Annotated in this window: 48 protein-coding genes and 1 tRNA gene (1 of these 49 running past the window's edge); 30 read left to right on the forward strand and 19 right to left on the reverse strand. The window is 48.6% G+C overall.

Annotated features, from left to right (window positions below):
* Nucleotides 1-346: 346 nt before the first annotated feature.
* From hpnD to apaG, 6 genes are all read left to right on the forward strand, one after another.
* Nucleotides 347-1,195 carry a presqualene diphosphate synthase HpnD gene (hpnD, locus tag HMPREF2865_RS08140; RefSeq protein ID WP_070646685.1) on the forward strand — a complete coding sequence of 283 codons (849 nt, stop codon included), beginning with the start codon at nt 347-349 and terminating at the stop codon, nt 1,193-1,195.
* Entirely contained in the window at nt 1,192-2,496 is a 1,305-nt protein-coding gene (hpnE, locus tag HMPREF2865_RS08145) for a hydroxysqualene dehydroxylase HpnE (protein ID WP_070461647.1), read from the forward strand. The genes hpnD and hpnE overlap by 4 nt, the downstream gene beginning before the upstream one ends.
* A 95-nt stretch (nt 2,497-2,591) precedes the next feature.
* A complete protein-coding gene (locus tag HMPREF2865_RS08150) occupies nt 2,592-3,311 on the forward strand; it encodes an SDR family oxidoreductase (RefSeq protein ID WP_003682583.1) in 720 nt (239 codons plus the stop codon).
* Nucleotides 3,312-3,498: 187 nt separating this feature from the next.
* Complete coding sequence (thiL, locus tag HMPREF2865_RS08155; protein WP_070646686.1) at nt 3,499-4,455, forward strand: thiamine-phosphate kinase; 957 nt, start codon at nt 3,499-3,501, stop codon at nt 4,453-4,455.
* A complete protein-coding gene (locus HMPREF2865_RS08160; RefSeq protein ID WP_070647194.1) occupies nt 4,448-4,936 on the forward strand; it encodes a phosphatidylglycerophosphatase A family protein in 489 nt (162 codons plus the stop codon). The genes thiL and HMPREF2865_RS08160 overlap by 8 nt, the downstream gene beginning before the upstream one ends.
* Nucleotides 4,937-5,032: 96 nt before the next feature.
* Nucleotides 5,033-5,401, forward strand: a complete 369-nt coding sequence (apaG, locus tag HMPREF2865_RS08165; RefSeq protein ID WP_003682575.1) for a Co2+/Mg2+ efflux protein ApaG — start codon at nt 5,033-5,035, stop codon at nt 5,399-5,401.
* Nucleotides 5,402-5,466: 65 nt separating this feature from the next.
* On the opposite strand, the gene HMPREF2865_RS08170 is transcribed toward apaG, so the two are convergent.
* Nucleotides 5,467-5,763, reverse strand: a complete 297-nt coding sequence (locus HMPREF2865_RS08170; RefSeq protein ID WP_070646687.1) for a DUF2288 domain-containing protein — start codon at nt 5,761-5,763, stop codon at nt 5,467-5,469.
* 270 nt (nt 5,764-6,033) lie between these two features.
* On the opposite strand from HMPREF2865_RS08170, the gene HMPREF2865_RS08180 reads away from it, so the two are divergent.
* The 4 genes from HMPREF2865_RS08180 to HMPREF2865_RS08195 all read left to right on the forward strand — a co-directional run bounded on the left by HMPREF2865_RS08180 (nt 6,034) and on the right by HMPREF2865_RS08195 (nt 10,301).
* Nucleotides 6,034-6,759: a metal ABC transporter ATP-binding protein gene (locus tag HMPREF2865_RS08180; RefSeq protein ID WP_210399362.1), complete on the forward strand. Its 726-nt coding sequence runs from the start codon at nt 6,034-6,036 to the stop codon at nt 6,757-6,759.
* 76 nt (nt 6,760-6,835) lie between these two features.
* Nucleotides 6,836-7,711: a metal ABC transporter permease gene (locus tag HMPREF2865_RS08185; RefSeq protein ID WP_003685375.1), complete on the forward strand. Its 876-nt coding sequence runs from the start codon at nt 6,836-6,838 to the stop codon at nt 7,709-7,711.
* Between the two features lie 79 nt (nt 7,712-7,790).
* Complete coding sequence (locus tag HMPREF2865_RS08190; RefSeq protein WP_141752537.1) at nt 7,791-8,696, forward strand: metal ABC transporter solute-binding protein, Zn/Mn family; 906 nt, start codon at nt 7,791-7,793, stop codon at nt 8,694-8,696.
* 267 nt (nt 8,697-8,963) lie between these two features.
* A complete protein-coding gene (locus HMPREF2865_RS08195) occupies nt 8,964-10,301 on the forward strand; it encodes a sodium-dependent transporter (protein ID WP_070646690.1) in 1,338 nt (445 codons plus the stop codon).
* 127 nt (nt 10,302-10,428) lie between these two features.
* Here the strand turns inward: HMPREF2865_RS08195 and HMPREF2865_RS08200 are convergent, their stop codons facing one another.
* The 3 genes from HMPREF2865_RS08200 to HMPREF2865_RS08215 form a co-directional block, all read right to left on the reverse strand.
* Nucleotides 10,429-12,405 (reverse strand): TonB-dependent copper receptor, encoded by a 1,977-nt coding sequence (locus tag HMPREF2865_RS08200; RefSeq protein ID WP_070646691.1) that lies wholly within the window; start codon nt 12,403-12,405, stop codon nt 10,429-10,431.
* Nucleotides 12,406-12,616: 211 nt separating this feature from the next.
* A protein-coding gene (locus HMPREF2865_RS11755) for an IS630 family transposase (RefSeq protein ID WP_107769225.1) occupies nt 12,617-13,464 on the reverse strand; the annotation gives its coding sequence in 2 pieces (ribosomal slippage) (nt 12,617-13,149 and nt 13,149-13,464; 849 coding nt in all).
* A 197-nt stretch (nt 13,465-13,661) separates the two neighbouring features.
* Nucleotides 13,662-15,305 (reverse strand): lactate permease LctP family transporter, encoded by a 1,644-nt coding sequence (locus HMPREF2865_RS08215; protein ID WP_070461656.1) that lies wholly within the window; start codon nt 15,303-15,305, stop codon nt 13,662-13,664.
* A 393-nt stretch (nt 15,306-15,698) separates the two neighbouring features.
* Between HMPREF2865_RS08215 and HMPREF2865_RS08220 the strand changes: the two genes are divergently transcribed.
* Complete coding sequence (locus HMPREF2865_RS08220; RefSeq protein WP_070646692.1) at nt 15,699-16,472, forward strand: FadR/GntR family transcriptional regulator; 774 nt, start codon at nt 15,699-15,701, stop codon at nt 16,470-16,472.
* A 110-nt stretch (nt 16,473-16,582) separates the two neighbouring features.
* On the forward strand, nt 16,583-17,776 hold the full coding sequence (locus HMPREF2865_RS08225) for an amino acid aminotransferase (protein WP_070583815.1): 1,194 nt from the start codon (nt 16,583-16,585) through the stop codon (nt 17,774-17,776).
* Between the two features lie 91 nt (nt 17,777-17,867).
* Here the strand turns inward: HMPREF2865_RS08225 and HMPREF2865_RS08230 are convergent.
* A tRNA-Arg gene (locus tag HMPREF2865_RS08230) sits at nt 17,868-17,943 on the reverse strand.
* A 285-nt stretch (nt 17,944-18,228) separates the two neighbouring features.
* On the opposite strand from HMPREF2865_RS08230, the gene HMPREF2865_RS08235 reads away from it, so the two are divergent.
* Both HMPREF2865_RS08235 and glmM read left to right on the forward strand, forming a co-directional pair.
* Nucleotides 18,229-19,086 (forward strand): c-type cytochrome, encoded by an 858-nt coding sequence (locus HMPREF2865_RS08235; RefSeq protein ID WP_070646693.1) that lies wholly within the window; start codon nt 18,229-18,231, stop codon nt 19,084-19,086.
* 199 nt (nt 19,087-19,285) lie between these two features.
* Nucleotides 19,286-20,623: a phosphoglucosamine mutase gene (glmM, locus tag HMPREF2865_RS08240; RefSeq protein ID WP_070646694.1), complete on the forward strand. Its 1,338-nt coding sequence runs from the start codon at nt 19,286-19,288 to the stop codon at nt 20,621-20,623.
* A gap of 76 nt (nt 20,624-20,699) precedes the next feature.
* On the opposite strand, the gene lolA is transcribed toward glmM, so the two are convergent.
* A complete protein-coding gene (lolA, locus tag HMPREF2865_RS08245) occupies nt 20,700-21,320 on the reverse strand; it encodes an outer membrane lipoprotein periplasmic chaperone LolA (protein WP_070646695.1) in 621 nt (206 codons plus the stop codon).
* A gap of 289 nt (nt 21,321-21,609) precedes the next feature.
* Between lolA and HMPREF2865_RS08250 the strand changes: the two genes are divergently transcribed.
* The 5 genes from HMPREF2865_RS08250 (at nt 21,610) to HMPREF2865_RS08270 (ending at nt 25,767) form a co-directional block, all read left to right on the forward strand.
* Nucleotides 21,610-22,440, forward strand: a complete 831-nt coding sequence (locus tag HMPREF2865_RS08250) for a ferritin-like domain-containing protein (RefSeq protein WP_070646696.1) — start codon at nt 21,610-21,612, stop codon at nt 22,438-22,440.
* Between the two features lie 15 nt (nt 22,441-22,455).
* Nucleotides 22,456-23,400 carry a cation diffusion facilitator family transporter gene (locus HMPREF2865_RS08255; protein ID WP_070646697.1) on the forward strand — a complete coding sequence of 315 codons (945 nt, stop codon included), beginning with the start codon at nt 22,456-22,458 and terminating at the stop codon, nt 23,398-23,400.
* A gap of 11 nt (nt 23,401-23,411) precedes the next feature.
* Nucleotides 23,412-23,735 carry a hypothetical protein gene (locus HMPREF2865_RS08260; RefSeq protein ID WP_070647196.1) on the forward strand — a complete coding sequence of 108 codons (324 nt, stop codon included), beginning with the start codon at nt 23,412-23,414 and terminating at the stop codon, nt 23,733-23,735.
* Between the two features lie 89 nt (nt 23,736-23,824).
* Nucleotides 23,825-24,475 carry an HAD family hydrolase gene (locus HMPREF2865_RS08265; RefSeq protein ID WP_070646698.1) on the forward strand — a complete coding sequence of 217 codons (651 nt, stop codon included), beginning with the start codon at nt 23,825-23,827 and terminating at the stop codon, nt 24,473-24,475.
* Between the two features lie 98 nt (nt 24,476-24,573).
* On the forward strand, nt 24,574-25,767 hold the full coding sequence (locus HMPREF2865_RS08270; protein WP_070646699.1) for an amino acid aminotransferase: 1,194 nt from the start codon (nt 24,574-24,576) through the stop codon (nt 25,765-25,767).
* Between the two features lie 64 nt (nt 25,768-25,831).
* Here the strand turns inward: HMPREF2865_RS08270 and HMPREF2865_RS08275 are convergent, their stop codons facing one another.
* Complete coding sequence (locus HMPREF2865_RS08275; protein ID WP_070646700.1) at nt 25,832-26,245, reverse strand: YqaA family protein; 414 nt, start codon at nt 26,243-26,245, stop codon at nt 25,832-25,834.
* A gap of 274 nt (nt 26,246-26,519) precedes the next feature.
* On the opposite strand from HMPREF2865_RS08275, the gene HMPREF2865_RS08280 reads away from it, so the two are divergent.
* The 4 genes from HMPREF2865_RS08280 to nth all read left to right on the forward strand — a co-directional run bounded on the left by HMPREF2865_RS08280 (nt 26,520) and on the right by nth (nt 30,786).
* Nucleotides 26,520-27,743, forward strand: coding sequence for a sugar MFS transporter (locus tag HMPREF2865_RS08280; RefSeq protein WP_070646701.1), 1,224 nt, complete (start codon nt 26,520-26,522; stop codon nt 27,741-27,743).
* 92 nt (nt 27,744-27,835) lie between these two features.
* Nucleotides 27,836-28,459: an alpha/beta fold hydrolase gene (locus tag HMPREF2865_RS08285; protein ID WP_070646702.1), complete on the forward strand. Its 624-nt coding sequence runs from the start codon at nt 27,836-27,838 to the stop codon at nt 28,457-28,459.
* Nucleotides 28,460-28,639: 180 nt separating this feature from the next.
* Nucleotides 28,640-30,019, forward strand: a complete 1,380-nt coding sequence (gene nhaC, locus HMPREF2865_RS08290; protein ID WP_070646703.1) for a Na+/H+ antiporter NhaC — start codon at nt 28,640-28,642, stop codon at nt 30,017-30,019.
* 137 nt (nt 30,020-30,156) lie between these two features.
* Nucleotides 30,157-30,786: an endonuclease III gene (nth, locus tag HMPREF2865_RS08295; protein ID WP_003685196.1), complete on the forward strand. Its 630-nt coding sequence runs from the start codon at nt 30,157-30,159 to the stop codon at nt 30,784-30,786.
* 57 nt (nt 30,787-30,843) lie between these two features.
* Here nth and putA read toward each other — a convergent pair whose 3' ends face one another.
* The 4 genes from putA to HMPREF2865_RS08315 all read right to left on the reverse strand — a co-directional run bounded on the left by putA (nt 30,844) and on the right by HMPREF2865_RS08315 (nt 39,923).
* A complete protein-coding gene (gene putA / locus HMPREF2865_RS08300; protein WP_070646704.1) occupies nt 30,844-34,452 on the reverse strand; it encodes a bifunctional proline dehydrogenase/L-glutamate gamma-semialdehyde dehydrogenase PutA in 3,609 nt (1,202 codons plus the stop codon).
* A 225-nt stretch (nt 34,453-34,677) separates the two neighbouring features.
* Nucleotides 34,678-36,204, reverse strand: coding sequence for a sodium/proline symporter PutP (putP, locus tag HMPREF2865_RS08305; protein ID WP_070646705.1), 1,527 nt, complete (start codon nt 36,202-36,204; stop codon nt 34,678-34,680).
* Nucleotides 36,205-36,660: 456 nt separating this feature from the next.
* Nucleotides 36,661-37,455, reverse strand: a complete 795-nt coding sequence (locus HMPREF2865_RS08310; protein WP_070583823.1) for a formate/nitrite transporter family protein — start codon at nt 37,453-37,455, stop codon at nt 36,661-36,663.
* Between the two features lie 254 nt (nt 37,456-37,709).
* A complete protein-coding gene (locus HMPREF2865_RS08315) occupies nt 37,710-39,923 on the reverse strand; it encodes a RelA/SpoT family protein (RefSeq protein WP_070646706.1) in 2,214 nt (737 codons plus the stop codon).
* Between the two features lie 88 nt (nt 39,924-40,011).
* On the opposite strand from HMPREF2865_RS08315, the gene HMPREF2865_RS08320 reads away from it, so the two are divergent.
* Entirely contained in the window at nt 40,012-40,722 is a 711-nt protein-coding gene (locus HMPREF2865_RS08320) for a GrxB family glutaredoxin (protein WP_070646707.1), read from the forward strand.
* A gap of 57 nt (nt 40,723-40,779) precedes the next feature.
* On the opposite strand, the gene HMPREF2865_RS08325 is transcribed toward HMPREF2865_RS08320, so the two are convergent.
* From HMPREF2865_RS08325 to HMPREF2865_RS08335, 3 genes are read right to left on the reverse strand one after another with little or no spacing between them, the layout of a single operon-like run.
* Complete coding sequence (locus HMPREF2865_RS08325) at nt 40,780-41,298, reverse strand: PqiC family protein (protein ID WP_070646708.1); 519 nt, start codon at nt 41,296-41,298, stop codon at nt 40,780-40,782.
* Entirely contained in the window at nt 41,298-42,959 is a 1,662-nt protein-coding gene (gene pqiB, locus HMPREF2865_RS08330) for an intermembrane transport protein PqiB (protein ID WP_070646709.1), read from the reverse strand. Before pqiB ends, HMPREF2865_RS08325 begins: the two co-directional genes overlap by 1 nt.
* Nucleotides 42,956-44,266: a paraquat-inducible protein A gene (locus HMPREF2865_RS08335; protein ID WP_083309588.1), complete on the reverse strand. Its 1,311-nt coding sequence runs from the start codon at nt 44,264-44,266 to the stop codon at nt 42,956-42,958. The genes pqiB and HMPREF2865_RS08335 overlap by 4 nt, the downstream gene beginning before the upstream one ends.
* Nucleotides 44,267-44,668: 402 nt before the next feature.
* Between HMPREF2865_RS08335 and HMPREF2865_RS08340 the strand changes: the two genes are divergently transcribed.
* Nucleotides 44,669-45,292: a biliverdin-producing heme oxygenase gene (locus HMPREF2865_RS08340; RefSeq protein WP_070646711.1), complete on the forward strand. Its 624-nt coding sequence runs from the start codon at nt 44,669-44,671 to the stop codon at nt 45,290-45,292.
* 120 nt (nt 45,293-45,412) lie between these two features.
* Here the strand turns inward: HMPREF2865_RS08340 and HMPREF2865_RS08345 are convergent, their stop codons facing one another.
* Nucleotides 45,413-46,954: a surface lipoprotein assembly modifier gene (locus HMPREF2865_RS08345; RefSeq protein ID WP_070646712.1), complete on the reverse strand. Its 1,542-nt coding sequence runs from the start codon at nt 46,952-46,954 to the stop codon at nt 45,413-45,415.
* Between the two features lie 367 nt (nt 46,955-47,321).
* Between HMPREF2865_RS08345 and HMPREF2865_RS08350 the strand changes: the two genes are divergently transcribed.
* Together HMPREF2865_RS08350 and HMPREF2865_RS08355 are read left to right on the forward strand one after the other, a co-directional pair.
* Nucleotides 47,322-48,317: a Slam-dependent surface lipoprotein gene (locus tag HMPREF2865_RS08350; protein ID WP_070461967.1), complete on the forward strand. Its 996-nt coding sequence runs from the start codon at nt 47,322-47,324 to the stop codon at nt 48,315-48,317.
* A 54-nt stretch (nt 48,318-48,371) separates the two neighbouring features.
* Nucleotides 48,372-50,789 (forward strand): TonB-dependent hemoglobin/transferrin/lactoferrin family receptor, encoded by a 2,418-nt coding sequence (locus HMPREF2865_RS08355; protein ID WP_070646713.1) that lies wholly within the window; start codon nt 48,372-48,374, stop codon nt 50,787-50,789.
* A 209-nt stretch (nt 50,790-50,998) separates the two neighbouring features.
* Here HMPREF2865_RS08355 and mnmC read toward each other — a convergent pair whose 3' ends face one another.
* On the reverse strand, nt 50,999-52,609 hold the full coding sequence (gene mnmC, locus HMPREF2865_RS08360) for an FAD-dependent 5-carboxymethylaminomethyl-2-thiouridine(34) oxidoreductase MnmC1 (protein ID WP_070646714.1): 1,611 nt from the start codon (nt 52,607-52,609) through the stop codon (nt 50,999-51,001).
* A 125-nt stretch (nt 52,610-52,734) separates the two neighbouring features.
* Between mnmC and HMPREF2865_RS08365 the strand changes: the two genes are divergently transcribed.
* On the forward strand, nt 52,735-53,325 hold the full coding sequence (locus HMPREF2865_RS08365) for a phosphatase domain-containing putative toxin (RefSeq protein WP_070646715.1): 591 nt from the start codon (nt 52,735-52,737) through the stop codon (nt 53,323-53,325).
* A gap of 74 nt (nt 53,326-53,399) precedes the next feature.
* Here the strand turns inward: HMPREF2865_RS08365 and cysE are convergent, their stop codons facing one another.
* Nucleotides 53,400-54,218, reverse strand: a complete 819-nt coding sequence (gene cysE, locus HMPREF2865_RS08370) for a serine O-acetyltransferase (RefSeq protein ID WP_070646716.1) — start codon at nt 54,216-54,218, stop codon at nt 53,400-53,402.
* Between the two features lie 150 nt (nt 54,219-54,368).
* On the opposite strand from cysE, the gene grpE reads away from it, so the two are divergent.
* A complete protein-coding gene (gene grpE / locus HMPREF2865_RS08375) occupies nt 54,369-54,929 on the forward strand; it encodes a nucleotide exchange factor GrpE (protein WP_003747507.1) in 561 nt (186 codons plus the stop codon).
* Nucleotides 54,930-55,234: 305 nt separating this feature from the next.
* On the forward strand, nt 55,235-57,166 hold the full coding sequence (gene dnaK / locus HMPREF2865_RS08380; RefSeq protein WP_070646717.1) for a molecular chaperone DnaK: 1,932 nt from the start codon (nt 55,235-55,237) through the stop codon (nt 57,164-57,166).
* Nucleotides 57,167-57,339: 173 nt separating this feature from the next.
* Here the strand turns inward: dnaK and HMPREF2865_RS08385 are convergent, their stop codons facing one another.
* Together HMPREF2865_RS08385 and HMPREF2865_RS08390 are read right to left on the reverse strand one after the other, a co-directional pair.
* Nucleotides 57,340-57,615, reverse strand: a complete 276-nt coding sequence (locus HMPREF2865_RS08385) for a hypothetical protein (protein ID WP_070646718.1) — start codon at nt 57,613-57,615, stop codon at nt 57,340-57,342.
* A 39-nt stretch (nt 57,616-57,654) separates the two neighbouring features.
* Nucleotides 57,655-57,671 carry the end of a hypothetical protein gene (locus HMPREF2865_RS08390; RefSeq protein WP_070583845.1) on the reverse strand. Its footprint extends 277 nt past the window's final position, so only the last 17 of its 294 coding nucleotides appear in the window; its start codon lies beyond the right edge, outside the window — the gene reads right to left on this strand; its stop codon occupies nt 57,655-57,657.

Raw genomic sequence — 57,671 nt, forward strand, 5'->3', positions numbered from 1 at the left:
GTGAAAAAATAAGCCTGACGGTTAACTGCCGTATACGCCGCCCCGACGGATAACCTCTTATTGTATGGGGATAGAAAAGATAAAGGGAAGAAAGATATGTACTTAAAAGCATTTGACGGAAAACGGAATAGGGCAACTATACAGAGGGGCTACTCTTTGATACAGCTGTTGGTGGTGATGCTGTTGGTTTCGATATTGGTGACGTAGGATATGGCCGTCTGAAAGATACTTAAGAATAGCTTTCAGACGGCCTTGTTGTAAGATGAGTTTTTGATATTGGCGTACTTTTTTAAATACAGATAAAATCCCTGCTAATTATTTATAACGATATTTTTTAGGATACACAGTGCTTGCTTTGGATTATTGTCATCAAAAGGCTGCAGAAAGCCATTCCAGTTTTTTATCCGGCTTTCGTTTTTTATCGGTAGAAAAAAGAAATGCGATCACTGTTTTATACGCTTTTTGTCGCGAACTAGATGATGTGGTTGATGGCTGTACCGATCCGAATGTGGCTCAGATAACGTTGAATTGGTGGCGCAGTGATTTGGAGAAAGTATTTAATAATGAGATGCCGGAGCATCCCGTTCATCAAGCTTTAAAAGATATTCGGGCAAATTTTGATTTGCCGAAGAATGAATTTGAAGCTTTGATTGATGGCATGCAGATGGATTTGGAGCAGGCTCGTTATGGTAGTTTTGATGAATTAAAGCTGTATTGTCACCGTGTTGCAGGGGTAGTGGGGTGCCTTATTGCGCGGATTTTAGATTTTTCCAATCCAAAAACTTTGGAATATGCGGACAAAATGGGGTTGGCTTTGCAGTTGACGAACATTATTCGCGATGTGGGCGAAGATGCGCGGCAGGGAAGAATTTATCTGCCGATAGAGGAAATGCAGGAGTTTGACGTACCTGCCAATGTAATCATGCAGTGCAAACAGACAGATAATTTTGCAAAATTGATGAAATTTCAAGTGAATAGGGCGCGTGAAACTTATCGTGAAGCGATATTGTTTTTGCCGGCTGAGGATAAGAAATCGCAAAAAGTCGGCCTGATTATGGCGGCTATTTATTATGCGTTGTTGAATGAAATTGACCGTGATGGTGCGCAAAATGTTTTGACTTATAAAATTGCGATTCCTTCTCCCCGTAAAAAACGTATTGCTTTGAAAACTTGGCTGTTTGGATTTAAACCATGAATAAGCGTCCAAAAATTGCTGTGATTGGTGCCGGTTGGGCAGGTTTGTCTGCGGCGGTCTCTCTGATTCATCGAGCTGATATTTCTTTGTTTGAGGCCGGGAGACAGGCTGGCGGTAGGGCGCGTGCCTTGTCCGGGAAAGATGATGGATTCAGCTTTTTGGATAATGGACAGCATATCTTATTGGGCGCGTATCATGGTGTTCAAACTTTGATGCAACATATTGGTGTTAAACCCGAGTCAGCCTTTTTACGCCAGCCTTTGCAATGGTACATCCATGAAGGATTACAGTTTCAGACGGCCTCTCTGCCTGCGCCTTGGCATTTGCTTGTCGGTATCCTGCGTGCGAAAAATCTTTCTTTTTCATTGAAAATCAAATTGCTGTCGGATATGTCGGCATTGCAACGGTGGGCAGCTCATCATAAAACCGATTTGACGGTTGCAAAGTGGTTGAGAACACGAAATGTTCCCCGCAGTCTGCTTGGCCAATTTTGGCAACCTTTGGTTTGGGGTGCTTTAAATACTCCGTTAGAACAGGCATCGTTGCGTATTTTATGTAATGTATTGAATGATGGCGTGTGGTCTGAAAAGGCGAACAGCGATTATCTTTTGCCTAAGCAGGATTTAGGGCGGATCGTAGCCGAACCGGCTTTGGCGTTCCTACTCACGCATGGTGCAAAGATACATCTTGAAACTCGTGTTTCACATTTAAATCATCATATCGATGACCGAATTAAAATCAATGGTGAAGTATTTGATGCGGTGATTTTGGCTGTTGCGCCATATCATGTTGACGCACTTCTGCCCGAAGATACGCCTGACTATATTCAGACGGCCTATCAATCGTTGAGTTACCATGCGATTACCACGGTTTATTTGCGTTATGCCCAAGCAGTCAAACTGCCAGCACCTTTAACCGGGTTCTCTGATGGTACGGCGCAATGGGTGTTACATCGGGGGGCATTGGGTTTACCGGATAATGAAGTCGCGGTTGTCATCAGCGTTTCCGATTGCACCGAGGCTTGGAAGGATAAAGATTTGGCCGAGAAAGCTCATGAGGACATTAAGCGGATTTGTCCGGATTTGGGTAAGCCTGAAGCCGTACGCATTATTACGGAAAAGCGCGCGACTACGGCGGCAACGGTTGATTTTGTACAACCAGATTTCTCATGGTTGCACCATCGCCGTATTTATCCGGCCGGCGACTATCTCCATCCGCGCTATCCGGCAACATTGGAGGCTGCGGTTCAGTCTGGCTTTGCAGCGGCTGAAAAGCTTATGCTGGATTTACAGGTTGAATAAACGGAGGCCGTCTGAATGTTCAGACGGCCTTTTTGACTTTACAAAACTTACCAAGCCGATACAATATCCGAAACCATAAAGTTCAAGGAAAAGTCATGACGACATTAGCGAACAAAACGATCTTGATTACCGGCGCATCCCAAGGCTTGGGTGAGCAGGTTGCCAAAGCTTATGCGGCTGCGGGAGCGACTGTCATTTTGGTGGCGCGTCATCAAAAGCGTTTGGAAAAAGTATATGATGCCATTGTGGCTGCGGGCAGCCCTGAGCCGTTTGCCATCTGCTTTGATTTAATGAGCGCGGAGGAGAAAGAGTTTAAGCAATTCGCGGAAACTATTGATGAAGCAACCGGCGGAAAATTGGATGGCGTGGTGCATTGCGCCAGCTATTTCTATGCCTTGTCGCCATTAGATTTCCAAACTGTATCGGAATGGGTCAACCAATACCGTATCAATACCGTTGCGCCTATGGGCTTGACCCGTGCGCTGTTCCCATTGTTGAAGCAATCCGAAGACGCTTCTGTGATTTTTGTCGGCGAAAGCCACGGCGAAAAACCGCAAGCCTATTGGGGCGGTTTCGGTGCCTCCAAAGCCGCGCTTAATTATTTGTGTAAAGTGGCCGCGGACGAGTGGGAACGTTTTGACAACCTGCGTGCCAATGTTTTGGTGCCGGGTGCCATCAATTCGCCACAACGTATCAAATCTCATCCGGGTGAATCGAAAAGCGAACGTAAAAACTACGAAGATGTCCTGCCGCAATTTATTTGGTGGGCAAGTCAAGAGAGCAGGGGGCGGACAGGCGAAATCGTCTATCTGTAAATCTACCTGCTCAGAGTGGTTTGAAAACATGAGGCCGTCTGAAATCTATATATTCAGACGGCCTTTAACTTATTGAGTTTTATATCTAAATAATATGGAAGTTTGATGTTTGACGTGTTAACAGGCAAACATCAGGCTGGTACAAAATTAGATATGGTAATCTAAGTTATAGTTGTATTGGATAAATATGACGGAATTTGACTTTATCAGACAATATTTGCAGCGACAAAAATCGGAAGGTCTGATTTTGGGCATAGGGGACGATGCCGCTATTATTCGCCCAAGTAACGGATTTGATTTATGTTTTAGCGCTGATATGTTGGTTAAGGGCAGACATTTTTTTGAAGATGTTTCGCCTGAAGATTTGGCATGGAAAATGCTTGCAGTAAACTTATCCGATATGGCCGCTATGGGTGCCAAGCCACGTTGGGTGTTGCTCAGTGCTGCGCTGCCTGAATTGAATCAAGACTGGCTCAAACGTTTTTGCGATAGCTTTTTTGCTTTGGCCGCGCGTTTTGATACGGTGTTGATTGGTGGCGATACCACTAAAGGCGATTTGGTCTTTAATGTAACGATAGTAGGTGAAGTTCCGACAGGGCGTGCCCTGCGGCGTGATGCGGCCGAAGTCGGTGACGATATTTGGGTATCGGGTCGGTTGGGTTTGGCTGCCGCTGCTTTGAACAAACATTTGGGGCATTATCAATTGCCGTCTGAAATCATGGCAGTTTGCGATGATAAATTGCTCCGTCCGGAACCGCGTGTTTCATTGGGTCAGGCATTGTTGCCGTTTGCCCATGCTGCGCAAGATGTTTCAGACGGCCTGGCTCAAGATGTGGGGCATATTTTAAAAGCCTCTGCTGTCGGGGCGGAAATATTTGCCGATTGTGTGCCGTCGTTGCCTGAATTGAAAAACGTTTTGTCGCGCGAGCAATGGTTGTCGGCAGTATTGGCCGGCGGCGATGATTATGAACTGATTTTTACTGCTGCTCCAGAAGATAGAGAACGCGTTTGTCAGACAGCGGAACAAAGTGGCGTACCGGTCGCCCGAATTGGTAAAATGACTGACTCAGGCCGTCTGAATATTTTGGATACCGAAGGCGGCGTATTGGAACTGACTTCTTTAGGATTTGATCATTTTGGCTGAACGTAAACCTACTTTTTCTTGGCTGTTGCAAAAACCATTGTGTTTTTTAGGATTCGGTTTCGGCAGCGGCTTGTCGCCGGTTGCGCCGGGTACGGCCGGAACGCTGGCAGCATTGCCTCTGGCTTTTGTATTGTGCCTGTTGGGCATAGACGGCTGGATATTGCTTTTATTGTGTATCGCCTTGTTCTTCTGGGGTATCCGCATTTGCGGTTATACCGAGAGGGAACTGGGCATTCAGGATTACGGCGGTATCGTCTGGGATGAAGTTGTCGCGATGCTGTTGGTGCTGTCGCTGATTCCGTTTAGATGGAGCTGGTGGCTGGCGGCTTTTATTATTTTCCGCTTGTTTGATGCGTTGAAACCATGGCCGATCAAATGGTTTGACCGGCGGATTCATGGAGGTTTAGGCATTATGCTTGATGATTTGATTGCGGCTGTGATGACCTTGATGGTCTTGGGCCTGTTTTATTGGATCGCGTGATGCGTTTTAAGTGTTTCGACCCTTTGCAAAAATAGGGCGGGCACGCCGGAATTATCCGGATTGAAATAAAATAAATACCATACGGGGTAAACAATTATGAATGAAATCGAGATTAACGTGGAGCCGCGTTATATGGCCGGTCAGAGCGACGTCTATCGCGACCGTTACGCCTTCAATTATCTGATTACCATCTGCAACCGCAGTGATGAAATCATTACTTTGCGTCAGCGTTTTTGGGAAATCACCGACGGACACGGTGAGACAGAGCAGGTCGGTCATGCCGGCCTGATTGAAGAGCAACCTGTTTTGTACCCAGGCGAAGCCTATGAGTACAACAGCGGTTCGCAAATCAGCACGCCTTGGGGCAGCATCGAAGGCGCTTATGAATTTGAAGACAGCATCGGCAAACGTTTCGTTATCGGGGTGCCGAAGCTTGAATTCAAAGCAGGCTTTACTTTGCAATAGGCCGTCTGAAAAAACAAAACCGGAACATTTCGCATGTTCCGGTTTTGTTTTTTCAGACGGCCTTATCAGTCTTTGCAAGGCTGTACCAATACCCATGGCGCCACGACAACCGCCCACATTTCCTGCTTATCCGCTAAAAATGTACGCGCCATATCATCGCTGATGGTACCGAATTTGCCTTGTTCCATCCATTGTTTCAATGGTGCGGCTTCATCTTCGGCAACATGGCGGGCGACGGCAATCAAATCCAAATCGGGCGCAACATAGACGGCGGCACCGCGTGCGAAGTGGGGTTGCAGCTCTTCCCATGAAATGCGGGCGGTTTCGGTATTGAGTTTTTCGTTTAAAAGTGGAATAGACATAGGACAATCATCAAATAAAAAATGGATTGTAACCGATATTCGGCCTTTTGCCCGATGCCGTCTGAAAACGAAAGAAATTTACAGGGTTAACGTTATACAGTATCATTTTAATGTTTTAATTTTCTTTCAGACGGCCTGTTGTCCGTATTCGGGCAAGGGCGGTTTTAGGCTTATGAATTCTGTATTGTTGACCGGATTGCTGCAAAGGCTGCTGATTGCGCTTGCCGCATTGGTGGCGTTGTGGGCTGTATATTTTTGGGCGGTATCGCCATGAGTATCGTGGTGGAAAATCTGACGGTCAGCTATCAGCGAAGGCCGGTGGTGCACCATGTGGATATGGTGTTTGAAGATAGCAAGATGTGGACGATTTTCGGGCCGAACGGCGCGGGCAAATCGACTTTGCTCAAAGCCATTATGGGCTTGCAGAAGACGGACACGGGCAGCGTGCGCTATGAAAATATGGCGCGCAAGGATATTTCCTATCTGCCGCAGCAGTCGGATATTGACCGCAGCCAGCCGATGACGGTGTTTGAACTGGCGGCGATGGGGCTGTGGTATGAAATCGGCTTTTTTGGGCGCGTGAACGCGGCGCAGAAAAAGCGCGTGATGGCGGCTTTGGAACGCGTGGAAATGCAGGATTTTGCTACACGCCAAATCGCGCACTTGTCCAATGGTCAGTTCCAACGCGTATTGTTTGCACGGATGCTGGTGCAGGATGCCAAATTTTTGTTGCTGGATGAGCCGTTTAATGCGGTGGACGCGCGGACGACTTATGCGCTGTTGGAAGTTTTGCGCCAATGCCATCAGGACGGTCAGGCGGTGATTGCCGTGTTGCATGATTACGAGCAGGTGAGGGCATATTTTGCCAACACGCTGCTTTTGGCGCGTGAAAAAGTGACTGCTGGCGCGACGGAAAATGTGTTGACCGATGAGTTTTTGGCACAGGCAAACCGAATGATGCAGAAACAGGAAGCGGCCGATTGGTGCGCGGTTTAATGGACAAGGCCGTCTGAAAGTAAGTATTTTTCAGACGGCCTCAGGCTTTCAGAGATTAATAAAAAAGCGATAAAACATGGATTTATATGATTTGGTCGTCGCGCCGTTCGCCGAATTTGACTTTATGCGCTATGCTTTGGCATCAATTTTCTGCTTGGCATTGAGCGCGGCGCCTGTCGGTGTGTTTTTGGTGATGCGCCGCATGAGTTTGGTGGGCGATGCCTTGAGTCATGCGGTTTTGCCCGGTGCGGCCATTGGCTATATGTTTGCCGGCTTGAGTTTGCCTGCAATGAGCGTCGGCGGTTTTGCAGCCGGTTTGCTGATGGCTTTACTGGCAGGTTTGGTCAGCCGGTTTACTTCATTGAAAGAAGACGCGAACTTTGCCGCATTTTATTTGAGCAGCCTCGCCATCGGCGTGGTTTTGGTCAGCAAAAACGGCAGCAGCGTCGATTTGCTGCATTTGTTGTTTGGCTCGGTGTTGGCGGTCGATATTCCGGCTTTGCAGCTGATTGCTGTTTCTGCGAGCGTCACTATTTTGCTGATGGCGGTCATGTTCCGTCCGCTGGTGTTGGAAAGCATAGACCCTTTGTTCCTCAAAGCTGTCGGTGGTAAGGGCGGCTTTTGGCATGTGTTGTTTTTAGTGTTGGTCGTGATGAATCTGGTTGCCGGTTTTCAGGCATTGGGTACGCTGATGTCGGTCGGTTTGATGATGTTGCCGGCGATTACCGCCAGACTGTGGGCGAAAAGCATGGGTTGGCTGATGATTTTGTCTGTCGCATTGGCTTTGCTTTGCGGCTTGGCAGGACTGTTGTTTTCCTACCATATCGAAATTCCGTCCGGCCCGGCGATTATTTTATGCTGCGGCACGCTTTACCTGATTTCCGTCGTGTTCGGTTGGGAGGGCGGCATTTTGGCAAAATGGCTGCGCCGCAAGAAACACCGCACGGCATGATTTTTCAGACGGCCGCTTGAATAATCAGGCGGTCTGTTTTATGATGATGTTAATGTTACGTTATATCACTGGAGAGAATATGAAACATTGGAAACTCGGCATCGTTGCCGCATTATTGACCGGTGCAGCTTATGCCGCTCCGCTGCCTGTTGTCACCAGCTTCAGCATTTTGGGCGACGTGGCCAAACAGATTGGTGGCGACCGTGTGGCCATTCAAAGCTTGGTGGGCCCCAACCAAGACAGCCATGCCTACCACATGACCAGTGGCGACATCAAAAAAATCCGCAGTGCCAAATTGGTATTGCTTAACGGTTTGGGCTTGGAAGCCGCCGATGTACAGCGTGCAGTCAAACAGAGTAAAGTTCCTTTCGCCGAAGCAACCAAAGGCATTCAGGCTTTGAAAGCAGAAGAGGGCGGACATCATCATGACCACGATCACGAAGGCCATCATCACGATCACGGCGAGTTTGATCCGCACGTTTGGACCGACCCCGTCCTGATGGGTACTTATGCGCAAAACGTTGCCAATGCTTTGATTCAAGCCGACCCTGAAGGCAAAACCTACTATCAGCAACGTTTGGGCAACTATCAAATGCAGCTAAAAAAACTGCACAGCGATGCGCAGGCTGCCTTTAATGCCGTACCTGCCGCCAAGCGAAAAGTCTTGACCGGACACGACGCGTTCTCTTACATGGGCAAACGCTACAATATTGAATTTATCGCCCCTCAAGGCGTGAGCAGCGAAGCCGAGCCGTCTGCCAAACAAGTGGCTTCCATTATCCGCCAAATCAAACGCGAGGGCATTAAAGCCGTCTTTACTGAAAATATCAAAGACACGCGCATGATTGACCGTATTGCCAAAGAAACCGGCGTTAATGTCAGCGGACGTTTGTATTCCGATGCATTGGGTGGCGCACCGGCAAACAGCTACATCGGCATGTACCGCTACAATGTCAAAGTTTTGACCGATGCCATGAAAAAATAAAGCGGCTTAAGGATAAAGGCCGTCTGAAACCTTAAAAACAAGGTTTCAGACGGCCTTTTATATGCTTATTTTTAAAATAAACCGTCAAATTTAGAATATAAAAATAAAATTTATGCTATTAGAAGTTTAATTATCAAAAATTCATGCCAATTTGCTTGGTAAGTACGCACCATCCGTGCGAATTGCTTATCGGCTGTCTGCCAGCCACTCACGGCTTGACTTCACCCTGTTACAATTCGGCATCTTCACGTTTCTTAATATTACATCATGAGCAACCATTCATCTTGGTCATCTAAAATCGGCTTTGTGCTTGCTGCGGCAGGCTCGGCCATCGGTTTGGGTGCAATTTGGAAATTCCCTTATACAGCCGGTACCAACGGCGGCGCCGTATTCTTTCTTTTGTTTTTGATTTTCACCATTTTGGTGGCTTTGCCGGTTCAACTGGCCGAGTTTTACATCGGCCGTACGGGCGGTAAAAACGCCATCGATTCTTTCAAAGCATTGCGCCCGGGTTCGCAGTGGCCGTGGGTTGGCCGCATGGGTGTGGCCGCGTGTTTTATTTTGCTGTCGTTTTACAGTGTGGTCGGCGGCTGGGTATTGAACTACGTCGTGCACAGCTTTACCGGCGAAATTCATGCTGGTGCAAACTTTGAAGCTTTGTTCGGCAAAACGATTTCTTCGCCGTTTGGTTCGCTGTTTTACCAAGGCTTGTTCATGCTGATTACCATTTGGGTGGTCAAAGGTGGCGTTTCAGACGGCATTGAAAAGGCAAACCGCGTGTTGATGCCGGGTTTGTTTATCCTCTTTATCGCGCTGGCTATCCGTTCGCTGACCTTGCCCGGCGCAATGGAGGGCGTGGCATTCTTGTTGAAACCGGATTGGTCGTATTTGAAACCGGGCACGATGCTGACTGCTTTGGGTCAGGCGTTTTTTGCATTGAGTATCGGTGTGTCCGCGATGATTACCTATGCTTCGTATTTGGGTAAGGATCAGGATATGTTCCGCTCCGGCCATATGATTATGTGGATGAACCTGTTTGTGTCGCTACTGGCCGGTTTGGTGATTTTCCCTGCGGTATTTGCCTTCGGTTTTGAGCCCGGCCAAGGCCCAGGTTTGATTTTTGTTGTGTTGCCTGCGGTCTTCATGAAAATGCCGATGGGTACATATTTGTTTGCCGTGTTTATGCTGTTGGTTGTCTTTGCGACGCTGACTTCCGCGTTTTCCATGCTGGAAACCGTTATCGCGGCAACCATCCGCCAAGACGAGAAAAAGCGCAGCAGCCACGCTTGGGTAACCGGTATTGCGATTTTCATAGTCGGTATTCCTTCGGCGCTGTCATTTGGCGTTTGGGGCGAATTTAAGATTTTCGGAAAAACTATTTTTGATTTGTGGGATTTTATTATTTCCGCCGTCATCATGCCGATTGGCGCATTGAGCGTTGCCGTGTTTACATCATGGGTTCAGGACAAACAGTCTGTCCTGCGCGATGCGGGCATGGGCAGTACCATTCCGAAACAGCTGCTTTACCTGTGGTTGGGCGTGCTTCGCTATCTTGCGCCGATTGCGATTATTGTGGTGTTCATCAACTCTTTGGGTTTGATTTAATCCGATAGTGAGAAAACAGTCCGGCGTTGCATTGCTTCGACGGACTGTTTGTTTAAAAATATCCTTAAAAATATTAAGGCCGTCTGAAAATTTTTCAGACGGCCTTTTTATATACGCGCGAGGCTGATTAGAACTTCGCTTGCAGTCTCAGCCATGCAGTACGGCCGGGTTCGTTCACGCGCATGGTTTGTGTACCGGCAGACGGGTCGCCGCCGCGGCTGACGAATTCAGCATAGGTTTTGTTGAACACGTTGTCCACGCCGCCTTGCAATGTGGCGTATTTGCTGAATTTCCAACCGGCATTGAGCGAGAGTACGCCAAAGCCTGAAGAGGCACCGATGTCTTGGCCGACGATATTACCTTGGCCTTTGCTGTAACGGTTTTGTTTGGCTACGACGCGCCATAATGCGCCCGCGCTGAATTTGCCGTTGTCAAAGGCGAGGGTGTTGTTCCACTCGAGCGGCGGAGTTTGTGCCAAAGGTTTGCCGTCGGTACGGTTTTTGCCGTGGGTGTAGGCGAGGCTGGTGCCGACTTCCCAGTTAGGCGCAAATGTCCACTTAACTTCGGCTTCGCCGCCAAAGCGTGAAGCGTTGATGTTACGCACGTTGAAATTCATGCCTTGGCGTTCCATCATGATGAAGTCTTTGATGTTGCTGCCGAATACGGATACAGATGCGTGGAGGTTAGGACGTTTCCAGATTACACCAGCATCGATTTGGCGGTTTTGCTCTGCGTGGATGGCTTTGTTCTCAGAGCGCAGGCGTTCCCAGTAGTCAGGCGCACGTTCGGCAATACCGAAGCCGGCATAGTATTTCAGGCCATTGTCCGTATTTCTTTCCCAACGCAGGAAGCCTGAGTTCAAATTGAATTTTTGATGTTTCAAAACGGGGTCGGTCACGCGCGCGGTATCGTAATGCGCTTTGACTTGGTCATGGCGCAAACCTGCTACCCAGCGTTGATTGTCGGTTTGCTGCCAAGAAGCTTCGGTGAAAATACCCCATTGTTTGAAACTTTGGTTGGGCATGTAAGGCTTGTGGCTGTAGCCGTCGCCACCACGCTCATGACGCGCGACGTGGACGTCATCCAAATAATCCAAACCGGTTTGCAGGTTGAGCTTGTCCCAGTCGAAAGTGGCTTTCAGACGGCCTGTATCGGTATTGCGTTTAGGGTTGTTGGCATTTTTAATCTGCTTGCCGGCAGGATTGTAGATGGTACGCAGGCTGTATGTGTCCATCACGTGGTCAATTTCGCTTTTACCGTAGCGCAGTTCCAACTCGCTGAACCATGGTGTGAGGTTGCGTTGGGTAAAACGGATATTCCACGCATCACGGTCGAATTTGCTGCCGTCCATCATGCGGTCGGCGTAGGCAACCTTGGCTCTGCTGCGCTCGTATGTGCCGGCAATGGTGGTGTTTTCTGTCGGAGTAACACCCAGTTGCAACATTTGGCTGTCGCGTTTGAAGTGGGAGTGAATGCGGTTGCCGTCGCCGTCTTTGTAATCGTCGGCTTCGTTATGGGAGATATTGGTACGGACATAGCCGTATTTGCCGCCGAACTCGGCTTCCAGCGAGCCGTCAAGGCGGTCGTTGCTGCCCGCCGTCAGAGTGGTATTGATGTTGTAAGGTTTTTCAGTGAAATCAGGATCTTTACGGATAAATTGCACCGAGCCGCTGACCAAGCCCATACCTTGGGTAACAGTTTGCGGGCCTTTGGTAACCACAACTTTGTCAAATGAATTTGGGTGGATATAGGCAGTCGGCGGGTCCATGCGCATACCGCAACCGCCATAAATAAACTGGTCGTCGGCATTGACGGAGAGGCGCGAACCGCCCAAACCGCGAAATAACGGATCGCCCGAGCTGCCGCCTTTGCGGATGATGCTCATATTAGGTACGGATTGCAAAAGGTCTGCCCCGTCGCCGGCAGGGAGGGGTTGCAAAGCAGCTTTGGGGTTGAAAGTAACGCGGTTGGCTTTTTCTTGTTGTGTGCCGGTGACGGTGACAGGGGAAAGGGTAACCGTTTCTTCAGGTGTAGGGTTAGTCTCTGCCCATGCTTGGGATACGGCTAAGACGATAGGCAAGATAAGTAATGGTGGGTATTTCATATCGTTTCTCTCTATTATTAGGAATTATATTAACTAATACCTAGGTATTATACATAAAGTCTAGTGAAATAGAAGCAGTGGGATTTTAATCTAAATCAATATTTTCAGATTTTTGGCGTATAGGTTGTTTATTAAGATTGGTCATACCAAAATATTGATTTGAAGACATTGGTGAGGTTAATCAATAAAAATGAATGTGTTTGAATTATAGTCAATTAAAATCAAAATAGGACAGTAACGCATCGTCAAATCGGGCGTAATCAGACAATACGGTTCGCAGATACCGCTTAATATTCGCCCACACCTTCTCAATCGGGTTGAGCTCAGGTGAATAAGGTGCAAGAGGCAATACCTTATGTCCCAATTTTTCCGCCATTTCCCGTAAGACACCCATACGGTGAAATCGCGCATTATCTAAAATAATCACCGATTTTTGAGTCAATGCGGGCCGTAGGCATTGCTGAAACCACGCTTCAAAAAAGACTCCGGTCATCGTATTTTGATAAACCATCGGAGCAATCAGCCGGTTGCCGACTTGTGCGGACACCAGAGATAAGCGTCGGTATCTTTTTCCACTTATCTGCGCTTTCACTATTTGCCCTTTCAGGCTGCGGGCATAGGGACGGAACAGGTAGCGGTCAAATCCTGTTTCATCCAAATAAACGCGTTGGTAGTCGGAAAATTCGGCCAGCTGTGTCAAATAATGCGTTACTTTGGCCGGATCTTGTTCTTTGTAAGTGGTGGTCTTTTTTTGCGCGTCATCCCCATCTGTTTGAGTGCATAGCAAACGGCGGCTGGCGTACAATCAAAATGTTTGGCGATTTTATGCAGATAGGCATCCTGGTGTTGCCCAACATATTGAGCCGGTTTTTGCCTATCCAATTTGACGGCATTTAGACCGGTAACTTGATGTTTTAGGCTGCCTGTTTGTTTTTTAAGGCGAATCCACAGGTAAAGCGTGTTTCTTGACAAGTTAAACGTTGCTGCGGTTTGGCTGATGTTTTTGCATTGTTCGTAATAGTTTAAAGCTTTGTTTCTTAAGTCCGCAGAGTATGCCATGGTTAAACCTTCAAAGTTGAGTATTGTACCATTTTGTTTTTAATTGACTATAACTTAAGCCATCTTCGATTCACGCATTCCCCTACTGTTTAAACGAAACGGAAATGACGGTAAACCCGATCACGCCCACAACGACAAAAAGGTCGTCTGAAACCCAAATTGGATTTCAGACGACCTTTTATTTCAAGCCGGTTGGCTTATTTGTTGAAGAAAACCAGCGTCCACGGCAAAACATAAGCTTGCAGCAGGGTCAGCAGGCCGACGAAGGTACAGAAAATCAAGCTGTGTTTCACGGTGAAGCGGAACAGGTTGGATTCTTTGCCTTCCAGACCGACTGCCGCGCAGGCGATGGCGATGGATTGCGGCGAAATCATTTTGCCGGTCACGCCGCCGGTGGTGTTGGCAGCGACGGTCAGCTCGGGTACGACGTTGATTTGATGCGCGGTGCTGGCTTGCAGCGAACCGAAGAGCGCGTTGGCGGAGGTGTCCGAACCGGTCAGGAATACGCCCAGCCAGCCGAGGAACGGCGAGAAGAACGGGAACACGGTGCCGGTGGCGGCGAGGACGAGTGCCAATGTGGACGACAGGCCTGAATAGTTTGCCACGAATGCAAAGCCAAGTACCAAGCCGATAGACAGGATGGACAGGCGCAGTTCTTTGAGCGTTTCAAAGAAAGTGCTGACGGCTTCGGAGGGTTTCATTTTCAGCAAAGCGGCGGAAACGATGGAAGCAAACAGGATTGCCGTACCGACTGCGCCGAGGAGGTCAATTTTGAACACGGCGGCGTATGGTGTCGGTTCGCTGACGATGGGCGCGGCTTTTTGTACCAAGTTGTGCAGCATCGGCCAGTCGAATTTGATGGTGGCAACGCCCAAAGCCTCTTTAACACCCTTAATCGTCCACACGCTGACGAAAACGGTCAGGATGGCGAAAGGCGACCAGGCTTTGATGATTTGCCCGGCAGTGTATTCGCCCGCTTTGCGTTCGGACGGTTTTTTCATGCCGTTGAAGGTGAAGATTTCTTTAGGCTGCCATTTTTTCAGGAAGGCAGACAGGCAGACCAGGCTGACCAATGCGGAGGTCACGTCGGGTAACTCGGGGCCGATGAAGTTGGCGGTAATGAACTGGGTAGTGGCGAAAGACACGCCTGCCACCAATACGGCAGGCCAAGTTTGGCGTATGCCGCGCATACCGTCCATCATGGCGACCAACCAGAAAGGAACGATAATCGACAGGATCGGCAGTTGGCGGCCGGCGACCTGACCGATGTGGTAAGGGTCGAGGTTGGACACTTGACCGGCAACCAAGATTGGAATACCCATCGCACCGAAAGCCACGGGTGCGGTATTGGCAATCAAACACAAACCGGCGGCGTAGAGCGGGTTAAAGCCTAAGCCCACCAACAACGAGGCGGTAATCGCCACCGGCGCGCCGAAGCCTGCCGCACCTTCGAGGAATGCGCCGAAGGAGAAGCCAACCAGCAACATTTGCAGGCGTTGGTCTTCGGTAATCGAAATCACGGAAGCGCGGATGATGTCGAACTGCCCTGTTTTCACAGTAATTTTATACAGGAACACAGCAGTAACGATAATCCATGCAATCGGCCACAAACCGTAGGCAAAGCCGTACAGCGCGGAAGAAACCGCCATGCCCGCAGGCATTCCGAAACCTAATACGGCAACGCCAAGTGCAATCAGCAGCGTATAAAGCCCCGCCTGATAACCCTTGAGCTTCAAGACGGTCAGTGCAACAAAGAAAAAGATAATGGGCAGGAGGGCGACGGCTGCCGTCAAATACAGGCTGCCGCCCACTGCGGTATAGTTTTGAATCCAAGTTTCCATTGGGAAAATCTCCGAATATTTTTCTAATATACTTTCCTAAATTGGTAAAACCAATTTTTTGAACGGAGGACACTTTACGAAACTTTAATATGGCAGTCAATTATTTTTTTAAGCAACCTTGCTACATAAGTGCAAAATTGTTATTTAATTTTAAATAAAACAAAACATTATATGAATTGTAAAAATGTAACCCGATATAGTTTTAAACCATATTCGGGTAGAACAAGCCATATTGACGGGATATGGCCGGTTAATTAGAATACCGCGACATTGGGCACACCAATTTGGTCATGCCAATTTTGACGCAGATTGCCATTTCAGACGACCTGCCGCATCACATTATCGGATTTGAGTCTTCTTCATAGGAAAATATGAAGAAAAAGAGGAATTACAATGACAAAACTGGTTCGGCCACAAAAAATCAGCGACCAAATATTGTCGATATTAGAAGAACGGATTGCGACTGGCGTTTACGAAAAAGGCGGCAAAATCCCGCCCGAACGTACCTTGGCGGAAGAATTCGGCGTATCGCGCCCCTCGGTCAGGGTCGCGCTGAACATCCTGATTGCGCGGCAGGTTTTGGAAGCGCGTCAGGGCGATGGCTATTACGTTTCCGTCAAACCGCAACAAGATTTCCTCCAAAGCTGGCAGGAATTGCTCGGCAAACATACCAACTGGGAAACCGACGTTTTCGATTTCAGCTGTCACGTTGAAGGCTGTATGGCGGCACTGGCCGCCGAAAGACGGACTGACGCCGACTTGAAACGGATTGACTTTTGGCGGCAGAAATTTGAAGCGGCCTGCGAAAGCGGAAATTTGGAGCATCAAGCCGAAGCAGACGTTAGCTTCCATCAAACCATTGCCGATGCCGCACACAATATCCTGTTCAGCCACCTTTCCAGCAGCCTGCTCAAAATGCTTTATCAGCAAACACGCAGCGGCATTATCTATATCCATCAAACCGAAGACCCGCGCCCGACGCTGATTGCCCAGCACAGTGCTATTTTTGAAGCCATTGTCCAGGCCAAACCAGCCGGGGCGGCGGAAGCGGCAAAACTGCATTTGAATTATGTCGCCCGCCGCATTTTGCAGGACAGGGAATATCAAAGCCACAGCGAGCATGCGGACGTATTGGCGCAAAATGATTTGAAACGGGTAGATTGGTAGCGTTTAAAAATAATCAGGCCGTCTGAATTTTTTCAGACGGCCTGATTTTGCAAATAAGGCTTTTTAGTGCCACAATCTTCCCCATTCTGTCTAAAAACAAAGGAAGCACCATGTACCGTCATGTCGAGTATTATCCGGGCGACCCGATTTTGAGTTTGGTTGAAACCTTCAAACGCGACGAGCGTTCTGAAAAAGTCAATTTGAGCATAGGCATTTATTTTGATGGCGAAGGCAAAATGCCGGTTTTGGAATCTGTCCTCCGGGCAGAAGCAGAGCATGCGGCCGTACCGCGCCCATCGCCTTATCTGCCGATGGAAGGTTTGGACACTTACCGAAGCGCGGTTCAGCGTTTGCTGTTTGGGCAGGATAATCCGGCGTTGGCAGAAGGGCGCGTTGCGACCATACAGACCTTGGGCGGCTCGGGGGCGTTGAAAGTCGGTGCCGACTTTTTGCACCGTTGGTTCCCTGAAGCGAAAGCCTATGTCAGCGACCCGACTTGGGACAACCATAAGGGTATTTTTGAAGGCGCAGGTTTTGAAGTGGGGGCGTATCCTTATTACAACTCTAAAACCGTCGGCGTGAAATTTGAAGAGATGACTGCGTTTTTCAAAACATTGCCGGAAAACAGCGTCTTGATTTTACATCCATGCTGTCAAAACCCGACCGGCGTAGATATGTCGCAAGCGCAATGGGATGAAGTGTTGAACATCATTAAAACGCACAAGCTGATTCCGTTTATGGATATTGCCTATCAAGGTTTCGGCGAGGATTTGGACAGCGATGCCTATGCAATCCGTAAAGCCGTCGAAATGGGACTACCTTTGTTTGTCAGCAACTCTTTCTCGAAAAACCTGTCGCTGTACGGAGAGCGCGTCGGCGGTTTGAGCGTAGTGTGTCCCAATAAGGAAGAAGCAGAGCTGGTGTTCGGACAGTTGAAATTTACCGTCCGCCGTATTTATTCCAGCCCTGCCGCGCATGGCGCATACATCGCTTCTGATGTGATGAACAGCGAGGAGCTGCGCGCTTTGTGGGAAAACGAGGTTTACGCCATGCGCGACCGCATCCGTGCCATGCGTCAGAAACTTTATGATGTTTTGACGGCCAAAATTCCCAATCGCGATTTCAGCTATTTCATCAAACAGCGCGGTATGTTCAGCTATACAGGCCTAACCGTAGAGCAGGTACACCGCTTGCGTGACGAATTTGCTGTTTATCTGTTGGATTCGGGCAGGATGTGTGTGGCCGGTTTGAATGCATCAAATATCGATTATGTGGCCGAGGCATTTGCCAAAGTGTTGCAATAGCCATGCAATCTGAAATTGAATGTAGTTTTATTTGAAGTAAATCAAAAGGCCGTCTGAAAAATTTTCATCTTTCAGACGGCCTATTTATAATTGGCGCACCCAACAGGGATCGAACCTGTGACCTCCAGCTTCGGAAACTGACACTCTTCCAACTGAGCTATGGGTGCGAAAGCCGTAAGGTTAACGCATATTGGCTTTATTGGCAAAGTTTATCTTGAAAGTGTCTGAAAGTGGCATTGGCGGTCACTTTTTTGCATGGCTGGAATAATCAATTAACTACAAAGGCTTATAGATTTCAGACGGCCTTTTTGAGGATTTTTGCGTATCTTTTTCTCAAGATGGATTGGAAAGCCTTTGCGAATTCAGTATAATCCAGCAAAATATTGTTAATTGCGTTTAACACATAAACTATAACTTACAGCACAACCTAACCTAACGGCGAGGCCTACCAAATGAAACAACTCCGCGACCACAAAGCCCAAGGCTCTGCATTGTTCACCCTTGTGAGCGGTATCGTTATTGTCATTGCAGTGATTTACTTCCTGATCAAACTGGCGGGAAGCGGTTCATTCGGCGATGTTGCCGAAACAACCGAAGCTGCGACTCAAACCCGTATCCAGCCAGTCGGCCAACTCAAAATGGGCGACGGCATTCCTGTTGGCGAACGCCAAGGTGACCAGATTTTCAACAAAATCTGTATCCAATGTCACGCGGCGGACAGTATCGTTCCTAATGCGCCTAAATTTGAAAACAAAGGCGATTGGGCTCCTCGTATCGCCCAAGGCTTTGATACCTTGTTCCAACACGCTTTGAATGGTTTCAACGCAATGCCTGCCAAAGGCGGTGCGGCTGATTTGACCGACCAAGAATTGAAACGCGTGATTACTTATATGGCCAACAAAGCCGGCGGTACTTTCCCCGATCCTGATGCTGCGGCTCCTGCCGATGCCGCTGCTTCCGGCGAAGCTGCTTCAGCTCCAGCAGCTGAGGGTGTGGCTCCTGCAGATGCTCCTAAAGCAGACGCTGCCAAAGCTGAAGACAAAGGCGCAGCTGCCGGTGGTGCAGACGGTAAAAAAGTTTACGAAGCCAGCTGCCAAGCATGTCACGGCGGTGCGGTTCCCGGTGTTCCTCATGTAGGTAAAAAAGAAGACTGGGCTCCTCGTATCAAACAAGGTAAAGACACCCTGCACAAACATGCAATCGAAGGCTTTAACGCAATGCCTGCCAAAGGCGGTAACGGCAGTCTGAGTGATGATGAAGTGAAAGCTGCAGTTGATTACATGGCTAATCAATCTGGTGCTAAATTCTAAGATTTGACTTTGACTCTCGAATAGAAAGCGCATTCTGCATAGGATGCGCTTTTTTCGTGCAGGAAGGCCTGATCTTGCTATAATACGAGAGTACTAGATTGTAGTTTGTCTGAAAGATTCAGACGGCCTTCAAACACAATATTCTTTTAAAGAAGTTTAACTATATTCACATACGACAAAACAATCACGGAGTTATCTCATGGCAAAAAAATATTTCGGTACTGACGGTGTGCGTGGCGAAGTCGGTCAGTTTCCTATCAATCCTGATTTTGTCTTGAAATTAGGCTATGCGGCAGGTCAGGTTTTGGTGCAGCACGAAGGCGAAATCAAACCAACCGTCTTAATCGGCAAAGACACGCGTATTTCAGGCTATATGCTGGAAGCTGCGCTGATTGCCGGTTTTACCGCCGCCGGTGTCAATGTTATTCAAACCGGCCCTCTGCCAACCCCGGGCGTAGCGTATCTGACCCGTGCTTTGCGTTTGTCTGCCGGTGTGATGATTTCTGCTTCCCATAACGTTTATTCCGACAACGGCATTAAATTCTTTGCCGAAGGCGGTGTGAAGCTGAGCGATGAAATCGAGTTGGAAATTGAAGCCAAAATCGATGAGGAAATGAAAACCCAGCCGTCCAGCCGTTTGGGCCGTGCGCGCCGGATTAATGGTGCGGATGACCGCTATATCGAGTTCTGTAAATCCACTTTCCCAAGCCATTTGGACTTGCGCGGTCTGAAATTGGTGGTCGATACCGCCAATGGTGCAGGCTATGCAGTTGCGCCTAAAGTATTCCACGAATTGGGTGCGCAAGTGGTCAGTATCGGTGATGAGCCAAACGGCTACAACATCAATGAGAAATGTGGGGCAACCCATCCGAAAGCTCTGCAAGCGGCTGTATTGCAAAATGAAGCCGATTACGGTATTGCCTTGGATGGCGATGGCGACCGTTTGATGATGGTTGACCGCAATGGCAAAGTGTATGACGGCGACAGCTTGATTTATGTGATTGCCAAAGCACGCGCGCACGAAGGCGTGGAAATCGGCGGCGTGGTAGGTACGGTAATGACCAATATGGCGATGGAAGTTGCTTTGAAAGAGCAGGGCGTTGATTTCTGCCGCGCCAAAGTGGGCGACCGCTATGTGTTGGAACAGCTTCATCAACGCGGTTGGCTGATTGGCGGCGAAGCCAGTGGCCATATTTTGTGCATGGACAAACACAATACCGGCGACGGCATCATTTCCGCGCTGCAAGTTTTGGCCGCATTGCAAACCTTGAATCAAGACCTTGCCACCGTTTGCGCCGATTGGCAGCCGTATCCGCAAACCATGATTAACGTCCACATCAAAAAAGGCCAAAACTGGCAGGACGCTTCCAAAGAAGCTTTGGCTGAAGTGGAAAAAGAACTCGAAGGCAAAGGCCGCGTGGTCTTGCGCGCATCCGGTACCGAGCCTGTCGTGCGCGTGATGGTGGAGGCCAAGCAGGCAGACTGGGCGAAAAAAGGCGCAGAAAAAATTGCCGCTGCCATTCAAGGTCAAAAGTAACAGTGTGTTTGATATTGAATTGAACTAAATAAAAGGCCGTCTGTTGTTCAGACGGCCTTTGTGTTTTATTGGAAGCTTAGTTGCTCAAGACATCAACGCCTTTAGGAGGCGTAAATTTGAACATACCGCTGGAAAGGTTAGGCTTGGTGTTCAAACCGCTGAAGCTGATGCTGGTTTGGTTGCCGAAGCTGTCTTTCAGCTGCATGGCGGCGAGGTTGTCGTCTTTGAAGCCGATACGGATGTATTGATAGCCGGCATTGTTTTTCTTAGGCGTAGCCAAAACGTAGTCGATACCGTTGGCAGAACCATCCTCTTTCAGCGTGTAGCTGCTGTCCAATGCCGTTTTGTTGGAGAGGATGGCGGCAGGGCTGTCACCGATGGTTTGGTCTTGTGAGGACTTGGTTACTTGCGCCAAATCTACGTCATAGAGCCAAATGGTTTTGCCGTCGCCAACAATGGTTTGTTTGTAGGGTTTGGTGTATTCCCATTTGAACAAGCCAGGGCGCAGGATTTTGAATGTACCGTGTGTGGTTTGGGTTTTCTTTTTGCTGTGAACGGTTTGGCTGAAGTTGCCGCTGATACCGTCAGCGTCATTATTGAATTTTTTCAGGGCATCCACTGCGCCGGCTTGTGCAAAGCCGATGGCTGAAGAAAGCAGCGCGGCAGCGGTCAGGGTGAACAGTCGGGTAGTTTTCATGTTTTGGTTCCTTGTTCGGAGAGATGGGTTCAGTATAGACGTTATGGTGTAACAGGCAAGGGGCTGAATGGAGGGTTTAATTTGTGTAAATATGAAAAATCCAATCAAGTGACTGAAATAATTTCATTTCTTCAGACGGCCTGCATTTGGTTTTGACGTTTTTTTAATGAAACACATAAGGGCTTGGTGTGGTATTTAATGTCATTTTACGGAAAGCGTGAAATTATAGTCTTTCTGTTTGCTTTTTAAAACGGTTATAATATTTATCTTTTGAAAACAATGGTTTTGTATGTATCTGAATCCTTATCCTTTATTGGAACAGGCTTTGCTGTCGGACAATCCGGATGAAAAAGGAAAATTGACGCAGGCCTTGTTTGCGCAGTTGGGCAAGGCGGAAGGTTTGACGGTTGAAGAGTCGAAACCTGTGGATTGCCGTTTTGCCGGACATCCGCTCCGTCCGCGTTTGGTTGCCCCTTCGGAAGTCACGCCGCGCAAGATGAATACGGTCGAAGGCTATGCGGCGATGTTGCACGCGATTGCGCACATCGAATTTAATGCGATTAATCTGGCTTTGGATGCGGCGTATCGTTTTCGCAATATGCCGTTTCAGTTTGTACGCGATTGGGTAAGGGTGGCAAAAGAAGAAGTGTTTCACTTCGGCTTAATGCGTGGCCGTCTGAACAGCTTGGGCTACGATTACGGCGCTTTTGAAGCGCACGGGCATTTGTGGGATATGGCGTATAAAACGGCTTACGATCCCTTGTTGCGCATGGCTTTGGTGCCTCGGGTATTGGAAGCGCGCGGTTTGGATGTTACGCCGGGTATTCGTGCAAAAGTGGCACAGCGTGGCGATATGGAAACCTGCGATGTGTTGGATATTATTTATCGCGATGAAGTGGGGCATGTCGCCATCGGCAATCATTGGTATCAGCATCTTTGCCGTGAGCGCGGTTTGGAACCGGTTGCCTTGTTCCGCAGCCTGATTGCGCGTTACGATATGTTTATCTTCCGCGGCTACGTCAATATCGAAGCACGGGAACGTGCAGGATTCAGCCGTTTCGAGCTGGATATGTTGGAAGATTTTGAGAAAAGTTTGAAACAGGATAAAAAGGCCGTCTGAAACGGTAAAATCATCATGGCACATCATCACGATCATTCGCACGCGCATACGCATACTGCCAATAAGCAGGTATTGCGCATTTCATTTTTCGTCATTGCCGGATTTATGCTGGTTGAAGCGGTCGGCGGCTGGCTGACCAACTCTTTGGCCCTGCTTTCCGATGCGGGGCATATGTTCAGCGATGCGTTTTCGCTGGGCGTGGCATTGTGGGCATTCAAACTTGGCGAGAAACAGACCACGCTGCAAAAGACATTCGGTTACAAGCGTTTTGAAATCTTGACGGCGATGTTTAACGGATTGTCGCTGGTGTTGATTGCGGCGATGATTTTTTATGAAGCAGTCAAACGATTGTTTTATCCGCCGGAAATTTTGACGGGCGGTATGCTGGTGGTCAGTATCATCGGTTTGCTGGTCAATATCGGCGTCGCTGTTTATATGTTGAAAAATGGCGATACTGAAGAAAACGTCAATATGCGCGGCGCGTATCTGCACGTAATCAGCGATTTATTCGGTTCGATAGGGGCGATTGTCGCAGCGGTACTGATGATGGCGTATGGCTGGCAATGGGCGGATACGGTTGCCAGCGTATTGGTGGCGGCTTTGGTAGGGCGCAGCGGCAGGAAGCTGTTTAAACAGACTTTGCACATTTTGATGGAAGGCGCACCGGAAAACATCCATACCGATGAGTTACTCAGCGTTATCCGCAATACGGAGGGCGTAAAATCCGTTCACGACTTGCATGTTTGGACGATTACCAGCAATATCCACGTTTTGTCCTGCCATATTGTTGTAGATGGCAGCATGACGGTTGCAGAGTCCGAACAAATCGCCTACCGCATCGAACATGAATTGGCGCATCACAACATCGGACATTGTACGATTCAGATTGAAAGCGAACAGCATCCGCATAAAGATGAAGTTTTGTGTTCGCAGGAAATGCACGAACACCATAATGAATAATGAGGAAAAAAATGGATAAGAAACAATTAGAGGCAGATTTTCATCATGCTATGTTAGAAATTTATGATTTGGCAAAGAAATTACCAACGCCTTATAGGGCTACGCGGTTTAAGCAAATGGTAGATGAGATGGGTGGTAAGGCTGCAGCTGATAAATTACTGGCTTCGCCAAATATTAGCCAAGGATTGCATGATCTATACTTGTACGGTCAAGAAAAAGGATTAAAAATCAGCATGGAGTATTTAATTCTCCAAGAACGATGGTCACCGTTGTTCACAGAAGAACAGAAAAGCATTGCGCGTAAAAAATTAAAGCAATGCGGTTTAGATGTTTAAATCTTTACTACCACCATTAACCATATTCAGGCTGTCTGAAACTTATTGGATTGTTCAGACGGCCTTCTAAAATCATCAAAGGAACACTTATGATCCAAGCCGTATTATTCGACCTTGACGGCACGCTTGCCGATACCGCGCTTGATTTGGGTGGCGCGCTCAACACGGTATTGCGCCGACACGGTTTGCCAGAAAAAAGCATGGATGAAATCCGTCCGCAGGCCAGCCATGGTGCGAGCGGTTTGCTCAAACTTGGTGCAGGCATTACGCCCGACCATCCGGACTATATGCAATGGCGCGAAGAGTTTTTGGATGAATACAGCCGCTGCTATGCCGACCAAACCATCTTGTTCGACGGCGTAAACGAAATGCTGGAAGCCTTAGTTCAACGCGGTATCCAATGGGGCATTATCACCAACAAGCCTATGCGCTTTACCGATGTCCTCGTGCCTAAGCTCTGGTTTACCGTGCCTCCTGCCGTCATTGTCAGCGGCGATACTTGCGATGAACCCAAACCCAGCGTGAAGCCTATGTTTTACGCGTGCGAACAGATTGGCGTTGAGGCGCAGCGATGTTTTTATGTCGGTGATGCAGAGCGCGATATGCAGGCAGGCAAAAATGCAGGCATGACGACCGTGCTTGCCGATTGGGGTTATATTTCTGCTGAAGACCAAACCGAAAACTGGCTTGCCGATTTCCGTATTGCCACGCCTTTGGATTTGTTGGCAATCTTGCGTTAAAACCCTGTAATAATCCGTTTTCAGACGGCCTGAAACGGCGTAAAATTACATAAATTTGTATTTTTTCAACCGTTTTACTACTTGTAAAGAGAAAAATCATGTTCTTCAAGCATATCGAAGCTGCTCCTGCTGATCCGATTTTAGGTTTGGGCGAGGCGTTTAAAGCCGAAACCCGTCCGGAGAAAGTCAATCTCGGCATCGGCGTGTACAAAGACGCATCCGGCGCGACGCCTATTATCAAAGCCGTCAAAGAGGCTGAAAAACGCCTGTTGGAAAGCGAGACAACTAAAAACTACCTCACCATCGACGGCGTTGCCGATTACAACGAGCAAACCCAAATTCTGCTGTTTGGCAAAGACCACGAAATCATCGCCAGCCGTCGCGCCAAAACAGCGCAAAGCCTTGGCGGTACAGGCGCATTGCGTATTGCGGCCGAATTTGCCAAACGCCAGTTGAACGCGCAAACCATCTGGATTTCCAATCCGACTTGGCCAAACCACAACGCCATCGCCAAAGCAGTCGGTATCCAAGACAAACCTTATCGTTATTACGATGCCGCCAAACACGGTTTGGATTGGGACGGCATGATTGAAGACTTGAGCCAAGCGCAAAAAGGCGACATCGTCCTGCTGCACGGCTGCTGCCACAACCCTACCGGCATCGACCCTACGCCCGAACAATGGGAAACTTTGGCAAAACTTTCTGCCGAAAAAGGCTGGTTGCCGCTGTTTGACTTTGCTTACCAAGGCTTTGGCAACGGTTTGGAAGAAGATGCCTACGGCTTGCGCGTATTCTTGAAATACAATAAAGAATTGCTGATTGCCAGCTCTTATTCCAAAAACTTCGGCATGTACAACGAACGCGTCGGCGCGTTCACTTTGGTGGCTGAAGATGAAGCAACAGCAGCCCGCGCCCACAGCCAAGTCAAAACCATCATCCGTACCTTGTATTCCAACCCGGCTTCACACGGTGCGAACACCATTGCGCTGGTGTTGAAAAATGATGATTTGAAAGCACAATGGATTGCCGAACTCGATGAAATGCGCGGCCGCATCAAAGCCATGCGCCAAAAATTTGTCGAGTTGCTCAAAGCCAAAGGTGCAACCCAAGATTTTGATTTCATTATCGAACAAAACGGCATGTTCTCTTTCAGCGGCCTGACTCCAGAACAAGTTGACCGTTTGAAAAACGAGTTTGCCATTTATGCCGTCCGCTCCGGTCGCATCAACGTTGCCGGCATTACTGATGACAACATCGATTATTTGTGCGAGAGCATTGTGAAAGTGTTGTAATTGTCGAATTAAAGGCAAAGGCCGTCTGAATCGTTCAGACGGCCTTTATTTTTGACTTGTCAGCTTATCCGGCAACTGCGTTTATTCCCCAATAAATCATGGCATAGCGCAGCAGTTTACCTGCAATCAGAATAATGGCGCAATGCAGGGCATTGAGCCTGAGCCAGCCTGCGGCGAGGGGGAGGGCATCACCGATAATCGGCAGCCATGCAAATAATAGCGGCCAAATTCCCCATCGTTTTATACGCGCCAATACTTTTTCAGACGGCCTTTTTTTATTTGGAAACATCCTGCCCATGTAATACGAAACCATACTGCCCAAGCCATTCGCCAACCCGGCACACAAACATGCGCCGAGGGCGTGTTGCGGATATTGGTACACAAATGCGGCGTATGCCGCCTCGGATGTACCCGGAAGTAGTGTGGCAGAAGTAAAGGCAGAGGCAATTAGGCCAAGGTAAGCGTAAAGAAGAGGCATATTTTGAGTTATATCAAGGAGTATTGTAAAAAAGAAATAACAGGCTTAATAGGAGGATTATGCCTTTATTTTTTAATATATTAAAAGATAAATCCAATATTATTGAATTTTTTAAAATTAAACGGTTGAAGGATAATGTAGTCGGCCGTTAGAAAATAGTTTTCAAAGTGACGGATTATCAGTATGATACGGGCGGCTGTTAATGGGTGTTAATTTTAATGAACTGATTTAAGCTCATTTTTCCAGCAAATCTTAACAAAACGAAAGGCAAATCATGTCTGCGCATTCACAACAAAATCATACTCCTGCGCTGGTTGTCCTAACCACACTCTTTTTCATGATGGGTTTCATTACCTGCATGAACGATATTTTGATTCCGCATTTGAAAGATATTTTCGACCTGACTTATGTTCAGGCGATGCTGATTCAATTCTGTTTCTTTACCGCTTATGCGATTATGTCGATTCCGATGGGCTATTTGGTCGGCAAAATCGGCTATAAAAACGGCGTGATTAGCGGCTTCGTATTGACCGCCATCGGCTGTCTGCTCTTCTATCCTGCCGCCGGCAGTCATTCTTATGCAACTTTTTTGGGTGCATTGTTTATTTTGGCTTCAGGTGTAACACTGTTGCAAGTAGCGGGTAACCCTTATGTGACTTTGCTGTCCAAACCAGGTAAAGAATCTGCAACACTGACTTTGGTTCAGGCATTTAACTCTTTGGGTACGACCATTGCTCCGCAAATCGGCGCATTCCTGATTTTGGCTGATGCAACACAAACTGTCAGCAAAGCCGAGCAAATTTCTTCCGTTCAAATTCCATATTTGGGTTTGGCAGGTTTGCTGATTATTTTGGCTGTGTTCGTCAAAATGATTCGTCTGCCTGATGCAAACAAAATTGCTGAAGAAGAGAGTGAACACAACCATGATGGTAAACACAGCGTATGGCAATACCGCCACTTGATTTTTGGTGCGGCCGGTATTTTCTGTTATGTTGGTGCAGAAGTATCTATCGGTTCTTTGTTGGTCAACGTGTTGGGTTACCTGAAAGGTTTGGACCACGCATCTGCTGCAAAATATCTGTCGTTCTACTGGGGCGGCGCGATGGTTGGTCGCTTCTTAGGCTCTGCCATCATGGCGAAAATTGCGCCTAACCGCTATTTGGCATTCAATGCTACCGCTGCTGTTGTCCTGTTGGGCGTAGCTATGTTGGCAGGTAAAGCCAGTGCAGATGTTGCGATGTGGGCATTGTTGGCCATCGGTTTCTTCAATTCCATCATGTTCCCAACGATTTTCTCTTTGGCAACCAAAGGTCTTGGCCGATTCACCAGCAGCGCTTCCGGCGTATTGTGTACTGCGATTGTCGGCGGTGCGATTGTGCCTGTGGTACAAGGTTGGGTAGCGGATACTCAAGGTCTGATGATTTCTTTCGTTGTATCAGCGATTTGTTACGTATACATCGTATTCTTTGCTATAAAAGGCTACAAAGCTGACGAATAATTCATCATGATAAAAGGCCGTCTGAAACTTTATGGGATTTCAGACGGCCTTTTTACTTTGTGGCATAATGATTTAAATGACAGGAGGGAAAAATGGCCAAAATCATTTTGCTGCATGGCTTGCACATGCATTCGTGGGTCATGAGACCGCTGGCGTATTTGCTGGAACAAGAAGGTTTTGAAGTTGCGCTGTTCGATTATTGCAGTGTGTTGCACTCGATGAATCGGCATGTTGAGGACTTGGCGCGATGGATTGATGAGAACCATGCTGATGAAACGCTGCACTTTGTCGGCCACAGTTTGGGCGGCTTGGTCTTACGCAATTTTGCAGCAGCATATCCGGATAAAGTCAGCGGCCGTATCGTTACCATGGGTACGCCGCACCAAGGCAGCCGTGCCGCGCAACGTGTGTTCAATATGGGTTTGCAAAAGCCGGTATTGGGCGGCTCGTATAAAGGCGCATTGGACGGCGGTATGCCTGAATTGCCAGAGGGTGTTGAGCTGGGCAGTATTGCCGGCAATAAACCGTATGGACTGGGTCGTGTTTTAGGTTTGCATGGCGAACATGATGGTACGGTTTTGGTCAGCGAAACGCATTGTCCGAATATGCGCGATCATGTTGTTTTGCCTGTCAGCCATAGCGGTATGCTGTTTAACCGTAAAACGGTTGAGCAGGTGGTGGCATTTTTGCATGATGGACGTTTTAAAAAGCAATAAAATTTCATTTATTTTAATTTAAAAGTATTTAATGTTAATAATTTAATATATTTTAAAGAAAGTGTCGCAGTTTTACTGAAGCTGTTTTTATAAAATAACAGGCAGGCCGTCTGAAAATCGGGTTTCAGACGGCCTGTTATGCTAAAATCTGTTAAATACTTATTAAAAAGGCAAAGAACAATGTTTGCTTTCAAATCCTTACTTAATATGCCGCGCTTTGAGGCCATCGCTGTGGCCTTGGCTTTGGTGGCGGCAATGGGTTACACGATTATTTCGCTTGAATGGCTGCCGCATATGTCGATTGTGACGGCGATCGTGGTCTTGCTGTTGTACGGTTTGATGCGTGGCTTGAAATATCAAGACATGCAAAACGGTATGATAGGCGCGGTCGGGCAGGGCATGGGTGCGATTTATCTGTTTTTCTTTATCGGCCTGATGGTCAGCGCGCTGATGATGAGCGGTGCGATTCCGACGCTGATGTATTACGGTTTCGGATTGATTTCGCCGACTTATTTTTATTTCTCGGCGTTTGCGCTTTGCTCAATCATCGGTATTTCCATCGGCAGTAGTTTGACGACTTGTGCGACTGTCGGCGTGGCATTTATGGGTATGGCGGCTGCGTTTCATGCCGATATGGCGATGACGGCAGGCGCGATTGTGTCGGGTGCGTTCTTTGGCGATAAAATGTCGCCGCTTTCCGATACGACCGGTATTTCCGCTTCGATTGTCGGCATTGATTTGTTCGAACACATCAAAAACATGATGTACACCACTGTGCCTGCGTGGTTGATCAGTGCGGCATTGATGTTGTGGCTCTTGCCCAATGTTGCCGCACATGACATGAACAGCGTCGAAGCTTTCCGCGCGCAATTGGAAGCAACCGGTTTGGTGCATGCCTATTCGCTGATTCCGTTTGCCTTGCTGGTTGTCCTCGCCCTGATGCGCGTCAATGCCATTGTGGCCATGTTGTTTACCGTTGTGGTGGCGCTGATTATGACTTACTTCCACAGTACGCCTGATTTGAAACAGCTGGGCGCGTGGTTTTACAGCGGATACAAACTTGAAGGCGAAGCATTCAAAGACATTGCCCGTCTTATTTCTCGTGGCGGCTTAGAAAGCATGTTCTTTACGCAAACCATCGTAATACTCGGCATGAGCTTGGGCGGCCTGTTGTTTAGCATTGGTGTGATTCCGTCTTTGCTGGAGGCCATTCGTGCGTTCCTGACCAATGCCGGACGTGCTACTTTCAGCGTGGCCATAACATCGGTCGGCGTCAACTTCCTGATTGGCGAACAATATTTAAGTATCCTGCTTTCCGGCGAAACCTTTAAGCCGGTATATGACAAACTCGGCCTGCATTCGCGCAACCTTGCCCGTACGCTGGAAGATGCGGGTACGGTCATCAACCCGTTGGTGCCTTGGAGCGTCTGCGGCGTATTCATCAGTCATGCCTTGGGTGTGCCTGTTTGGGAATACCTGCCTTATGCCTTCTTCTGCTACTTGAGTTTGGCTCTGACGCTGGTGTTTGGCTGGACAGGGCTGACTTTGAGTAAGAAGTAAACAGCATTTAAAATAGCAATGCTTTTATCAAACAAGGCCGTCTGAAAACAATTTCAGACGGCCTTGTTTTACTTGAAGTAGCCGTATCAACATGATTTCACTATAATTGCTGCACCAATAAAAAAATAATCCAAACAATGAACAAACAAATCCGCCAAGAAATTTTCGAGCGTTTCCGCGCTGCCAATCCTCATCCGACTACCGAGTTGAATTTCAGCTCGCCGTTTGAGCTGCTTATCGCCGTTTTATTGTCTGCACAAGCAACTGATGTCGGCGTGAACAAAGCGACTGCCAAACTCTTTCCAGTTGCCAATACGCCGCAAGCCATGTTGGATTTGGGGCTGGACGGCGTGATGGAATACACCAAAACCATAGGCCTCTACAAAACTAAGTCCAAACACATCATGCAGACTTGCCGTATTTTGCTGGAAAAATACAATGGCGAAGTGCCTGCCGACCGAGAGGCTTTGGAATCTTTGCCCGGTGTTGGCCGTAAAACAGCCAATGTGGTGTTGAATACTGCATTCGGGCAACCTGTTATGGCGGTCGATACCCATATTTTCCGCGTTTCCAACCGTACCAAAATTGCTCCGGGCAAGGATGTGCGCGAAGTTGAAGACAAGCTGATGCGCTTTATTCCCAAAGAGTTTTTGATGGATGCCCATCACTGGTTGATTTTGCATGGCCGCTACACGTGTAAGGCTTTGAAACCGCAATGCAGCAAATGTTTGATTAACGATTTGTGCGAATATCCGGCAAAAATGTAAATAAAAAAACATAAAAAAGGCCGTCTGAATTTCAGACGGCCTTTGATTTGGCTACGATTAGTCGGCAACTGCCATCAGGCTGGCGTTACCACCAGCAGCGGTAGTATTGATACTGCAAGAGATTTCTTCAAATACTTGCAGAATGTCCAGACCTTGTTCGGAAGGCAGGATGCGGATGAGCGCACCGTCGCGGCCGGCCAACTCTTGTTTGCGCTCGCTGCTCAAAGGCTCGATAGCGGCAACATGGCTGATGCCTGCGTTTTCAGGTTTGCTGTTGACTTGCAACAAACCGTCCAAATCGGCTGAGTAGGAAGCCAACGGGCTGTTAGGCTCAACAACTGTTTGGATGCCTGCGGCTGCCAGCTCGGTCAGGGCAGAGAAGGCTTGCAGCAGATTGCCGCCATGTACCCAAACACGTTTTGGAGAGCGCCAGCTCAATGAGTTGCGTTCGCCGGTCGGGCCGACCAATACGGTTTCGGCTTTGCGCAGGGTACGGACGCGGGCGTGACCCAAAGCTGCGGCTGCGGCTTTTTTCTCTTCTGCGTTAAACGGCAGTTTGTGAACCAGGGTTTCCAAACGTTTGAGTGCGTCTTCGTCTGCTTGACCGATTCGGCTGAGGGTTGGGGCAACCCATTCAGGAGTACGAACCAGGCGTTGCAGATAGAATGAACCGCCTGCTTTTGGACCGGTACCGGACAAGCCGTGACCGCCGAAAGGTTGTACGCCGACAACAGCACCAACGATGTTGCGGTTGACGTAGATGTTACCGGCTTCGATGCGGTCGCGGATATGGTCGACAGTGCCTTCGATACGGCTGTGTACACCGCTGGTCAGAGCATAGCCTTTGGCGTTGATTTGGTCGATGAGTTGATCCAATTCGCTGGCGCGGTAGCGGACAACGTGCAGTACAGGACCGAACACTTCGCGTTGCAACTCGTTCAGGTTGTTCAATTCAAACAGGATTGGACGAACGAAAGTAGAGTTGTTGTCATCAACGTCGGCGGCAGTTTTGATTTCGTGGTAAGCCTTCGCTACGCCTTTCATTCGGTTGATGTGGGCCAACAGGTTTTGTTGGGCTTCAGCATCGATGACAGGGCCAATATCTGTGGTCAGTTGGGTCGGTTTGCCGACAACCAATTCGTCCATTGCGCCTTTGATGATGTTGACCATTTTATCGGCAACATCTTCTTGAACGCACAAGATACGCAGAGCGGAACAACGTTGGCCTGCGCTGTCGAAGGCAGAGTTCAATACGTCGAGGCAGACTTGTTCCGGCAGGGCGGTAGAGTCCACAATCATCGCGTTTTGACCACCGGTCTCGGCAATCAGGACAGGGCTGTCGTCGCGTTTGGACAGGGCTTTGTTGATCAGGCGCGCTACTTCGGTAGAACCGGTGAAGATCACGCCGCCAATGCGGGTATCGCCGGTCAGGGCAGAGCCGACATCGCCTGCGCCGAGTACGAGTTGCAGCGCAGAAGTCGGAATACCGGCTTGATGCATCAGGGAAACTGCGTAAGTAGCAATCAGGCTGGTTTGTTCGGCAGGTTTGGCGATAACGGTATTACCGGCAGCTAATGCAGAAACCACTTCGCCGGTAAAGATGGCCAATGGGAAGTTCCATGGGCTGATGGCAACGATTGCGCCGACAGCTTTGGCATCTTTAGGCAGGGTGTTTTCAGATTCGTTGGCATAGTAGCGGCAGAAGTCAACGGCTTCGCGTACTTCGGCAACGGCGTTGTTCAAGGTTTTACCGGCTTCGCGGACGGCCAGCATCATCAATGCAGGCGTGTGTTGTTCCAACAGGTCGGCAAAACGGCGCAGGCAGTCGGCGCGTTCTGAAGCAGGTTTGGCGCTCCACTCAGGCAGGGCGGCAACGGCTGCACCAATAGCTTCTTGAGCCAAGGCTGCATCGGCAAAGCTGACAGTGCCGACAACATCGTTGTGGTCTGCAGGGTTGCGGACAGGTTGCGCTTCGCCTACGTTACGCGCTTCGCCATTGACGATGGAAGCAGCGTGGAAGTCTTCGGAAGAAGCTTGGTTGAGTTTTTCTTGCAGGTTTTGCAATACGGTTTCGTTGCTGAAATCTACGCCTTGAGAGTTCAGACGGTCTTTGCCATACAAATCGCGTGGCAGAGGCAATGCCGGATGCAGATGGATGCCTTGTTCGGCGATGGTGTCGAACGGGCTCTTAATCAGGCGGTCGATGCTGATGTTTTCGTCAACGATTTGGTTCACGAAAGAAGAGTTCGCACCGTTTTCCAACAGGCGGCGTACCAAGTAGGCAAGCAGGGTTTCGTGTGTGCCGACCGGGGCATACACGCGTACGCGGCGGCCTAAGTTTTGCGGGCCGACTACTTGGTCGTACAGGGTTTCGCCCATGCCGTGCAGACATTGGTGTTCGAAGTCTTTGCCTTTACCCATTTGGTAGATTGCGCCCAAAGTATAAGCATTGTGGGTAGCAAATTGTGGGAACACGGCATCTTGCGCATCCAAGAGTTTGCGTGCGCAGGCGAGGTAGGAGATGTCGGTGTGGACTTTACGGGTGTAAGTCGGATAGCCTTCCATGCCGTCTACTTGAGCCCATTTCACTTCGCTGTCCCAGTATGCGCCTTTAACCAAACGGATCATCAGTTTTTGGCTGTTGCGGCGGGCCAGGTCGATCAGGTAGTCGATAACGAACGGGCAACGTTTTTGGTAGGCTTGAACAACGAAACCGATACCTTTGTAGCCGGCCAAGTCAGGGTCGGAAACCAAAGCTTCCATCAAGTCCAAAGACAATTCGAGACGGTTGGCTTCTTCGGCGTCGATGTTGATACCGATATCGTATTTTTTACCCAAAAGGAACAATTCTTTCAGGCGCGGCAACAATTCGCTCATAACGCGTTCGTGTTGGGCGCGTGAGTAGCGTGGGTGGATGGCGGAAAGTTTGACGGAAATACCGTTGCCTTCGTAAACGCCTTGGCCTGCGGCATCTTTACCGATGGCGTGAATGGCTTGAACGTAGTCGTTGTAGTAGCGGTTGGCATCCTCTTCGGTGTATGCGGCTTCACCCAACATATCGAAAGAGAAGCGGTAACCCATTTTCTCGCGCTCTTTACCGTTTTGCAGCGCTTCTTCAATGGTTTGGCCGGTTACGAATTGTTTGCCCAACAGGCGCATGGCGTAGTTTACACCTTGACGGATCAGAGGCGCACCACCTTTGCTGATCATGCGGCTCAGTGCAGAACCCATGTTTTTCTCAGAAGTGTTGGTGGTCAGTTTGCCGGTAATCAACAGACCCCATGCAGCCGCGTTAACGAAGAGGGAAGGGCTGTTGTTCAAGTGGCTTTTCCAGTTGCCTTCGGAGATTTTATCGGCAATCAGGCGGTCGCGGGTGGCATTGTCCGGAATACGCAGCAGGGCTTCGGCCAGACACATCAGTGCAACACCTTCTTCACTGGAGAGAGAGAACTCGTGCATCAAGGCATCTACGCCGCTTGCTTTGGTGCGGCTGGAGCGGACTTGAGTAACCAAACGACGGGCAAGCTCGGAGGCAGCATTGCGCTCTTCGTCGGTCATCTGTGCACGTTGCAACATATCCTGAACGGCTTCGATTTCATCGCGGCGGTAGGCATCAGTTACAGCTTGACGCAGAGGAGTTTGTGTTGGAAAAGCGAAGTTAAACATTATTTATGTTCTCCAAAGGTTTTTTTCATGGTTTCAGACGGCCCGACTTTAAGACTGCTAAAACAGACATTCTGAAGGATAGTAATATCGTAATAAAATTATGATGCGGATACAAGATGTATCCGCATAAATTGCTGTTTTTTCTGATAAGGCTCAGATTATTTTGAAACAGTTTATTTCGTAAAGACGGCCTGCACGGAATCATGCAGGCCGTCTGAAAACGTCTTATTTAGAGGCGCGGTATTCTGCGTCTGCTTTTTCAAAGCGTTCTTGCAATTCGCGTGAAGGTTTTTTGTCGATCAGGGACACCAAAACAATCACGAGTGTGCAAATGATAAAGCCAGGAACGATTTCATAGACAGTAGCGAAACCTGTTTCTTGTGCGGCCAAAGCAGGTTTTTTGATCCACTCAGCCCAAACAACCACAGTCAGTGCACCTGCAATCATGCCGGAGAGTGCACCGTAGGCAGTAATGCGTTTCCACAGAACAGACAGGATAACAACCGGACCGAATGCGGCACCAAAGCCAGCCCATGCATAAGCTACCAAGCCCAATACTTTACTGTTAGGGTCAGAAGCAATCAGGATAGAAATCACGGCAATCGCCAATACCATCAGACGGCCAATCCATACCAATTCAGCTTGTTGTGCCTTTTTACGCAGGAAGCCTTTGTAGAAGTCTTCGGTAATCGCGCTGGAGCAAACCAACAATTGGCAAGACAGGGTAGACATTACAGCGGCAAGAATCGCGCTCAAGATGATACCGGCGATCCAAGGGTTGAAGAGCAGGGTAGCCAAAGCGATGAAGATACGTTCGTGGTTGCCGTTCATTTCTTCAACGTGAGCAGGGTTGGCACCGAAGTAGGCGATACCGAAGTAGCCGACAGCCACAGCACCGGCCATACACAGAATCATCCAAGTCATACCGATACGGCGTGCAGAAACCAGAGATTTAGCGCTTTCGGCAGCCATGAAACGAGCCAAAATGTGTGGTTGGCCGAAATAGCCCAAGCCCCAAGCGGCGGTAGAGATAATGCCGATGAAAGTAGTACCGGCAAACAGGCTTCCGTATTCTTTACCGGTAGAAGCGGCAACTTGTTGGATGGCCGCATTCATTTGATCTGCACCGCCCAAACCCAAATACACCATGATAGGAGTCAGTACCAATGCAAAAATCATCAAAGAAGCTTGCAGGGTATCGGTCCAGCTTACGGCCAAGAAACCGCCCAAGAAAGTGTAGGCGATGGTTGCGCCGGCACCCAGCCACATGGCTTGAGTGTAAGACAGATCGTGGAACAGGCTTTGGAACAGGGTAGCACCGGCTACGATGCCTGAAGCACAGTAAATAGTGAAGAAGAACAAGATAATCAGTGCAGAAACCACTTTCATCAAGTGACCGCCGGCACCGAAGCGGTGGAAGAAGTAATCAGGAAGCGTCAGCGCGTTGTTGGCATATTCGGTATGTACGCGCAGACGGCCTGCAACCAAAAGCCAGTTGAGGTATGCACCCACAATCAGACCAATGGCAATCCAAGCTTCATTCAAACCGCTCAGGTAAATGGCACCTGGCAAGCCCATCAAAAGCCAGCCTGACATATCGGAAGCACCGGCAGACATCGCGGTCACGAACGGACCCAAGCTGCGGCCGCCGAGGATGTAGTCATCGAAGTTTCGTGTTGAAAAATAGGCGGCCAGGCCGATCAGTAATACGGCGACCAAATAGATCGCGAAAGTGATATACATGGGATTCATGTACTTATTCCTCATCTAACTTATAAATACGGGTTTTGAAATTGCAAACAATTCGTACCCAAACTTTTTTCTAATAAAAATACAGCTTAAAAATCCTGTTTTTCACGAGAGAGTCAGGATAAATTATTTTCAAATACAATAGGATATGTAACCAATCCATATTAAATTGTAAATAATTAAATTTAGAATACAGTAAATTTTTTGTTTTGCAAAGCACGGAACACGGGCTTTATGAAAAATCGTAGCGCTTTTTAGGGGAAGTTATTTGAAAACAAAAGATTGCAAAAATTATCTTAATTTTGAGAAAAGGAAAGACAATGAAACTATCTTTCCTATAAATGAAACGTTGCGCGGAGAAAAAGCGTAATTATGCGACATGGAACGAGCTGTTCAGACGGCCTGATAATGGCACTATCCCGTATTTATGATGAATACGGGATAGTGAGTCAGCTTGAACTAAATAGAAAAATCATCTTTTAACAAATGTTTATAAGCGAAGAGATAGAAAGCGGCAACAAAAGACGATCCGCCGAGGACATTGCCTAAGAAGACAGGAATCATATTGTAGAAAAATTGACCCCAGCTGACATTTGCACCCGCCCAAATACCGGCCGGAATGATGAACATATTGGCAACAAAGTGTTGGAAACCGATCAACACGAAGATCATGACCGGAAACCAAGTTGCCAAAATGCGGCCTGAAGTATGGCGTGAGCCGAAATAGAACCAAATACCCATGCACACCATCCAGTTACATGCGATAGCGGAAACGAAGGCACGGCCAAAGTCCATATTAACTTTGGCTTCGGCAATGGCAATGGTTTTCGCCGCAGCCGCTCCCTCTGCCAGGCCGACATAGTGGCCGAGGAAATAGGCCATGGCAACGGCGCCAGCTAGGTTGCCCAAGCTGACGATGAGCCAGTTGCGTACCAGTTTGTAGGTGCTGACGCGGCCGGTCAATCTGCCCAAAGCCATAATCATCATATTGCCTGTTGCCAGCTCACCGCCGCCGATTAAGATACAAATCAGCGCAATCGGGAATACGGATGCGCCCAAAAGGGCAGCCAGGCCGTTCCATTCGGCTGGAATACCGCTGATGACGCGCAGGCAGGCAAGATAGCCGAAGCCGACATAGCCGCCGCCTAAAAAACTCAAAATCACCAACATTTTGATGCTGAACTCAGACTTGGCGCAGCTCTTGCCGATGGCTTCCTGTAAAATCTCGTGAGGGTACAAATCTCGTGTATTCATGAGGCTCCCTTAAATTGGAAATATCTTGTTTATCATGAGGATAATAAGTTTGCCTGAGAATGATGCCGGTAGGAAATAACGACTGGTTGTAAGAATAGAAGAGGGGGTTATATATTGAAGCGGCTAAGGCTAACGGCTGACTTTTTTGAAGAAAGATAAGTTGAGGCGTTGAGATATTGGCGTTTTAAAAACTGAAAAGGCCGTCTGAAAAAGTTGCTTTCAGACGGCCTTTGGATTTGCTTGGATAATGAGGGCTACAAGCGCGTTACGCTTAAAACGCCTTTGATGTCGCCCAAGCTGGCTAATACGCGCGGCAGGTCGTTGACTTGGCGGACTTCAAGGGTAAAGCGCATACTGGCTTCCAAATCGCGCGATTGGGTTTGCACCGCGGTAACGTTGAGTTTATGACGCGCCAGCGCATCCGAAACGTCTCGCAGCAAACCGGAGCGGTCTTGGGCGCGGATTTCAACATCGACGGCAAATACTTGTCCTTCTTGCAAGGCTGCCCAGCTTGCGTTCAACACTTTTTCCGGAGCCTGTTCGGCAAGGTGGCGGAAAGAAGGGCAGGTATTGCGGTGGACGGAAATACCGCGGTCGCGGGTAACAAAGCCCACAATATCGTCAGGAGGTGCCGGTTTGCAGCATTTGGCAAGTGTGGTCATTAAGCCGTCTTCGCCGTCAATCAAAATGCCGTTTTTGCCGCCTTTTTTGATTTTGGACTGCTTGACGATATTGGTTTCATCAATCGGCACGGGAGGCGGTTCATTCAGCGCGCCGCAGGCTTTGTGGATGGCGCGGTTGGAAACTTCGCCCTGACCGATGGCCGTATAGAGTTCGTCGGTTTTTTTGAAGCCGAGTTTTTCCGCCAATGCTTGCAGATTAGGTTTGGGGAAGATTTTTGACAACTGTTTGTCCAACTGGGCGCGGCCTTCTTCGCGCACGGTATCCGCATTTTGCTGGCGGATGTAGGCACGGATTTTGCTGATGGCGCGGTTGGATTTGACCCAGCCTTCGTAGAGCCAGTTGACGGAAGGATTTCCCTCTTTGGCGGTAATGATTTCAACGCGTTGACCGTTTTCCAAAGGCGTGGACAGCGGCACGATTTGTCCTTCGACTTTTGCGCCGCGACAACGGTCGCCTACGCTGCTGTGCAAGGCATAGGCAAAGTCGATCGGGGTAGCGCCCGTAGGTAGGGAGAGGACTTTGCCGTGTGGAGTCAAAACGTAAATCGTATCGTTAAACAGCTCGGTTTTAAAGGCGGCGGCAAGGTCTTCTTTGCCGCTTTCTGCCATGTTTTCACGCCAGTCTAGGAGTTGGCGCAACCAAGCGATTTTTTGTTCGTAGGCTGAATCGCCCTTGCCGCCTTCTTTATAACGCCAGTGGGCGGCAACACCGAATTCGTTGAATTGGTGCATATCGAAGGTGCGGATTTGTACTTCCACGCCTTTGTCTTCCGGACCGACGATGACGGTGTGCAAACTTTTATAGCCGTTGCCTTTCGGGTTGGCGATATAGTCGTCGAACTCGCCCGGAATCGGCTGCCAGAGGCTGTGGACAATGCCCAACGTGGTGTAACACTCGGGAATGGTGTCCACCAAAATCCGTACGGCGCGGATGTCGAACAAGCCGTCGAAAGTGAGCTTTTTCTTCACCATTTTTTTGTAAATGGAGTAGATGTGCTTCGGTCTTCCGGCAACTTCAAAATGAATATTGTATTTTTTCAGTTCCGTACGCAGGATATTGAGGAAGTTTTCGATGTATTCGAGGCGCTCGGTGCGCTTTTCGTCCAAAAGCAGGGCGATTTCGCGGTATTTTTCCGGCTCTTGATGGCGGAAGCCCAAATCTTCGAGCTGCCATTTGAGTTGCCACACGCCCAAGCGGTTGGCGAGCGGGGCAAAAATGTCGAGGGTTTCTTTGGCAACGGCGCGTTTTTCAGGATTGTCGGGAACGTTGCTTAAGAATTGGAGGGTGCGCGTACGCATGGCCAGTTTGATCAGGACGACGCGGATGTCGGTAACCATCGCCAACAGCATTTTGCGCATGGTTTCGGCTTGTTGGGCGCGCTCTTCCGGCGTGGCAAGGCTGTCTACGCGGGCGAATTGGGTCAGTTTCTGTACTTCGTCCACGCCTTTGACCAGCTCGCAAACGGTACTGTTGCAGCGTTCGGTAACCAATTCGTGCCAAGTGGGAACGTATTTGCCGATGTCGGACAAAATCGTAGCGGCCACGGCATCAGGCAAGAGGTCGAGTTCGCTGACGATTTGCATCGAGCCGAGAAAATGTTCCATTAAAGGCTCGCCGTAAGTCGTTAGGGCATCGGCAGGATAATGTTCTTTAGCTAAGTCAAAGGCCGTCTGAATCAGGTTTTTATCGGAATCGGGCAGCGCGGCAACATAGCCGTCGAACCATGCGAGGAGGCCTTCTAGCGTTGCACTCGATGTTTGGGGCGTTTGGCGAATAGTGGTCATGGCGTGCGTTTTTTTCTTTTTGATAAAAACGTTGCCATTGTAACAGTTTCTTGCCGACAGCCCTAGATTTGTATGCGAATGCGGCACTATGTTTCAGGACACCTTGTTTCAGACGGCCTTGGGTGTTATGGTTAACCGTTTTGAAATTTTAAGGAGTATTTCGATGAAACTGTATATTTACGACCATTGCCCGTTTTGCGTTCGTGCAAGGATGATTTTCGGCTTGCGCGATGTGGCGGTGGAAGAGGTCGTCTTAGCAAACGATGACGAAGCTACGCCGATTGGCATGATTGGCTCAAAACAAGTGCCGATTCTTCAAAAAGAAGACGGTTCGTTTATGGGCGAGAGTTTGGATATTGTCCGTTACATTGATCAGGGCCGTCTGAAAGAAGAAGTTCGTCCCGAGGTCCAGGCTTGGTTGGACAAAGTGGGCGAGTACAATAATAAATTGGTACAGCCGCGCATGGTCAAAATCGGCCTGCCCGAATTTGAGACCGATGAAGCGAAAAAATACTTTATCGACAAAAAAGAGAAAAGTATCGGCAATTTCGAGACTAATCTGAATAAAACGGCGCAATATCTGGAGCGTCTGCATCAAGACTTGGCAGAGCTGGAAGCGCTGGTGTGCGAAGGCGAGGGCTTGTGCGGTGAAATCAGTTTTGAAGATATCCTGACTTTCCCTATTTTGCGCAACCTGACCGTTGTGCGCGGTATTCAATGGCCGCAAAAGTTGATGGATTATTTGTTGGCGATGAGCGAGCGTTCCGGCGTGGCTTTGTATTTTGACCGCGCGTTGTAATGAATGTTTGAAACATAAAAAAAGGCTGTCTGAAAGTTTTTTCAGACGGCCTTTTGTTTAATAAGCAATTGTATCGGCAACCTGTGACAAACCGTTTTCCAGCGATTCGAGCATGGCGGTATAGCCGTCACCTTGTTGCGGCGTGACGGCGTTAAACGGTTTGCTGCGTCCGTCCGGCCATTGTGCATATCCGCTGATGGTGGTCTGCCCCTGATAGCTGCCTTGGAAGGCTTCGATATAGACTTTCAGGGTTTGGCTGCTTTGGCTGCGTGAAGCAGGCACAAAGGTGCGATGCGGATTGAGGCGGTTGAGCTTGTTGCTGAGGTTTGCCGCCAATGCGCCATCGAGCGGTGCCGCCCAAAGGTGGTTTTTCGCCAGATTCACATGATAGGCATCGGTTTGGTAAACGAGGCCGCCGTTGGCAAGCGGTTCGGCAAGGTTGACTTTGACCGCAATTTCATTGCCATGCGCAGCCGGGCGGATGTACTGGCTGTCGGGCAGGACGAAATATTGTGTGCTTTGCGCAGTGCCGCAGGCGGCAAGCGTCAGGGCGGCGGCAATCGGGAAGAGGCGCATTATCGGCTTCCTTTCGGGATAGGGTCTTTGCTGCTGCTGTTGAAAATCAGCGCGTTGGGTTTTTCTTTCAAAGTATTAATCACGGGTTGAACGTCTTTTAAGGTTTTGTCCAAACTTTGCAGTGTATTTTGTACGTCGCCGTAGATAGGCGATTGCGGCGATACGCCTTGCAGGGTTTGACGCAACTCTTTCAGAGTTTGGTTCAACTCGTTCGGAATGTTTTGTGTCTGCGGTTTGCCGACCAGTTTGTCGATGGAGCTTAGGGCGGCATTGGCAGATTTGAGTGTGGACTTGAGCTCGGCAAGCGAACCGTTCAAGCCGGCAACGGTTTTATCCAATGGCAGGTTATTGAACTTGTCTAACAAGTCGGCCACTTTTGCTTGCAAATCGTCCAAACCGCCGCCTTGGGTTGCAATAACGGTATCGCCTGCATAAACGGTATGCGGTCGCAGCTTAGGCGAGGCAGAAGGCTGATCGTTCAACTCAATCATTTTGCTGCCGGTCAGCAGGTTGTTGCTGGAGATGGTGGCCGTCAGGCCTTTATTTAAGGCCATCTGAAATTGTTGTTTCCAATGTTCTTTACTTTGCTCGTCGGCATTGATTTCCAAACGGGAAGGCTCGATACGGATGCGTACGGGAATCCAACCGTTTTCAAACAAATGCAGGCTATCATTGCGGTCGAAATAAGGGACATCGGAAACTACACCGACATTCAGGCCTTTGTATTCGACAGGCGAACCAGCAGACAGGCCGCGTACGGATTGTTTGAAAAACGCGGTGTAATACAGCGAGCGGTTGTCAGGCAGATTGGCCACTTCGCTGCGGCTGTCGTAAAGCGTGAAGCTGTCTTCGCTTTTGACGTTTTTGCTGTCGCTTGTTTTGGGCGAGTCAAAGGAAATCGCGCCGGACAGCAGGGCAGCTAGAGGGGCGGAATTGAGTTTGACACCGCTGCCTGTGGTTTCGATATTAATGCCGCTTTCCAGCCAGAAACGGCTGGCTGAATTAATCAGTTTGTCGTTGGGGCTTTGGATGAAGATGGTGTAATGCACGCTTTGGTCGGACGGGTCGAAATGCGCGCTTTCTACTTGGCCGACCATAAAGTTTTCATACAAAACAGGGCTGCTGACGTTGAGGATGCGGTCGTTTTTGCCGATCAAATTCAGGCGCAGGCCGCTTTGACCGATGGCGGCAATCGGCGGAATGTCTTGGACGACAAATACATCTTTGGTTTCTTGGCTTTTACCCGGTGTAAATGCAATATATGAGCCGGAAAGCAAGGTTCCCAAGCCGGTAACGCCGCTTTGGTCGATGCGCGGTTTGACCACCCAAAATTGGGTATCGCTGCGGATAAGGTCTTTGGCGTCGGCGCTAAGCTGGGCAGTAACTTCCACGCCTTTTTGGTCATCGCGCAATTTGATGCGGGTAACGCGTCCGACATCGACGTTCAACACTTTAATAATGGTGTTGTTGACCTCGATGCCTTCGGCGCTGTCCATCAATAAGGTAACGACAGGGCCGCGGTTGCGGATGTCTTTCACCAAAAGCCAACTGCCGGCAATCAGCGCAATCAGCGGAATCAGCCACACGATAGACGTGAAGACATTGGTTTTCTTGACACGCGCCGGGGCGTGATAATTGGGTGAAGAATCGTGTTTTTTCATTGTGTTAAGGTCTGGTCAGAATCAAGGCCGTCTGAAAGCTGCTGTTGCTTGTCCCAAATCAGACGGGGATCGAAATAATAGGCCGAAAGCATGGTCAAAATAACGACCAGGCAGAAATAAACCGCCGCACCACCCGGCACAACGCGCGCCATATTGGTGTGGAACGAACTCATCAAAATAATAATCACAAAAATATCAATCATCGACCAGCGACCGATGGATTCGGTAATCCGATACAAAACCGACATTTTGTCCACGCTCATCACGGGTTTGAAGTATGCGGAATAAATTAAAACCGCCATCGCAATAATCTTCAAAACCGGCACCATAATACTGGCGCTGAAAATAATCACGGCAATCAATCGGTCGCCGTCGTCCCACATATAAACAATGCCGTTGAAAATCGTGTTGATCTCCAAGGCCGTCGGGTTGGACGAAATCATAATCGGCAGGATGTTGGCAGGGAAATACAGGATAAATGCCGTGACTAAAAATGCCAGCGAAATACTCAGGCTTTTGGGGCGGCGACGGTATAAGTCTGCGCCGCATACGCCGCAAGGCTGCTCGTCTTTATTGCGGAAATACAGGCAGCGGCTGCAACAGATTTTGTCTTCAGTGGCCGTCTGAACCGCATGGCCGCCGGTTAAACGGTGAATCTTATAATAAACCCAATGCTGCGGAATCGATACCGAAGTCCGAATCAGCATGACCGACAGCGGAAACATCAGATAAAACGCTGAGCCGAATTCCACTGTAGCAACGGACGAGAGCTTGATATACGCCACCAAAGTGGAAATGAAAAACACATCCACCATAATCCAATGACGCAGCCGAACCAATACGCGCGTTGCAAAGCGCAGCGCAGGGTAGGCCTTTTCGCGTATCAAGGCCGTATAAACATAAAGACAGAGCAGCAAAAACAGTAAGGGCGCGCCGAAGGTGAGGATAAACATCACTTCCGCCAGAAAACCGTAATCCAGCGAAATCAAAAGCCGCATCATTTGCGGCAACGACAAAATCGATGTCACGCCGAACAAATCCACGCGGATATACACCATATTGTACGCGAACGCCATTAGAATCAAGGTTGTCAGCGCATAGGCAATTGGCGCGATATACGGATTGTTTTCCACTTCCACAATTTCATGGTTGCACACCGGACAATGCGCTTCCTGTCCCTGACGCAGGCGCGGAATATCCATACGGCAGCCGCAATCCGGGCATTCCACCGTATGTGCAGGCAGCGTCGCATCAGGAAGATAAGACTTGTAGCGCCACCAGCGATGGTAGGCAGGAATCCGTTTCATGGTTCGGCAGGGGATAAAGAAGGTGCAAAGAGTGTCGCATTATAAAGGAAAACAGAAGGATAGCCCAAATTTAGGTCGATATTTGATTGAATGGCGGCTGCTTAATAAGGTTTGGGCCGTCTGAAAAGTTTGAAAAGACTTCAGAAGGTTATTGTTATGAGCCGTTAAATTTTATTAATAGGTCTTAGTTTGGTTTATTGCCATTAGGATAAAATAAGATATATTCTTAATATTTAAAAACACGATAATCCTTGTAGATTTGTGGAAGGTACACGGTCAACGAACCTGAAGTAGGCTAAAAATTATCTTCTTTGTTTTTAAAACGATTCTTTTCAAATTAGACGGATTTTTAACCATAAAGGCCGTCTGAAACCATTAGTCTCTTAATTCAAAGGAAACATCATGAGTGAAACCCAAGAGCTGACTTTCGCCAAACGCTTGAAAGAGCAAACCACGACAACGCACGACAGCGTTGATAACTTGGTTATGTCCGTTCAACCTTTTTCCAGCAAAGAAAACTACATCAAATTCTTGAAACTTCAATCTGTTTTCCACAAGGCTGTTGATCACATCTATAAAGATGCCGAATTGAACAAAGCCATTCCCGAACTTGAATACATGGCGCGTTACGATGCCGTGACTCAAGACTTGAAAGACTTGGGCGAAGAGCCTTACAAATTTGACAAAGAATTGCCACACGAAACCGGTAATAAAGCCATCGGCTGGCTGTATTGTGCCGAAGGTTCTAATTTGGGCGCGGCATTCTTGTTCAAACACGCTCAAAAACTCGAATACACCGGCGAATTCGGCGCACGCCACCTGGCTCCTCATCCGAACGGCCGCGGCAAACACTGGCGCGCTTTTGTCGAGCATCTGAACGCTTTGAACTTGACTCCCGAAGCCGAGGCGGAAGCCATTCAAGGTGCGTGCGAAGCGTTTGTCTTCTATAAAGTGATTTTGCGCGAAACTTTCGGTTTGCCGGAAGGTGCGGAAGCGCCTGAAGGTATGACACCGCACAGACTCTAAAAAATAATTAAATCAAACAGACAAGGTCTCGGCGTAGATGTTTGCAGAGACCTTTAATTACACTACAAAGTTTTGTTTGAACGGGTTGCTGTCTTATACCTACTCAGATTTGATTCTCTTTTAAAAATTCCATTCACCACCTAATGACCATTGATGAATATTACGCATTGCATAGGGTGCATTGCTACGGGTGTGACTATAACTATAATTCAAAGTAGGGGTAATGCCTTTATAAGATAATTTGTTGTGACTAAGATTGATAGAGAGAGCGCGCTCCCGATTGCGTTGCGGCTCCGTGCCGAATGCCATAATGCCTTTATAGCGACGGTTGGCAAATGAAGCGGTAAGTCTGCTGTTAAGCCCACCTAAAACCTGCCATTGCTGTATCCAACCTATATTGAAACCGTTGCGGTGGTAGGCTGCATTGTTCTCAATATTGTGTATGTTTTTGTTTTCAGGAACAAAGCGGTTGTATTGCCAACCGCCGAACAGAGTCGTGTTGCCAAAACGGCGAGCCAGGGAGAGATAGGTACTGTCGTGCCAACCATCGTTGCGCAGTGCACGATCAGTTTCTCGATAGTTTTGGCGGTAGCGTTCCAGTGAGTAGTAAAGTTGAGTCGCATTGCCGAGATTGACCATATGCGAAAGCTGTACGCCAACTCCGTGAGCCAGCATATAAGGTGCAACGCGGCGGTTATTTTCTTTTTTGCTGTCAAACTCGCTGCTGCCTGCCAACTGTGCCTGATAAAACGGTAAAACGCTGACGGTTTGTTTGCCGTCCTTGCGTTGCCAGCCCAAATAAGCTCTGCCGAACGCATCGTCGTAAGCCGATTGGCGGTCGAAAAAATAGCTTGTGCCGCTGAGGTTGGCGCGGAGTTTGATAGCGTGATGCCCATGCAATGGGGTGAGTTTTTCGGTGTTCAATTCGTAATTCAAGCCGTTGGCACTGACAGGTAAGGTAACACTGCATGCGGTTTGCCCCCTTGTTTCGATGCAATAACGCGGAGCAGCGTTGTTGGCATTATCGTTATGCACGGGGCTGATTCCACCAGACCATTTCCATTCTGTCTGCCGTTTGACGGCTTCTTGAAAACGTTTGACATTTTCCAAAACGGGGGCAGGTATATCGCGTTGCGCGGCATGACGAAAATGCATCGTTGCCTCACCCAAGCGATGGTCCTGAAACTCTGCTGCTGCCAAATCCAACAATATGCGGTCGTCTGAAACGTCAGATTCATAAAGGGTACGATAACGTTCGACCGCTTCGGAAGTCCGTCCTTTCAACTTTGCCAGCAAAGCATCGGCACGTGCAATCAGTTTGGGATTGTGGTTGGGCTGTTTACGGTAAAGGGCGACAAGCGAGGAAACCAGGTCTGCGCTATTGCCGTTAAGTGCTTGAACCAGTGCGTCTTCAAGAATATGCGGGTTTGCCGCTAAAAAATCATCATTAACCAGAGTTGGTCTGCCTATATTCTCATTCTTTTCAGGCGACCTTTCCTCCTCAGATAGAATATCTAACCATTGTTTCTGTTGTACTTGTACAGCAGTATTCTGAGAAGAAATATTCTGCCGAACACCCTCTTCGGGAAATTCAGCAAAGGCTGCTGACGGCAATAGGTAGCACAAAGAAGCTGAGACAATTTTTTGTTTTATTTTTAGCATTTAAAGTCATCCGAAATATATGTATATCTGAGGGCAAATCGTTTCTAATAAGGGATTTGCTCTTATCATAAAACTGCCTGAAACATCTCAGGTGATTTTATTTTTGCATAAAAAATACAGATTCGTATTTAGATTTATCATTATAACGGCAAATTTACGAAATAAATATAACTTATTTATTTTTATAGGATTATAAATTGCGTAAATATATTTAACAGAGAGAGGATGGCATAAAGATTCACCCTAACTACTGATAGAAAAAATATTGGTATTGCTAAAATAAAATATTTGTTACACAATATTGCATATTATTAGTAATACTTATCATTATTGTATCTGAGAAGCTTGTATTTTAGAGAGATTGGTTATGAAAATTAATGTATTTATAGTGCCTATTGCAACTACCTTTATTTTGACTGCATGTGCAGGTGGAGGTGCATCTGAACCCAAAGTTCCCGTTGCTATTCCGACAGCGCAACCTATCGCCAATGTTAAGCTGAGCGATGAAAGCAATGCAGTAAAGACCATTAATACCCTTTCCGATAAAGGCGGCAGTCTGCGTGAAGCGGAACTCGAAGTGAAAACATCATGGGGCTACAGCTATACCGATAAACAATATGTCTATCAAACCCCTTCTGGTAACTATTACAACATTAGTTCATATTCTGATCCGATTGTCCCATCATATTCCAGCCCGTCTTATGCCCTTCGTACACGCCATGAAGGACAACCTTTATCTGAAGGTGGTAAACTGTTTGTCTGTTGCAGTAGTTCGGGACAATTCACCTATGCACCGGCAACCAAACAGGACCACCTCAAATTCGGCGCATGGATAAATGCAGACGGCACGGCAGACCTGTTTGTCGGTGGCAAACCCGTCGGAACGGCGAAACCGTCTTATTACACTCCGTCAGACAGTACAGTGGCAAAAGGCAAGACTACATACGAAGTTTGGGCTGTCCGCGTCCGCAACGGCAATATCGTTACCTCAACCTACGATCCGGGCAAATCCTCCGGGTCGTCTGAAAAAAACACGCCCAAACTTTCACTGCTGACAGCCAATTTCAACACCAACAAACTCGGCGGCACGATTTTAGGTAATGCTGATTACGGTCCGGACGTTGTGATGAAAGATGTAGGCATCAACGGCGTTGATTTCTCAGGCACTGCCGAATCCGATGGTAAAAACGGCAAAGTCGAAGGGAAATTCTTTGGTCAATTTAACGGCGATAAAACAGAAGTCAGTATAGGCGGTAAAGTTACCTTTGATGCCGATAAATCGTTGGATACCGTGTTCGGCGGCGTGAAGAATGATGACGACCGCAATACGACGGATACAAGTTTGACACCTGTCAGCAAGTAACCGCACATCAAGCATTCCAATAATAGATAATCAATATATATTAAGAGGCAAAAAATGTCCTTCCATTTTAAACCTGTACTGCTGGCAGCTATTGTCAGCCAAACTTTCCCTGCCTTAGCGGCCGATCCTATTCCTCAAGCTTATCAGGAGTTGAATGAAGTCAAAGTCATTGGCGGCCGCAAAGTACAAAAACTCGGTGAAGAGAAAATCCGCCGTCAGGTTTTGGATAAACAAATGGTCTCCGATGAAAGCGACTTGGTGCGTTACGATCCGGGCATCAGCGTCGTTGAAGGCGGACGTTCCGGTTCCAACGGCTTTACCATACGCGGTGTCGATAAAGACCGCGTTGCCATCAACGTGGACGGACTGGCACAAGCAGAAAGCAGGTCGTCTGAAGCGTTTCAAGAGTTGTTCGGTGCATACGGCAACTTCAATGCAAACCGCAACACGTCCGAACCCGAAAACTTTTCGGAAGTAACCCTTAACAAAGGCGCGGACTCGCTTAAATCCGGCAGCGGCGCATTGGGCGGTGCCGTCAACTACAAAACCAAATCCGCAAGCGACTATGTTTCCGAAGAAAAACCCTACCACTTAGGCATTAAAGGCGGCTATATCGGACGCAACAGCCAAAAATTCAGCAGCATAACCGCCGCAGGAACCTGGTTGGGTCTGGACGCATTGATGGTCTACACCCGCCGTTTCGGTAAAGAAACCAAAAACAACAGCGACGCTGCCGATACCGTCATCACTGACAACAAACAAAGCTGGAGTCCGAATGCTGGTATGACCAACTACGGCAGCCGCGGCATAGCGCGCAGCAAACCTGACCCTCAAGACTGGGAAAACAAAAGCACCCTGTTCAAACTGGGTTACAACTTCAACGATAAAAACCGTATCGGCTGGATTTACGAAGATTCACGCACCGACCGCACGACGATTGAATTGTCCAATATGTGGGCGGCAGACTGGAAAGGCGACGCACTGGGCGACACCCGTTCCCGTCAAGATATTTCCTACCGCAAACGCATCGGTTTCGAATACAAAAACCAACTTGACAAAGGACCATGGGACAACCTCAACCTGCGTTACGACCGTCAAACCATCGACATGAGCACTTGGACCTGGGACTTGCCGACGGATTATGGCCGTAACGGTGTCAACAGCGACGTGTACCATATGTTCCGCAACATCCGTCAAAAAAATACCCAATTCGGTGCCGATGCCGAAAAACAAATCGACTTCTCCAAATCGGTATGGGCAATGCAATACGGATTAGGTGGCTCCAAAAACGATAACGGTAATAGCGACCATAGCTATTGGGTACGCCTATATGACCCGAAATACCAAACGTCCAACAACCAAGAATTGACTATGCTGGTCGAAAGCTCGTCCAAAAACCGTTTTGCCTACTGGAACAACACCTTCCAATTCGGCGACAGCAGCCAATACCGCCTCAATGCCGGGGTTCGCTACGACAACAGCAGCAGCAAAGCCAAGGACAACCCCAACTATACCCCTGCCATCCGCGGTCAAATCCCCTATCTTGGCAGCGAGCGTAAACACAGCGGTTTCAGCTACGGTTTAGGATTAGACTGGAAATTCACGCCGCGTCTGAATCTTTTGGCAAAATATAGCACTGGCTTCCGCGCGCCGACTTCAGACGAAACCTGGCTATTGTTCCCGCATCCTGACTTCTACCTTAAAGCAAACCCTAACCTTAAGGCAGAAACCGCCAAAAACTTCGAACTGGGACTTGCCGGCAGTGGCAAAGCCGGAAACTTTAAACTCTCCGGCTTCCAAACCCGCTACCGCAACTTTATCGAACTGACCTACATGGGCGTGTCCTCAGACAACCCCAACAGCCCTAATTATGCACCGATTTCCGACGGTACCGCATTGGTCAGCTCACCCGTTTGGCAAAACCAAAACCGTTCCTCCGCATGGGTGAAAGGTTTGGAATTTAACGGCACATGGAACCTTGACAGCATCGGTTTGCCGCAAGGCACGCACGCAGGTGTTAATGTCAGCTACATCAAAGGCAAAGCCAAACAAACCAACGGACAGGAAACCCCGATTAACGCCCTTTCCCCGTGGTCTGCCGTTTACAATTTGGGCTACGATGCTCCCTCCAAACGCTGGGGTATCAATGCGTACCTGACACACACCGCAGCTAAAAAACCGTCTGACACCGTTCACAGCAGTGATGATTTGAACAACCCATGGCCATTTGCCAAGCACAGCAAAGCCTATACGCTTTTCGACCTGACAGGCTACGTCAACTTGGGCAAATACTTCACCCTGCGCGCCGGTGCGTACAACATCGGCAACAAAAAATACTATACTTGGGAATCGCTGCGCAGCATCCGCGAATTTGGTACAGTTAATCGTGTTGATAATAAGACACATGCAGGTATAGAGCGTTTCTCTTCACCAGGAAGAAGTTACAACTTTACACTTGAAGCTAAGTTCTAAGGTAATTAGAACAGAAAGGAAGGTTGGTACAGCTACAGCACCACCAACGGGGTTGACCGCGATGGCAAAGGCTTAGACCGCTATCGCGCCCCAGGCCGCAATTACGCTGTATCGCTGGAATGGAAATTCTAAGCAGTTAACGGATAGCTAAAGGCCGTCTGAAAGTTTTGATGACTTTCAGACGGCCTTTTTGATTTAAAACGAAATCTTTAAACGGATAACAACGGCTGCTGCCGAACAATCGCGCGGATGATGGCGCGGTTGGGGTGTAGCGCGGTTCTCAGCCTTTGCGATAGTGGATGCGGCAAACCGAGTATTTCGGCCGCAATGGCGGCGGCGCAGATGGGGGCTGTCGCCAGTCCGCGCGTGCCGTGTGCCGTATTGATGTAGGCATTGGGCAGGTAAGGGCAGGGGATTTTGTCGAGGCGGTAGTTTTTGTCCAATGCCAGCTTGGCGTAGGCGGACTGCATGGCGGCGATGTCGCCGAGTGCGCCGACAACGGGCAAGTGGTCGAGGCTGTCGCAACGCAGGGCGGCATGGCCTTGTGTATCGTGAAGGCCGTCTGAAAACGAATTTTGATCAAACAGGGATTGTGCCAATGGCGGATTGAGCTGTTGCAAGGTGGCGCGGTTTTCGGTTTCTTCGTGCGGATACCAAGTTTCATCGTTGCTGTTGAGGATAAATGTCGCGCCGTAGCAGTGGCGGCCTTGCCAGCTCGGGCTGATGTAGCTTTCGCCGGAAATGGCGCAACGCAGTTTTTGTGAAAACGGGCTGGCGGACACAACGCCGGTTTGGCCGCGGATTTGGCGGAAAGGCAGGGCGGAGACATTGGTGTCGGCAGCAGTCGGGCTGTGCGCGCCCATGCAGTAAACGATATGGCTGGCGTTGAAATGTGCGTCCGGTGTGTGTGCCGTCCATTGTGTGCCGTCATGCGATACGGCAGTTAGCGGCGAGTGTTCGTGCAACTCAATCAGCGGATGATTCAATAAGGCATGCACGACGGCAGGCGGATTCAGCCATACGCCTTGCGGCCAGTAAAGGCCGTCTGAAAATACGTCTATGCCTGCAATGTGCGCAGCCTCTTCGGCAGATACGCTGCGGTAGAGGTGTTTATGCTGGTGTTGCAAACCCAAGGCCTGATTGCGTTTGCGTTCGCTGTCGTCAAAATTCAAATGCAATACGCCGTCGCCGCCCCATACGTCGGAATCAGGCAGCAAGTCTTCCAACAATCGGCGCGTGTAGCCGTAGCCTGTCAGCAGCAGCTCGGTTTGTTCGGTATCGTGTGGCGAGATTTTGGCGTAGAGCAAGCCTTGGCGGTTGCCGCTGCCTGCATGCGCCGCTTTGCTTGCCTCCAAAACCGTAACGCGTACGCCGTGCTCCGCCAGTTTGCGCGCGGTCGCTGCGCCGGCAATACCTGCACCGATAATCAGGACGTGTTCGGGTGCGGCTTGATGTTCAGGCCGTCTGAACCAAGGTTTTAGAAGAGTAGGCGCAGATTGCGGTACGGCTTCGGTTTGCCATTCGATATGATGGAAATGTTCGTGTAAGCGGTCGGCGCGGTGTGGCGGAACCAGCCAGAGATGCACATCAGGCAATAGGTTTTCTAAAACATTGACGCTGTTGAACTGAAGGCATTTCACGGATTGAGCGAGACGGTTGTTCAGACGGCCTTCAAGCTCGGAGGGAAGATTTGACAGCGGAAAATCGGGAATATGGTTTTCAGGCAGGCAGACAATCAAATAAAGCGGCGCGGTATGTTGTTCGATCGCGCGGCAAAGGGTAGCAAGGGAAGGAGTGGTGTTCCAAGCAAGGCAGGTCATGATGAAGGGCCGTCTGAAAAAAGAGGCTTTATTGTAACGCGGTTTGCGCGGATAGAATATCCGAACGGGTTTTGATAGAATCGCATGATATTTTGATTTCCAATTGATTTTCATACAGGAATTTTATGCGCCGTCTTTTATTGTGCCTTCTCGCTTCCGGCTTGCCCATCGCTTGTTTGTCCGCGCCGCCGGATAACGGCAGCAAAGCCGTTCAGTCCGAACGCTGGGCAACGCCCGTCAAACACGATGCCAACCTTTATCGCATCGACGACAAGCTTTACCGCAGCGAGCAGCCTGTTGCCGAAGATGGCGAAGCCATTGTCAAGCTGGGCATTCAAAGCGTGATCAACCTGCACTTTTTCGACCGCAACGATGACGACCATTTGAAGGCGTATGGTTTGACCTTGCTAAACCGTCCGTTGCTGTCATGGAGCATTAAGCCGAAAGAGATTGCGGAAATCCTATACCTGATTGAAAAACAACAGCAAAACGGCGCAGTGCTTATCCATTGTTATCACGGCGCGGACCGTACCGGTTTGATTGCCGGAATGTACCGCATTATTTATCAAGGCTGGTCGGTGGAGGAGGCAAAAGCCGAAATGCAACATGGGCCTTACGGTTATCACAGCATTTGGAAAAACATTGCCAACCTGTTTACCGAAGAGAAAGTCAAGCAGGTTAAAATGCACTTGGAAGCCTTGCGCAAACGCGGTTAATACTAAGATTTAAATCATAAAAGGCCGTCTGAAAGATTTGTTTTTTCAGACGGCCATTTTTAATGGCAGATAACTTAAATCACAAAATCCGTAGTCGATAATTGAATGCTTTGATCCATATCGGCAGACGGAGTTTTGGAAGAGCGGCCGACCGGTTTGGCCGGTACGCCGACAACGGTAATCGAAGACGGTACGTCGGCAACCACCACGCTGCCTGCGCCGATTTTGGCATTTTCGCCGATGCGGATGTTGCCCAAAATCGAAGCATTCGCACCAATCATCACGCCATTGCCGATTTTCGGGTGGCGGTCGCCGCTTTCTTTGCCCGAACCGCCCAGCGTTACGCCGTGGAGGATGGAAATATTGTTGCCCAAGACGGCGGTTTCGCCGGCCACAAAACCGGTGGCATGGTCGAGCATCAGGCCGTGACCGAAACGGGCGGCCGGGTGGATATCGACACCGAAGACTTCCGACATGCGGTTTTGCAGGAAATACGCCAGCGTTTTACGGCCGTTTTGATAGAGCCAGTGGTTGATGCGGTGTGCCTGTACGGAGTGGAAACCTTTGAAATACAACAGCGGCAGCGAATATTCATCACAAGCCGGGTCGCGCTCGTAAATGGCTTTTAAGTCGGCCTCAACACATTTGCTGATACGGGTGTCCACGCTCAAAGCCTGCTGATAGATTTCAAACAGTGCGCGCACGTCCATAATCGGGCTGCCGAGTTTGCTGGAAAGATGGTAGGCAAGTACCGAATCGAGCGAATCGTGGCGCAACACGGTTTGATGCAGGAAACTCGCCAGCATCGGTTCGGCCGCAGCGGCCGCTTCGGTTTCTTCGCGGATGGTGTGCCACAGATTAAAATCGGTTGAATTCAAATGGTCTTTTTTCATGTTTGAGGCCGTCTGAAGAATAAAATCAGATGGCTATCTTACCGTTTTCCAACGTCTTTTAACAAGGCATTTGATAATCGGTATTCAAATGCTTGAAGTTTTTTCAGACGGCCTTATATATGAAACATCGAATATCAACACGCTAAAAGGATGTCAGAAATGACGGAGCATAACGAACAACATCAACACGAAGCAGAAGAAGCGGCAGCCGTAGAAACTGCCGAAACCGTTGAAACCGAACAAGCCGAACCGACTTACGAAGAACTTCAGGCGCGTGTCGCTGAGTTGGAAGGTCAGCTCAAAGACAGCGAATTGCGCGGTCTGGCAAACGAGCAAAACCTGCGCCGCCGCCATCAGCAGGAAATCGCCGACACCCATAAATTCGCCGGACAAAAATTTGCAGCAGAAATGTTGCCGGTTAAAGATTATCTCGAAATGGCGCTGCTGGACCAAAGCGGCAATTTCGATGCGCTGAAAATGGGCGTGCAAATGACTTTGAACGAGCTGCAAAAAGCATTTGATGCCACACACATTAAAGAAATCAACCCGCAGCCGGGCGACAAACTCGATCCGCACCAACATCAAGCCATGCAGGCAGTCGTCAGCGAGCAAGAGCCGAATACCATCGTCAGCGTAATGAAAAAAGGCTATACATTGGCCGACCGCGTGCTGCGTCCTGCAATGGTTGTCGTGGCGAAAAAAGAAGATTGAAGGCATCGCTTGATAAAGTTTATCAAGCATAAAATCTTCAGACGGCCTTATCCGGTTTCAAAACCCGATGTTCCGCTATTGGAAAATCATTCCGATAAACCGGAATCGGAAAATGAAAACCGGGCCGTCTGAAAAAAGAATAAACGGCTTGTGGATAAATAAATCAAGTACTTGAATTTAATTTAAAAAAAAATTCAAATTAAGCCTTGAAAAAAAATGAAGCAACCTTATTTACAAGCCATCGGAACGAAATGTTCCACAGGATTATTAATTTAGAAAAGTTTATTTATTAGGAGCAACATAATATGGCAAAAGTAATCGGTATTGACTTAGGTACAACCAACTCTTGTTTGGCCATTTCTGAAAACGGTCAAACCAAAGTGATCGAAAATGCAGAAGGTGCACGCACCACTCCTTCCGTTATCGCTTATTTGGACGGCGGCGAAATCCTCGTTGGCGCGCCTGCAAAACGCCAAGCAGTAACCAACGCTAAAAACACTATCTACGCCGCCAAACGTTTGATCGGCCACAAATTTGAAGACAAAGAAGTTCAACGCGACATCGAATCTATGCCTTTCGAAATCATCAAAGCCAACAACGGCGATGCATGGGTGAAAGCGCAAGGCAAAGAGCTGTCTCCTCCTCAAATTTCCGCAGAAGTTTTGCGTAAAATGAAAGAAGCCGCTGAAGCTTACTTGGGCGAGAAAGTCACCGAAGCCGTGATTACCGTTCCGGCCTACTTCAACGACAGTCAACGTCAAGCGACTAAAGACGCAGGCCGTATCGCAGGTTTGGAAGTAAAACGTATCATCAACGAACCAACCGCAGCCGCTTTGGCATTCGGCATGGACAAAGGCGACAACAAAGACCGCAAAGTAGCCGTATATGACTTGGGTGGCGGTACTTTCGATATTTCCATCATCGAAATTGCCAACCTCGACGGCGACAAACAATTCGAAGTATTGGCTACCAACGGCGATACCTTCTTGGGCGGTGAAGACTTCGACCAACGCTTGATCGACTACATCATTGACGAGTTCAAAAAAGAACAAGGCATTGATTTGAAACAAGACGTAATGGCTCTGCAACGTCTGAAAGAAGCTGCTGAAAAAGCCAAAATCGAATTGTCCAGCGGTCAGCAAACTGAAATCAACCTGCCATACATCACTATGGACGCAACCGGCCCGAAACACTTGGCAATGAAAATTACCCGCGCCAAATTAGAAAGCCTGGTTGAAGACCTGATTGCCCGCTCTATTAAGCCTTGTAAAATCGCATTGAAAGATGCCGGCTTGAGCACCAGCGACATCGACGACGTGATCTTGGTCGGCGGTCAGTCCCGTATGCCGAAAGTACAAGAAGCCGTTAGAGACTTCTTCGGCAAAGAGCCGCGCAAAGACGTGAACCCTGACGAAGCCGTTGCCGTAGGTGCAGCGATTCAAGGCGAAGTATTGAGCGGCGGCCGTAGCGACGTATTGCTGCTGGACGTAACTCCTCTGTCTTTGGGTATCGAAACCATGGGCGGTGTGATGACCAAGCTGATTCAAAAGAACACTACTATTCCGACTAAAGCGTCTCAAGTGTTCTCAACTGCCGAAGACAACCAAAGCGCAGTAACCATCCACGTACTGCAAGGCGAACGCGAACGCGCTTCTGCCAACAAATCTTTGGGTCAGTTCAACTTGGGCGACATCGCACCTGCACCACGCGGTATGCCGCAAATTGAAGTTACTTTCGACATCGACGCCAACGGTATCTTGCACGTTTCTGCCAAAGACAAAGGTACTGGCAAAGCGGCCAACATTACCATCCAAGGTTCTTCAGGTTTGAGCGAAGAAGAAATCGAACGCATGGTGAAAGATGCCGAAGCCAATGCTGAGGAAGATAAAAAGCTGACTGAATTGGTCGCTTCTCGCAACCAAGCCGAAGCCCTGATTCATTCTGTGAAAAAATCTCTGACTGACTACGGCGACAAACTTGACGCTGCCGAGAAAGAAAAAATCGAAGCTGCGTTGAAAGAAGCTGAAGAAGCAGTTAAAGGCGACGACAAAGCTGCTATCGATGCCAAGGCCGAATCTTTGGGTGCAGCCAGCCAAAAATTGGGTGAAATGGTTTACGCTCAAGCGCAAGCCGAAGCCCAAGCAGGCGAAAGCGCACAAGCCGAACCGTCTTCCGCTAAGAAAGACGACGACATCGTAGATGCCGACTTTGAAGAAGTAAAAGACGACAAAAAATAATTGATGCCGTCTGAAAAAAAGCGCGAATCGAAAGGTTCGCGCTTTTTATTTGAATTATTCATAGTAAAAGGTCATCTGAAAGCTTTTCAGACGACCTTGGTTTTAGAAATCTTGACAGACAGGAAAAAGATATAACCCATTGAAAAGACAAGGTTGGGCTAATCTGTTTGTACCTATTCTGGAAGCGATTTTTTCTTTTTGGATTTTATGTATTTCAAGAACATCAGTTCAACCAGGGTACACATAATTAACACTTCGACCCAGTCGGGAAGAAAACGGTCTACTCCAAAGAAATACTTCGGATTGATGATAAGGCTTAAAATCAAGTTCGCAAGGAAAACAGTAAAGCTGGCCGCAAAGCACATAATCAGCAATGCCTTCCAGTATTGTTTGCTGAAACTTGCGAGCAACTTCAGGTTTTTCTTATAATTTTCCCAAAAATTTTTCATGCCCTTATCCTTCTTATAAAGTTTGGGATTGTTCCGTATTTAATTTGAAGAAGAAT

The organism is Neisseria sp. HMSC073G10 (assembly GCF_001812605.1).
In the GTDB taxonomy this organism is placed as follows: domain Bacteria; phylum Pseudomonadota; class Gammaproteobacteria; order Burkholderiales; family Neisseriaceae; genus Neisseria; species Neisseria subflava_A.

Coding starts and splice junctions, on each gene's coding strand:
- hpnE (WP_070461647.1), top strand. CDS start 1,192: ATGAATAAGCGTCCAAAAATTGCTGTGATTGGTGCCGGTTGGGCAGGT.
- HMPREF2865_RS08150 (WP_003682583.1), top strand. CDS start 2,592: ATGACGACATTAGCGAACAAAACGATCTTGATTACCGGCGCATCCCAA.
- thiL (WP_070646686.1), top strand. CDS start 3,499: ATGACGGAATTTGACTTTATCAGACAATATTTGCAGCGACAAAAATCG.
- apaG (WP_003682575.1), top strand. CDS start 5,033: ATGAATGAAATCGAGATTAACGTGGAGCCGCGTTATATGGCCGGTCAG.
- HMPREF2865_RS08170 (WP_070646687.1), bottom strand. CDS start 5,763: ATGTCTATTCCACTTTTAAACGAAAAACTCAATACCGAAACCGCCCGC.
- HMPREF2865_RS08180 (WP_210399362.1), top strand. CDS start 6,034: ATGAGTATCGTGGTGGAAAATCTGACGGTCAGCTATCAGCGAAGGCCG.
- HMPREF2865_RS08185 (WP_003685375.1), top strand. CDS start 6,836: ATGGATTTATATGATTTGGTCGTCGCGCCGTTCGCCGAATTTGACTTT.
- HMPREF2865_RS08190 (WP_141752537.1), top strand. CDS start 7,791: ATGAAACATTGGAAACTCGGCATCGTTGCCGCATTATTGACCGGTGCA.
- HMPREF2865_RS08195 (WP_070646690.1), top strand. CDS start 8,964: ATGAGCAACCATTCATCTTGGTCATCTAAAATCGGCTTTGTGCTTGCT.
- HMPREF2865_RS08200 (WP_070646691.1), bottom strand. CDS start 12,405: ATGAAATACCCACCATTACTTATCTTGCCTATCGTCTTAGCCGTATCC.
- HMPREF2865_RS08215 (WP_070461656.1), bottom strand. CDS start 15,305: ATGGAAACTTGGATTCAAAACTATACCGCAGTGGGCGGCAGCCTGTAT.
- HMPREF2865_RS08220 (WP_070646692.1), top strand. CDS start 15,699: ATGACAAAACTGGTTCGGCCACAAAAAATCAGCGACCAAATATTGTCG.
- HMPREF2865_RS08225 (WP_070583815.1), top strand. CDS start 16,583: ATGTACCGTCATGTCGAGTATTATCCGGGCGACCCGATTTTGAGTTTG.
- HMPREF2865_RS08235 (WP_070646693.1), top strand. CDS start 18,229: ATGAAACAACTCCGCGACCACAAAGCCCAAGGCTCTGCATTGTTCACC.
- glmM (WP_070646694.1), top strand. CDS start 19,286: ATGGCAAAAAAATATTTCGGTACTGACGGTGTGCGTGGCGAAGTCGGT.
- lolA (WP_070646695.1), bottom strand. CDS start 21,320: ATGAAAACTACCCGACTGTTCACCCTGACCGCTGCCGCGCTGCTTTCT.
- HMPREF2865_RS08250 (WP_070646696.1), top strand. CDS start 21,610: ATGTATCTGAATCCTTATCCTTTATTGGAACAGGCTTTGCTGTCGGAC.
- HMPREF2865_RS08255 (WP_070646697.1), top strand. CDS start 22,456: ATGGCACATCATCACGATCATTCGCACGCGCATACGCATACTGCCAAT.
- HMPREF2865_RS08260 (WP_070647196.1), top strand. CDS start 23,412: ATGGATAAGAAACAATTAGAGGCAGATTTTCATCATGCTATGTTAGAA.
- HMPREF2865_RS08265 (WP_070646698.1), top strand. CDS start 23,825: ATGATCCAAGCCGTATTATTCGACCTTGACGGCACGCTTGCCGATACC.
- HMPREF2865_RS08270 (WP_070646699.1), top strand. CDS start 24,574: ATGTTCTTCAAGCATATCGAAGCTGCTCCTGCTGATCCGATTTTAGGT.
- HMPREF2865_RS08275 (WP_070646700.1), bottom strand. CDS start 26,245: ATGCCTCTTCTTTACGCTTACCTTGGCCTAATTGCCTCTGCCTTTACT.
- HMPREF2865_RS08280 (WP_070646701.1), top strand. CDS start 26,520: ATGTCTGCGCATTCACAACAAAATCATACTCCTGCGCTGGTTGTCCTA.
- HMPREF2865_RS08285 (WP_070646702.1), top strand. CDS start 27,836: ATGGCCAAAATCATTTTGCTGCATGGCTTGCACATGCATTCGTGGGTC.
- nhaC (WP_070646703.1), top strand. CDS start 28,640: ATGTTTGCTTTCAAATCCTTACTTAATATGCCGCGCTTTGAGGCCATC.
- nth (WP_003685196.1), top strand. CDS start 30,157: ATGAACAAACAAATCCGCCAAGAAATTTTCGAGCGTTTCCGCGCTGCC.
- putA (WP_070646704.1), bottom strand. CDS start 34,452: ATGTTTAACTTCGCTTTTCCAACACAAACTCCTCTGCGTCAAGCTGTA.
- putP (WP_070646705.1), bottom strand. CDS start 36,204: ATGAATCCCATGTATATCACTTTCGCGATCTATTTGGTCGCCGTATTA.
- HMPREF2865_RS08310 (WP_070583823.1), bottom strand. CDS start 37,455: ATGAATACACGAGATTTGTACCCTCACGAGATTTTACAGGAAGCCATC.
- HMPREF2865_RS08315 (WP_070646706.1), bottom strand. CDS start 39,923: ATGACCACTATTCGCCAAACGCCCCAAACATCGAGTGCAACGCTAGAA.
- HMPREF2865_RS08320 (WP_070646707.1), top strand. CDS start 40,012: ATGTTTCAGGACACCTTGTTTCAGACGGCCTTGGGTGTTATGGTTAAC.
- HMPREF2865_RS08325 (WP_070646708.1), bottom strand. CDS start 41,298: ATGCGCCTCTTCCCGATTGCCGCCGCCCTGACGCTTGCCGCCTGCGGC.
- pqiB (WP_070646709.1), bottom strand. CDS start 42,959: ATGAAAAAACACGATTCTTCACCCAATTATCACGCCCCGGCGCGTGTC.
- HMPREF2865_RS08335 (WP_083309588.1), bottom strand. CDS start 44,266: ATGAAACGGATTCCTGCCTACCATCGCTGGTGGCGCTACAAGTCTTAT.
- HMPREF2865_RS08340 (WP_070646711.1), top strand. CDS start 44,669: ATGAGTGAAACCCAAGAGCTGACTTTCGCCAAACGCTTGAAAGAGCAA.
- HMPREF2865_RS08345 (WP_070646712.1), bottom strand. CDS start 46,954: ATGCTAAAAATAAAACAAAAAATTGTCTCAGCTTCTTTGTGCTACCTA.
- HMPREF2865_RS08350 (WP_070461967.1), top strand. CDS start 47,322: ATGAAAATTAATGTATTTATAGTGCCTATTGCAACTACCTTTATTTTG.
- HMPREF2865_RS08355 (WP_070646713.1), top strand. CDS start 48,372: ATGTCCTTCCATTTTAAACCTGTACTGCTGGCAGCTATTGTCAGCCAA.
- mnmC (WP_070646714.1), bottom strand. CDS start 52,609: ATGACCTGCCTTGCTTGGAACACCACTCCTTCCCTTGCTACCCTTTGC.
- HMPREF2865_RS08365 (WP_070646715.1), top strand. CDS start 52,735: ATGCGCCGTCTTTTATTGTGCCTTCTCGCTTCCGGCTTGCCCATCGCT.
- cysE (WP_070646716.1), bottom strand. CDS start 54,218: ATGAAAAAAGACCATTTGAATTCAACCGATTTTAATCTGTGGCACACC.
- grpE (WP_003747507.1), top strand. CDS start 54,369: ATGTCAGAAATGACGGAGCATAACGAACAACATCAACACGAAGCAGAA.
- dnaK (WP_070646717.1), top strand. CDS start 55,235: ATGGCAAAAGTAATCGGTATTGACTTAGGTACAACCAACTCTTGTTTG.
- HMPREF2865_RS08385 (WP_070646718.1), bottom strand. CDS start 57,615: ATGAAAAATTTTTGGGAAAATTATAAGAAAAACCTGAAGTTGCTCGCA.